42 protein-coding genes and 2 pseudogenes (1 of these 44 cut by a window edge) are annotated in these 46224 nt (G+C 41.2%); 43 read left to right on the top strand and 1 reads right to left on the bottom strand.

The window, feature by feature from the left end:
- Positions 1-203: 203 nt before the first annotated feature.
- From B5E64_RS10935 to B5E64_RS18765, 7 genes and pseudogenes are all read left to right on the top strand, one after another.
- A complete protein-coding gene (locus B5E64_RS10935) occupies positions 204-821 on the top strand; it encodes a hypothetical protein (protein WP_087168553.1) in 618 nt (205 codons plus the stop codon).
- 137 nt (positions 822-958) lie between these two features.
- Complete coding sequence (locus B5E64_RS10930) at positions 959-1477, top strand: peptidylprolyl isomerase (RefSeq protein ID WP_087168552.1); 519 nt, start codon at positions 959-961, stop codon at positions 1475-1477.
- A gap of 18 nt (positions 1478-1495) precedes the next feature.
- Positions 1496-2173, top strand: a complete 678-nt coding sequence (locus tag B5E64_RS10925) for a CatA-like O-acetyltransferase (protein WP_087168551.1) — start codon at positions 1496-1498, stop codon at positions 2171-2173.
- Between the two features lie 121 nt (positions 2174-2294).
- Positions 2295-3134: pseudogene (locus tag B5E64_RS18775) on the top strand (energy-coupling factor transporter ATPase); the annotation flags it as partial.
- 48 nt (positions 3135-3182) lie between these two features.
- The gene (locus B5E64_RS18770) at positions 3183-4070 is read left to right on the top strand and encodes an energy-coupling factor transporter ATPase (RefSeq protein ID WP_343284062.1); all 888 of its coding nucleotides are present in this window, start codon (positions 3183-3185) and stop codon (positions 4068-4070) included.
- Positions 4067-4891 (top strand): energy-coupling factor transporter transmembrane component T, encoded by an 825-nt coding sequence (locus tag B5E64_RS10915; RefSeq protein ID WP_087168549.1) that lies wholly within the window; start codon positions 4067-4069, stop codon positions 4889-4891. The genes B5E64_RS18770 and B5E64_RS10915 overlap by 4 nt, the downstream gene beginning before the upstream one ends.
- A 179-nt stretch (positions 4892-5070) precedes the next feature.
- Entirely contained in the window at positions 5071-5787 is a 717-nt protein-coding gene (locus tag B5E64_RS18765) for an MmcQ/YjbR family DNA-binding protein (RefSeq protein WP_087168558.1), read from the top strand.
- An 80-nt stretch (positions 5788-5867) separates the two neighbouring features.
- Here the strand turns inward: B5E64_RS18765 and B5E64_RS10905 are convergent, their stop codons facing one another.
- Positions 5868-7013, bottom strand: coding sequence for a DUF4317 domain-containing protein (locus tag B5E64_RS10905; RefSeq protein WP_087168548.1), 1146 nt, complete (start codon positions 7011-7013; stop codon positions 5868-5870).
- Between the two features lie 118 nt (positions 7014-7131).
- Between B5E64_RS10905 and truA the strand changes: the two genes are divergently transcribed.
- The 36 genes and pseudogenes from truA to B5E64_RS10725 all read left to right on the top strand — a co-directional run.
- Positions 7132-7911 (top strand): tRNA pseudouridine(38-40) synthase TruA, encoded by a 780-nt coding sequence (truA, locus tag B5E64_RS10900; RefSeq protein WP_087168547.1) that lies wholly within the window; start codon positions 7132-7134, stop codon positions 7909-7911.
- 108 nt (positions 7912-8019) lie between these two features.
- Entirely contained in the window at positions 8020-9186 is a 1167-nt protein-coding gene (locus B5E64_RS10895; protein WP_087168546.1) for an aminotransferase class V-fold PLP-dependent enzyme, read from the top strand.
- 159 nt (positions 9187-9345) lie between these two features.
- Positions 9346-10621: pseudogene (locus B5E64_RS10890) on the top strand (double-cubane-cluster-containing anaerobic reductase).
- Positions 10622-10638: 17 nt separating this feature from the next.
- The gene (locus B5E64_RS10885) at positions 10639-10893 is read left to right on the top strand and encodes a DUF3343 domain-containing protein (protein WP_087168545.1); all 255 of its coding nucleotides are present in this window, start codon (positions 10639-10641) and stop codon (positions 10891-10893) included.
- 55 nt (positions 10894-10948) lie between these two features.
- Entirely contained in the window at positions 10949-11716 is a 768-nt protein-coding gene (locus tag B5E64_RS10880) for an acyl-CoA dehydratase activase (protein WP_087168544.1), read from the top strand.
- 73 nt (positions 11717-11789) lie between these two features.
- Positions 11790-12224 (top strand): RrF2 family transcriptional regulator, encoded by a 435-nt coding sequence (locus tag B5E64_RS10875; protein ID WP_087168543.1) that lies wholly within the window; start codon positions 11790-11792, stop codon positions 12222-12224.
- Positions 12225-12527: 303 nt separating this feature from the next.
- On the top strand, positions 12528-13457 hold the full coding sequence (gene cysK / locus B5E64_RS10870) for a cysteine synthase A (protein ID WP_087168542.1): 930 nt from the start codon (positions 12528-12530) through the stop codon (positions 13455-13457).
- Positions 13458-13511: 54 nt separating this feature from the next.
- Complete coding sequence (locus B5E64_RS10865) at positions 13512-14822, top strand: O-acetylhomoserine aminocarboxypropyltransferase/cysteine synthase family protein (RefSeq protein WP_087168541.1); 1311 nt, start codon at positions 13512-13514, stop codon at positions 14820-14822.
- A gap of 204 nt (positions 14823-15026) precedes the next feature.
- Positions 15027-16151: a carbohydrate kinase family protein gene (locus tag B5E64_RS10860; protein ID WP_087168540.1), complete on the top strand. Its 1125-nt coding sequence runs from the start codon at positions 15027-15029 to the stop codon at positions 16149-16151.
- 13 nt (positions 16152-16164) lie between these two features.
- Positions 16165-16998: a class II fructose-bisphosphate aldolase gene (locus tag B5E64_RS10855; protein ID WP_087168539.1), complete on the top strand. Its 834-nt coding sequence runs from the start codon at positions 16165-16167 to the stop codon at positions 16996-16998.
- A 13-nt stretch (positions 16999-17011) separates the two neighbouring features.
- On the top strand, positions 17012-17692 hold the full coding sequence (locus B5E64_RS10850; RefSeq protein WP_087168538.1) for a D-lyxose/D-mannose family sugar isomerase: 681 nt from the start codon (positions 17012-17014) through the stop codon (positions 17690-17692).
- A 208-nt stretch (positions 17693-17900) separates the two neighbouring features.
- On the top strand, positions 17901-18884 hold the full coding sequence (locus B5E64_RS10845) for a sugar ABC transporter substrate-binding protein (RefSeq protein WP_087168537.1): 984 nt from the start codon (positions 17901-17903) through the stop codon (positions 18882-18884).
- A gap of 103 nt (positions 18885-18987) precedes the next feature.
- Complete coding sequence (locus B5E64_RS10840; protein WP_207738684.1) at positions 18988-20448, top strand: sugar ABC transporter ATP-binding protein; 1461 nt, start codon at positions 18988-18990, stop codon at positions 20446-20448.
- A gap of 21 nt (positions 20449-20469) precedes the next feature.
- Positions 20470-21459, top strand: coding sequence for an ABC transporter permease (locus B5E64_RS10835; protein WP_171027856.1), 990 nt, complete (start codon positions 20470-20472; stop codon positions 21457-21459).
- Between the two features lie 138 nt (positions 21460-21597).
- Positions 21598-22524 (top strand): sugar ABC transporter substrate-binding protein, encoded by a 927-nt coding sequence (locus B5E64_RS10830; RefSeq protein WP_087168535.1) that lies wholly within the window; start codon positions 21598-21600, stop codon positions 22522-22524.
- Between the two features lies 1 nt (position 22525).
- Complete coding sequence (locus tag B5E64_RS10825) at positions 22526-23827, top strand: sensor histidine kinase (RefSeq protein WP_087168534.1); 1302 nt, start codon at positions 22526-22528, stop codon at positions 23825-23827.
- Positions 23820-24491, top strand: coding sequence for a response regulator transcription factor (locus tag B5E64_RS10820; protein ID WP_087168533.1), 672 nt, complete (start codon positions 23820-23822; stop codon positions 24489-24491). Before B5E64_RS10825 ends, B5E64_RS10820 begins: the two co-directional genes overlap by 8 nt.
- 4 nt (positions 24492-24495) lie before the next feature.
- Positions 24496-25830 carry an extracellular solute-binding protein gene (locus B5E64_RS10815; RefSeq protein ID WP_087168532.1) on the top strand — a complete coding sequence of 445 codons (1335 nt, stop codon included), beginning with the start codon at positions 24496-24498 and terminating at the stop codon, positions 25828-25830.
- A 339-nt stretch (positions 25831-26169) separates the two neighbouring features.
- Complete coding sequence (locus B5E64_RS10810; protein ID WP_087168531.1) at positions 26170-27321, top strand: site-specific integrase; 1152 nt, start codon at positions 26170-26172, stop codon at positions 27319-27321.
- Positions 27322-27808: 487 nt separating this feature from the next.
- Positions 27809-28288: a transcription termination/antitermination NusG family protein gene (locus B5E64_RS10805; RefSeq protein ID WP_162610178.1), complete on the top strand. Its 480-nt coding sequence runs from the start codon at positions 27809-27811 to the stop codon at positions 28286-28288.
- Positions 28289-28487: 199 nt separating this feature from the next.
- Positions 28488-29021 (top strand): transcription termination/antitermination NusG family protein, encoded by a 534-nt coding sequence (locus tag B5E64_RS10800; protein ID WP_087168529.1) that lies wholly within the window; start codon positions 28488-28490, stop codon positions 29019-29021.
- A 132-nt stretch (positions 29022-29153) separates the two neighbouring features.
- Entirely contained in the window at positions 29154-30413 is a 1260-nt protein-coding gene (locus B5E64_RS10795; protein ID WP_242960148.1) for an aminotransferase class I/II-fold pyridoxal phosphate-dependent enzyme, read from the top strand.
- A gap of 9 nt (positions 30414-30422) precedes the next feature.
- The gene (locus tag B5E64_RS10790) at positions 30423-31049 is read left to right on the top strand and encodes a sugar transferase (protein ID WP_087168528.1); all 627 of its coding nucleotides are present in this window, start codon (positions 30423-30425) and stop codon (positions 31047-31049) included.
- Between the two features lie 9 nt (positions 31050-31058).
- Complete coding sequence (locus B5E64_RS10785) at positions 31059-32237, top strand: diaminopimelate decarboxylase (RefSeq protein WP_087168527.1); 1179 nt, start codon at positions 31059-31061, stop codon at positions 32235-32237.
- Between the two features lie 5 nt (positions 32238-32242).
- Positions 32243-33271 carry an NAD(P)-dependent oxidoreductase gene (locus tag B5E64_RS10780; protein ID WP_087168526.1) on the top strand — a complete coding sequence of 343 codons (1029 nt, stop codon included), beginning with the start codon at positions 32243-32245 and terminating at the stop codon, positions 33269-33271.
- 19 nt (positions 33272-33290) lie between these two features.
- Entirely contained in the window at positions 33291-34262 is a 972-nt protein-coding gene (locus B5E64_RS10775; RefSeq protein WP_087168525.1) for an ATP-grasp domain-containing protein, read from the top strand.
- Between the two features lie 34 nt (positions 34263-34296).
- Positions 34297-35514 carry a glycosyltransferase family 4 protein gene (locus B5E64_RS10770; RefSeq protein WP_087168524.1) on the top strand — a complete coding sequence of 406 codons (1218 nt, stop codon included), beginning with the start codon at positions 34297-34299 and terminating at the stop codon, positions 35512-35514.
- A gap of 7 nt (positions 35515-35521) precedes the next feature.
- Entirely contained in the window at positions 35522-36631 is a 1110-nt protein-coding gene (locus tag B5E64_RS10765; protein ID WP_087168523.1) for a glycosyltransferase, read from the top strand.
- The gene (locus B5E64_RS10760; protein WP_087168522.1) at positions 36624-38045 is read left to right on the top strand and encodes an O-antigen polysaccharide polymerase Wzy family protein; all 1422 of its coding nucleotides are present in this window, start codon (positions 36624-36626) and stop codon (positions 38043-38045) included. The genes B5E64_RS10765 and B5E64_RS10760 overlap by 8 nt, the downstream gene beginning before the upstream one ends.
- The gene (locus tag B5E64_RS10755) at positions 38042-39283 is read left to right on the top strand and encodes a glycosyltransferase (RefSeq protein WP_087168521.1); all 1242 of its coding nucleotides are present in this window, start codon (positions 38042-38044) and stop codon (positions 39281-39283) included. The genes B5E64_RS10760 and B5E64_RS10755 overlap by 4 nt, the downstream gene beginning before the upstream one ends.
- Entirely contained in the window at positions 39261-40802 is a 1542-nt protein-coding gene (locus tag B5E64_RS10750; protein WP_087168520.1) for an oligosaccharide flippase family protein, read from the top strand. Before B5E64_RS10755 ends, B5E64_RS10750 begins: the two co-directional genes overlap by 23 nt.
- Positions 40803-40811: 9 nt before the next feature.
- The gene (locus tag B5E64_RS10745) at positions 40812-42050 is read left to right on the top strand and encodes a hypothetical protein (RefSeq protein WP_087168519.1); all 1239 of its coding nucleotides are present in this window, start codon (positions 40812-40814) and stop codon (positions 42048-42050) included.
- A 70-nt stretch (positions 42051-42120) separates the two neighbouring features.
- Complete coding sequence (locus tag B5E64_RS10740) at positions 42121-43434, top strand: nucleotide sugar dehydrogenase (protein WP_087168518.1); 1314 nt, start codon at positions 42121-42123, stop codon at positions 43432-43434.
- 28 nt (positions 43435-43462) lie between these two features.
- Complete coding sequence (locus B5E64_RS10735) at positions 43463-44536, top strand: Gfo/Idh/MocA family oxidoreductase (protein ID WP_087168517.1); 1074 nt, start codon at positions 43463-43465, stop codon at positions 44534-44536.
- Entirely contained in the window at positions 44537-45118 is a 582-nt protein-coding gene (locus B5E64_RS10730; RefSeq protein WP_087168516.1) for an acyltransferase, read from the top strand.
- Positions 45108-46224, top strand: the 5' portion of a protein-coding gene (locus B5E64_RS10725; protein WP_087168515.1) for a DegT/DnrJ/EryC1/StrS family aminotransferase. Its footprint extends 17 nt past the window's final position; 1117 of the gene's 1134 nt are visible here — the first part of the coding sequence; it begins with the start codon at positions 45108-45110; its stop codon lies off the right edge, out of view. Before B5E64_RS10730 ends, B5E64_RS10725 begins: the two co-directional genes overlap by 11 nt.

The following is a 46224-nucleotide window of genomic DNA, read 5'->3' as shown; positions in this document are numbered from 1 at the left end:
AAGACTACCGAAATATCTGCGTAACGCACTCCATCCAGAGTCTATAGGGGCATAAATCACTATTTTGTCAGCTGAAATATTGAATTTTCAAGGAGCGAAGCCCATTTCAGGTATGGGAAGTCTTAGTAATTAAAAAACAACTGTATTTTGGGGACGTGTTCCGGTGCATCGGAACACGTCCCCGTAAAAGGGTGATGGTAACTATGTTGGAGCTGGATTATTTTGGGATTGATGGTGCTGTTGGAGGGAATCAGGACTGGTTTTCGAATGTAGTGATGCATATTGGTGGCTGTGCAGCAGCGGCGGCTTGTGATACGTGTATTTATTTTGGAAAGAGATTTGGAAATACAGGATGGTATCCGTTTGACATTGAAAATCTAAATAAGGATGACTATGTTGTGTTCAGCCAGATGATGAAGCCGTATATCAAGCCGCGGGTTGGAGGCGTGAAGAATCCGGAGTGGTTTGTGGATGGTTTTTCACGGTATCTTGAGGATCATCCGGATCCGGAAAGGCCGAAACTTCGGATGGAGATTTTGTGGGGCGGAGAGCCGGAAGGAAAAGCGAAGGAGGCTTTGAAGGAGCGGATGGATAGAGGGTATCCGGTGCCGTTTCTGCTTTTACGTCATCAAAACCGGGAGGTGTTTGAGGATTATATCTGGCACTGGTTTATGGTGATAGGCTATGAGGAGATGGAGAAGGATTTTCTGATTCAGACGGCGACTTACGGAGAGAAGAAGGCTTTTTCCTTTCACGAGATCTGGAATACGGGCTGTGAGGAGAAGGGCGGTATGATTTTGTATGAGCTGTCCGAAAAGTAATGGCCGGAATTATGCAGGCCGAGCCTTCCGGATTGTATTACAGAAAAGAGGTTGACGTCAGAGTGTGGCGGCTTGCCTGCCGCAGAGGAGTGTGTTACAATCGTTTTAGCCTAATAAAGATAAAGGAGAGAAATGATATGGCAAATCCAGTAGTTACGTTTGAGATGGAGAACGGGGATATCATCAAGGCGGAGTTATATCCGGAAATTGCCCCGAATACAGTTCGAAATTTTGTGTCTCTTGCAGGAAAGGGATTTTATGATGGATTGATTTTCCACAGAGTTATCCGTGGATTTATGATTCAGGGAGGATGCCCGAATGGTACAGGTATGGGCGGCCCTGGTTATTCCATTAAGGGTGAGTTTGCGCAGAATGGTGTGACAAATGATCTGAAGCATACGCCGGGTGTGCTTTCCATGGCACGTGCGATGCATCCGGATTCTGCGGGAAGCCAGTTTTTTATTATGCATGAAGCGGCTCCGCATCTGGACGGCGCTTACGCAGCATTTGGAAAGGTGACAGAGGGAATGGACGTGGTCAATAAGATTGCTGAGACAGCGACAGACTACAGTGACCGTCCGCTGGAAACCCAGAGAATGAAAAAAGTTACGGTGGAGACATTCGGCGAAGAATATCCGGAACCGGAAACGATCTAGGTTAAAAGGAACAGGAAGATGAAAAAGAAAATCGACTATGAAAACTGGGATCGAAAAGAGATTTATGAATTGTTTCACGGCTATCTTTTTTATCTGACAGTTGAGATTGATATTACGGAATTCCTGGAGACGATTCATAAACATCAATGGAAATTTTATCCTTCTATCTGTTATTGTATTACCAAGACAGTCAATTTGGATGAAAGATACCGGTATGCAAAAGTGGACGGTCAAGTCTGCGTATGGGATCATGTGAATACTCATTATACTTTGATGCGCAAGAACACGGATCATCTTTTTACACATCAACGGACAGGATACCAGGAGGATTTCCAGAAGTTCTATGAGGCGTTTTTAAAGGATAAGAAAGAAGCGGAAAAATGCAGCAGCCTGTATGCCTATCAGCAAAAGGCGATGGATGACGTGCATATTTCCACGATGCCGAATACTGTTTACACGAGTCTTTCGTACGCCAAGCCGAATTCTTTTACAAAGTATGGAACGGACAATGTCAGTTACATTCCTTTTGTGATGATTGGAAAGTATCATGAGGAAAACGGACGGATGAAAATGCCTGTAACAGTAGAGTTTCACCATGCGGTAAATGACGGGTGGCATGCAGAGAATTTTTTCCGGCTGCTAGAAGAGTGTTGCAGAGGTTTTCAGCAAGAAAAGGAAGACGAAATGCACGATTAGAGAGAGATGTGAGCTGTTGCTGGTTCTGGCGGCAGCTCTTTTTCCATTTTACTAATGACCGGGAATGTGGTACACTATACGAAATATGGTGAAAAATGAAGAAGTAAGAGGTTGACTGCAGATGAGTATGGTAAAAACCGACAAGCTTGTATTTGAATATGAGAAACGAGACGAGGAAGGAAATGTCATCGGGAAGCAGCGGGCCATTGATGAGGTAGATCTGGAGATTGAAAAGGGGCAGTTTATTGCCATTTTGGGACACAATGGTTCCGGAAAATCCACGTTTGCAAAGCATATCAATGCGCTTTTAATTCCGGGAGGCGGCACGATGTGGGTCGGCGGCCGGGATACCAAAGATGAGGATGAGCTGTGGAACATCCGCCAGAGTGCGGGGATGGTGTTCCAGAATCCAGACAATCAGATCATTGCCACGGTGGTGGAAGAGGATGTTGGATTCGGCCCGGAGAATCTGGGGGTGCCGTCAAAGGAGATCTGGAAAAGAGTAGAGGATGCGCTGGAAAAAGTAGGTATGCTGGAATATCGTTACAGTTCGCCGAACAAGCTTTCCGGCGGGCAGAAGCAGCGGGTGGCAATTGCAGGTGTGGTTGCCATGCGGCCGGAGTGTATTGTGCTGGATGAGCCGACGGCGATGCTGGATCCGAATGGCCGGAAGGAAGTGATCCGGACGGTCCGGGATCTGCAGCGGCAGGAGAAGGTGACGGTCATTTTGATCACCCATTATATGGAAGAGGTGACGGATGCCGACTATATTTATGTAATGGATAAAGGGAAAGTCGTCATGCAGGGAAATCCAACGCAGATCTTCTCGCAGGTGGATCTGTTAAAGCATTACCGCCTGGATGTGCCGCAGGCGACAGCAGTGGCGGATGCGCTGATTAAAAAAGGATTTCCGGTTTCCGCGGGAACGCTGACGAGACAGAAGCTTTGTCAGGAGGTTTGTGTCCTTGCAAAGGAGAGAGGAGTTCTTCAGAATTCCCTGCCGCCGGAAGTGGTCAAAGATCACGCGCGTACCCGACCGGACGGGGAGCCGATTTTAAGTCTTCGCGGGCTGAATTATGTCTACAGTCCGGGAACTGCCTACGAAAAGCAGGCCATGAAGGATGTCAATCTGGATATCTGGCAGGGCGAATTTATCGGCATCATCGGACATACCGGATCCGGGAAATCTACGCTGATCCAGCATCTGGACGGTCTGATCCGTGCTACCGGCGGAGAATTGTATTTTGACGGTGAAAATATTTATAAAGAGGGTTACTCAATGAAAGCTCTCCGGCAGCAGGTGGGACTGGTGTTCCAGTATCCGGAGCATCAGCTCTTTGAAGCGGATGTATTGAGCGATGTCTGCTTCGGCCCGAAAAATCAGGGGCTTTCCGAGGAGGAATGTAAGAAGAGAGCAAAAGAGGCACTGGAGATGGTTGGTTTTCCAGAGTCTTTATACAATGCATCTCCGTTCGATCTTTCCGGAGGACAAAAGAGAAGGGCGGCCATTGCAGGTGTCCTTGCCATGCGCCCGAAGGTGCTGGTACTGGACGAGCCGACAGCGGGACTGGACCCGAAAGGACGGGATGACATTCTGGATCAGATTGCACTGCTCCAGAAGACCACCCATATGACCGTGATTCTGGTTTCCCACAGTATGGAGGACGTTGCCAAGTATGTGGACCGGATTATTGTCATGAATCACGGAGAAAAGATTTTTGATGACACACCGAAACAGGTTTTCCGACATTATAAACGGCTGGAAGAAGTGGGACTTGCCGCACCGGAAGTGACATATCTTATGCACGAACTGCGTGAAGCAGGCGTCCCGGTTTCCACAGATATCACCCTTGTGGAGGAAGCAGCCGATGAAATAGAAAGGGTATTAAAACAATGATACGAGATATTACAATAGGCCAGTATTATCCGGCGAAGAGCCCTGTTCATAAACTGGACCCGCGTGTAAAGATTGTCAGTACACTGTTGTATCTGATTTCGCTATTTTTATTCCGGAGCATTCCGGGCTATCTGATTGCCACGATCTTTCTCTTTGGATGCATCAAATTGTCCAAAGTTCCGGTAAAATATATTCTCAAAGGATTGAAGCCGATCTTCATTCTGCTGCTGATTACGATTCTCTTCAATCTGTTTTTGACAACCGGTGGCAGAACTCTGGTTCACATCTGGATGTTCCGGGTGACAGAAGAAGGACTTCGGACAGCAGTTTACATGGCAATCCGTCTGATTTATCTGATCATGGGCGCATCTTTGATGACGTTCACGACAACGCCGACGGCACTGACCGATGCCATCGAAAGTCTCTTGCGTCCGCTGAATCATCTGCATGTGCCGGTACATGAAATCGCAATGATGATGTCCATTGCACTTCGGTTCATTCCGATTCTTCTGGAGGAGACGGATAAAATCATGAAAGCCCAGATCGCAAGAGGAGCAGATCTGGACAGCGGAAATATTATCCAGAAGGCCAAGGCCATGATTCCGATTCTCGTGCCGCTGTTTGTTTCAGCGTTCCGGAGAGCCAATGACCTTGCCATGGCAATGGAGTCCCGTTGTTACCGTGGCGGCGAAGGCAGAACAAAGATGAAGCCGCTTGTCTACAGCAGCCAGGATATCCGCGCGTATGTGATCGTAATCGTATACATGGTCGTTGCGGTGGGAGCAGGAAGATTTCTGCCGTTTCATATCTGGATTTTTTAATGGAAAGGAAAGCATTCTCAGTGGGAGGGTGCAAAACAAGAATAAAACTGATGTATCAGAAAAAGGATCTTTTTACCGGCAAAACGGTAAAACAGATTCTTTTTTTGATACAATGGAAACATGATAGACAGATGTCATGTTTTGTGTGCTATAGTCAAGGAAAAAGAGGAGGAAACAAGATGAGATATGAGTGGATGGATGCGTACCTGTTAAAAAAGCGGGGCGTGACAAAAGATTATCAGCCGGTCTGGAACTGGATCCGATATCATGTGGGCGGGAAAATGTTTGCAGCCATCTGCCTGGACCAGGAAAAGCGCCCTTACTATATCAATCTGAAGCTGGAACCGGTAAAAGGTGAGGTGTTCCGCAGCCGGTACGAAGATGTTCTGCCGGGATACTATTCTGACAAAATCAACTGGAACTCGATCCGCCCGGACGGGGAGGTGCCGGATGACCTGATGAAAGACATGCTGGATGAATCGTACCGCCTGGTACTGGAAGGATTCAGCCGGAAACGGCAGCGGGAAATTTTGGGCATTACCTGCTGCGGTGCAGACTGTCAAGCGTGCAGCTGTTATGGCTCCATCTGCCGGGGATGTAATGAGCTTTCCGGGAAAGTATTCCACGCTCCGGAAGGAAAGGCCTGCCCGATTTACCGGTGCGCCGTTTACAAAAAGCACCGTACCAGCTGTGCCGGATGTGAAGAACTGCCGTGCGAAATCTGGAGGACAACAAAAGACCCGGAATTGGATGAGGCGGAATTTGAAACAGACATCCGCCAGAGGATGGAGAACCTGAAAGGAGCATACGAAGATGGCATTCGATTATTAAGAAAGAATGCAAAAAATTTACCCTTCCGTCAGCCGGTCAGAAAAGCAGAAGAAAACAGAAACTAGTAAAAAAAGCGCCGGTTCCGACAAGGCAGAAAGGAATTTCTGACCTCAGCAGAACTGGCGCCATTGTTATGTATGTGTCTTTATTCTGAAATAGATCCGGACGGCCGGTTGGAAACGGGAATGCCGTTGACTTCCACGCTGTCACTGAGCTGAATGACAAGATATGGAATGCCGTCAATCAGTTTTGTTTCTACCAGATCAGTCCGGTCCGGATTTACTTTGATGACTACATCCGGCGTCTTGACCTCGAAGGTCCGGGTGTTGGCCACGTTGGACGCCAGAAGAGACGGCGTGTCCCCGGCAGCAGCATCAAATTCCCGGTCAAACTGTTCCAGATTTTCCTCCCTGGCGCCGCTTCGCTCCAGAAGCTTCTTCACATCCGTCTTGTCCAGACGCAGCGGCTCCGGCTCATCTTTATGCTCTTCAATCATTTCTGTCAGATTCTCATGAAGTGTCTTGACCGTGTCAAAATTGCAGGAATCCCCAAGGGTATCACTGACCAGATACTGGAAGGTGGATTTCTGATCCCCTGCAGGCATCGGCACATGACAGCCAAGGACATTGTCAATCAGATCATCCTGAAATTCTTTTGCGTTTTTCGAATAATACAGAAGACTGTGGATGTCCGTGGAGCGGTCGTTAAAGGCCGGGAACAAAAATCCGATATCCGGCATTTCCACGATCCAGTCACGGATCCGGTCCTCAATATGATTGGTCTCCGAATTATAGCAGAGCCCTGCCTTGGAAAGCTTCACCGGGCAGATGCTGCAAAGGAGAAATTCATATACTTCGTCTGAAGCATCAAACATTTCTTCCCCGTCGGAAGATTTTCCAGGCACATCGTAGTTTGCATGAATCAGAATAATATAATAATTTTCCCCATAATTATAAAAATCGATAATCTTTTGATAAAACTCGTCCAGAAGAGAATCATCCTGAAGTTTACTGTCCCGAAGTCTCAGAAGAAACTCCTGGGTGCCGCCGGAAGTTTCCTGCTCCAGCGGGAACTCCATATCCATCAGATTTTTCCCGATTCCTCCGGAAAGCGTCTTCTTAAACAGATCAAAATATTTAAACATTTCCTCCTCCGGGAGAGAAAGGAACGCATCTTTCGATTTCGTCTTTATCGTCTTTTCCCCGTCCACATAGCAGCCACAGATCCGCGTAATGGCACAGTTGGCAGGAGAAAACTGCTTTTTAATTTCTGCGATTTCTTTTTTATTCATGTTCGTTCACCTCGCAGATTATCTTATCATGGATGAAGAAAATGTACAAGAAAAAGGCAGATTCTTTGGCCGCGGTGTGTTAAAATGAAGAAAGCAAACAGACGAAGGAGAGCAGAACGTGAAACGAATCAAACTGACCGTCGCATATGACGGCACCAACTACTGCGGCTGGCAGGTACAGCCAAACGGAATCACAATTGAAGAAGTACTGAATAAAAAACTCAGCAAACTGACCGGAGAAGATATTCACATCATCGGAGCAAGCAGAACCGACTCCGGCGTCCATGCCCTTGGAAATGTGGCAGTTTTTGATACAACAAGTACAATTCCACCGGAACGGTTTGCCTACGCCATCAATCAGAGGCTGCCAGAAGACATCGTAGTCACACAGTCCGAGGAAGTTCCTCTGGACTGGCACCCGAGATATCAGGACTGCACCAAATACTACGAATACCACATTCTCAACAGGCCGCTTCCGGATCCGCTGAAGCGCCTGACCACAAGCCACGTCTCCTTCCCGCTGGATGAAGCTAAAATGCAGGAGGCGGCCAATTACCTCATCGGTACACACGATTTCAAAAGCTTCTGCAATATCCGCACAAACACGGACGACACCGTACGCACCATTTACAGTCTCGACGTTGTCCGGGACGGAGAAGAAATCACCATCTACATCAGCGGAAACGGCTTCCTCTACAACATGGTACGCATCATCGCCGGCACACTCATCCGCGTCGGCCGGGGATTCTATCAGCCAGAACAAGTCAAAGAAATCCTCGAAACAAAAGAACGAACTGAAGCCGGCGTCACCGCACCACCACAAGGCCTCAGACTTGCAAAAATAAAATATTCATCGGGGACGTGTTCCGATTCAAAGGTACACGACGTAAATGAGTAAAAAATGGCCTCCAGCCCAGTAAAATCAAGGGCTGGAGCTAATTGTCAGATAATTTTCACTGGGGACGTGTTCCGGTGCATCGGAACACGTCCCCGGAAAGGAGGAGCGATGGGGAAGATCTATTTTGATAATGGAAGTACGTCGTTTCCGAAGGCGCCGGGTGTGGCCCGTGCGATGGCGGAGTTTCTGGAGCGGGGTGCGTTTAATATTAATCGTGGCGGCTACGAGGGGGCTTATGAGATGGCAGGCCGGGTGCTGGATACGCGTGAGATGCTTGCGAAGCTGTTTCATGCGGAAAGTTCCAGACAGGTGATTTTTACCCCGGGAATCACATGGTCTTTGAACATGTTTTTAAATGGATTTTTGAGGGAGGGGGATCATGTGGTGGTCTCCGGCATGGAGCATAATGGTGTGATGCGTCCGCTGGAACAGCTGAGGAAGACGAAGGGAATTTCTTATGATGTGGCAAGGACGTCGTCAGAGGGCGAGGTGACAGCTGAGGCCGTGGAGGAGAAGATCGGTCCGAAGACAAGGCTGGTGCTTGTGCTGCATGCTTCCAATGTGTGCGGAACGGTGCTTCCGATTGAAGAGATCGGGGAGGTCTGCAAACGGCATGATGTCTTTTTTGCGGTGGATACGGCTCAGAGTGCGGGGACACTTTCCATTGACATGCAGAAGGCAAACATCGATTTTCTGGGATTTACCGGGCATAAGGGGCTCAAAGGCCCGCAGGGGATCGGCGGCTTTTTGATTTCGCCGGAGCTGGATGCATGTGTCCGACCGGTGATTCTCGGCGGAACGGGAAGTCATTCGGATCTGCTGTCCCAACCGGAAGAACTGCCGGATAAGTACGAGAGCGGAACGATGAATCTTCCGGGAATCATCGGGCTCCATGCGGCTCTTTCCTATCTGGAAGAAACGGGAATCGATGTGATCCGAAGGGAAAAGGAACAGCTGACCGCCCGGTTCCTGGATGGAGTCAGGGAGATACCGGGCGTTCGGGTGATCGGAAAGCAGACGATGGAGCACCGGACAGCAGTAGTTTCCCTTGATTTCCCGGAGATGGACAATGCGATTGCGGCATTTCTTCTGGAGCAGGAGTACGGGATCATGACGCGGGTCGGTCTGCATTGTGCTCCGCTGGCTCACCAGAGTCTTGGAACCTTTCCAAAAGGGACGGTGCGGTTTTCTTTCAGCGAGCAAAATACGGAAGAAGAAATTGTCAGAGGAATTGAAGCAGTGAAGCGGATCACAGAAAATAGAAATTATCTATAAATACCTGTAATGATGTGAAAAAACGATAGCGTAATCTGCCGGACGAAATTGAAGCAGTTCCGAAAACATGTTACCCTTAACGTAAGAGAAACATTGGCAGACAAAAGGCGCGGCTTACCAGCAGCCGTGCCTTTGTTTCGTGACAAAGGAGGAAAAGAAATGGCAGATTATCATCAGATGTGGAAAGATCTTGGAATGGACGTAGAGACCCACGATCAGCTCTGCGAAGTGCTTCCGCAGGCGTTTGGAGATGTGTATCTTTCCCAGGAAAACAGACCGGAAGGAATGGATTATTATAATTTTGTTGTTGCGGAAATTCACGGCGTTCGTCCGGCAGAACTGATTGAGCATCAGAAAAAAGGGCGGAAAAGTATTTGGAACGTTTTGTGTCTATGTGCCGGATGAAATTGTGTTTGCGGCAGACGCAATTGCAACGGGACTGTGCGGCGGTTCCCAGTTCTGGGTTCCGGGCGGTGAGAAGGTGCTGCCGACCAATACCTGTCCGCTGATCAAGGCATCCGTAGGGGCAAGACTGGACCGGACCTGTCCGTTCTTCCGGATTGCGGATATGTATGTCGGTGAGACAACCTGCGACGGCAAAAAGAAGGCATGGGAAATTCTGGCGGAAGATGTGCCGGTCCATGTCATGGATCTTCCGCAGATGAAACGGGAAAAGGACATCAAAGCATGGGCAGATGAGATCCGTATTTTCCGGGGCGTAGTTGAAGAGATGACAGGCAACCAGGTGACGGCAGAATCTCTGCACAATGCCATTGTCCTGATCAATAATAAGAGACGGGCGCTTTCCAGACTGTATGATTTAAGAAAAAATGAAAAACTTCCGATCAGCGGAAAGGATGCCCTTTTGATTTCCCAGATTGCATTCTATGATGATCCGACCCGGTTTACCGAGATGACAAACAAGCTTTGCGATGAGCTGGATCAGAGAGTCAAAGACGGCGTCAGTGTATTCCCGGAAGGAACAAAGAGAATCATGCTGACAGGTACTCCGCTTGCGATTCCGAACTGGAAGCTTCACAACCTGGTAGAAACAAGCGGCGGTGCAGTAGTCTGTGAAGAAATGTGTACAGGTACCCGGTACTTTGAACGTCTTGTGGACGAAGCAGAGGGAACGGTGGATGAGCAGATCGACCATCTGGCAGAGCGGTATATGGGCATCAACTGTGCATGCTTTACACCGAACTCCGCGCGAATCGACGATATTATCCGCCTTGCAAAGGAATATAAGGTAGACGGAATTATTGACGTAAACCTGAAATTCTGCAGCCTGTATGACTGTGAAGGCTACCATGTAGAAAAAGCGCTGAAAGAGGCAGGTATCCCGGTACTTGGCATTGAAACGGATTATACGGACAGTGACGCGCAGCAGCTTCGTACCAGAATCAGCGCATTTATTGAAATGTTAAACAGCTAAAGAAAGCTGGTGCAGGCATGATTTCATATTATGTGCTTTTTCCCAATCACGATAATGGGATGCGGCTTTACCGGGAAATGAAAGAAAACGGCCTGAAATGTACGATTGCTCCGACTCCGCGCGAGGCGAGCAAGTGCTGCGGCATTTCACTTCTTGTAAAAAAAGAAGATCTGGATCAGATCAGGCAGATTGTGAAAGAAAAACAGATTGAAATTCTTCAGATTGCAGAAATCAAAAAGGATATCGATCCCAACAGGGACCGGTATTGCTGAAAAACAGGCGGGGACGCAAATAAGCGTCCCCAAATCATGGTGGAGGGAATGAAACATGAATTACGTAGGAATCGACATCGGATCAACCGCTTCCAAGGTTGTGGTAAGAGGGGATGCAAATGCGCATTTCGTACTTCCGACCGGATGGAGCAGTAAGGAGACGACGAAGAAGATAAAAGAACATTTAAAAGAGCTGGGAGCAGACGTGGAAAACGACGACACCCGCGTTGTTGCTACCGGATACGGCCGTGTGGCTGTGGATTTTGCAGATCATGTGATCACAGAGATCACATGCCATGCAAGAGGAGGACGGGAACTGGCACACGGAGACTGTGCAGTCATTGACGTGGGCGGACAGGATACGAAAGTCATCATGGTGGAACATGGCATGGTTGTGGACTTCCTGATGAATGACAAATGTTCAGCAGGAACCGGAAAATTCCTGGAGATTATGGCTAACCGTCTGGGCGTGACCATCGACGAACTGTTTGAGATGGCTGCAGCAGGGGAGGTCCTCCCGATCAGTTCCCTGTGCACGGTATTCGCTGAATCCGAGGTCATTAACTACATTGGTGAAGGGCAGAAACGGGAAAATATCGCTGCCGGAGTCGTAGATTCGGTGGCTGCAAAAGTAGCCCAGCTGGCACAGAGAAAGGACCTTCCTGATCACATCATCCTGACCGGAGGACTGAGCCACAGCATCTATTTCACAGATATTCTCAGTAAAAAAATCGGCAAAAAAGTAGAACCGACGGAAAATGGACGCTACGCAGGCGCACTCGGCGCATCTTATCTGGCGGAAGAAAAAAAGAAAAGAGTATAAAGATCACGGGTCTGTACTTGACGAATTCCCTCGACAACAGGTATGATAACAGAGAAGATTGGGAGGGAATTGCATGAAAATTTCAACAAAAGGAAGATATGCACTCAGGCTGATGCTGGATCTGGCTCTCCATGATCAGGAAAAACCAATCCGGCTCAAAGACGTAGCCGCACGGCAGGGAATTTCTGTCAAATATCTGGAAAGCATTGCAGGGGTACTCGCAAAAGCAGGGTACATCCGAAGCCTTCGGGGAGCACAGGGCGGCTATTTTCTCAAATACAGTGCAGAACAATATAAAGTCGGCGACATTCTGAGACTGACAGAAGGAAGCATGGCACCGGTAGACTGCCTCGAAACAGAAGAAAACCACTGCCCGCGCGCAGAAACGTGCACCACACTCCGTCTCTGGAAAGAACTCGACACCGCAGTCAAAAGCGTAATCGATCACTACACACTCGCCGATCTCGTAATATGGGAAAAACAAAAAGGAAACGAATACATTATTTAACAGAAAAAAAGACCACGATGGCGGAAAAAAGCAAATAAATAATAAATTAAATAAAGATCAATAAGAATTAAAACGAACTAATAAGTGCTAATCAGAAGTAGTAAGTACTAATAAGAACGGGTAAAAGAAAGAGGACATTTGTCCTCTTTTTCTTTTACCCGTTCCAATAGAAAACAACAAAAACCCCTTGACAAAGAGAAACAGATACCATATAATTCCTATAAAATTTATAGGAAATCAACTCATTGGGGACAGGTTCCGATGCATCGGAACACGTCCCCGAAATAGAAAGAAGGGATTTACATGACTGTTTTTAGTAGTGTTTTGGATATGGTTGGTGGTACTCCGCTTCTTGAGGCGGGAAATCTTGAGAGGGAGCTTGGTCTGAAGGCGAAGATCCTGATGAAGCTTGAGTATTTGAATCCGGCGGGAAGTGTGAAGGATCGGATTGCGAGGGCGATGATTCTGGATGCCAGAGAGAAAGGGCTTTTGAAGGAGGGGGCTACGTTAATTGAGCCGACTTCTGGAAATACGGGCATTGGTCTTGCTTCGATGGCGGCGTCTCTTGGATATCGGCTGATTTTGACAATGCCGGAGACAATGAGTGTTGAGCGGAGAAATATCCTGAAGGCGTACGGGGCTGAGATTGTTTTGACAGATGGTGCCCGTGGAATGACAGGGGCAATTGAGAAGGCAAAGGAGCTTGCGCAGGAGATTCCGGACAGTTTTATTCCGGGGCAGTTTGAGAATCCGGTGAATCCAAAGGCACACATTGAGACTACAGGGCCTGAGATCTGGGAGGATACGAAAGGACAGGTTGATATTTTTGTAGCAGGTGTTGGAACAGGCGGAACCATCACAGGCGTGGGTACCTATCTGAAAGAGAAAAATCCGAATGTGAAGATTGTGGCGATGGAGCCTTCGGATTCGCCGGTGCTTTCCGGAGGAAAGCCGGGCCCGCACAAACTGCAGGGAATCGGTGCGGGATTCATCCCGGATACGCTGGATACGGAAATTTATGATGAGATTCTTACCATCAGTTCAGAGGAAGCATTTTCCGGTGCGCGCCAGATTGCGCAGAAGGAAGGTGTTCTGGTGGGAATTTCTTCCGGTGCGGCTTTCGCGGCGGCAGTGAAGCTTGCGAAACGGCCGGAAAATGAAGGAAAGACGATTGTTGTCCTGCTTCCGGATTCAGGAGACCGGTACTACTCCACTCCGTTGTTTACCGCATAGAGAATCCGAATAACAGGCCAGAAAATAAAAAAGCAGCGAAAGGAAAGACAGAGTATGGAAAAAAATTTGACAAGAGACAAAAGAAACCTGAAATTTGAAACATTGCAGCTTCATGTTGGACAGGAGCAGGCGGATCCGGCTACAGACGCAAGAGCAGTGCCGATTTACCAGACAACCTCCTACGTGTTTCATGACTGCCGGGATGCCGAGGATCGTTTCAGCCTGAAGGCGGAAGGAAATATTTACGGCCGTCTGACCAATCCGACCCAGGCAGTGTTTGAGCAGAGAATGGCTGCTCTGGAAGGCGGTTCGGCAGCGCTTGCGGTTGCATCCGGTGCGGCAGCGATCTGCTATACGTTTCAGGGCCTTGCCGGACAGGGGGATCACATCGTGGCGGCAAAAAATATTTACGGCGGAACATACAATCTGCTGGCCCATACTCTGCCGGAATATGGAATCACAACGACATTTGTAGATCCATTTCAAAAAGGAGCGTTTGAAGATGCGATTCAGGAAAATACAAAGGCCGTTTTTATTGAAACTCTGGGAAATCCAAACTCGGACATCACGGATATTAAGGCGGCGGCAGAGGCGGCTCATGCCCATGGAATTCCGCTTGTCATCGACAATACGTTCGGAACGCCGTATCTGATCCGGCCGATTGAACACGGAGCAGATATTGTAGTTCATTCGGCGACAAAATTTATCGGAGGCCACGGGACAAGCCTTGGCGGTATCATCGTGGAGAGCGGAACCTTTGACTGGGAAGCATCCGGGAAATTCCCGTCCCTGACGGAACCAAACGCAAGTTATCATGGCGTGGTATTTTCCAAAGCTGCGCCGCAGGCGGCGTTTATCACGAAACTTCGTGCTATTGTTCTGCGTGATATGGGAGCAGCAATTTCTCCATTTAACGCCTTTTTACTGCTTCAGGGACTGGAAACCTTGTCTCTCCGTGTGGAACGTCATGTGGAGAATGCCCTGCAGGTTGTCCGGTATCTGAATCAGCATCCGATGGTGGAATGTGTCCATCATCCTGCTGTAACGGAAGAGGAAGATCAGAAACGGCTGTACAAAGCCTACTTCCCGAAAGGCGGCGCTTCGATCTTCACTTTTGAAATCAAAGGCGGCGCAGAAGAAGCAAGGAAATTTATCGACAGCCTGGAAATTTTCTCCCTCCTTGCAAATGTGGCGGATGTGAAATCACTGGCAATCCATCCGGCTTCCACAACACATTCACAGCTGAATGAGGAAGAATTAAAAGAACAGGGTATCCGTCCGAATACCATCCGTCTTTCCATTGGAACGGAGCATATTGATGATATTATCGAAGATCTGGAGACGGCATTTGAGAGAATAAAATAGGAAAATAAGTATAGGAAGAGTTTTGGACAAGGAAGTTCAGAACTCTTCTTTTTGTATTTAAATCGTATGATAAAAATTGTGAAAAATGTATATTACAAATGTCACAACTTGAATGATGATTGTAATAAGTTTACAAAAGCGAATTGACTTTTACTATTCCAATGATATGATAAAGATAGTATTCAGACGGAAAAGGAGGGCTTTATGAAAAAGAAAAAAATCATGGTAGCAGGACATATTTCCCTCGATATTACTCCAGAATTCCACAATTCCGGAACGCAAAAATTTTCGGAAATTCTAAGACAGGGGAAGCTTGTCAATGTGGGGCCTGCCCAGATGACATTGGGAGGTGCGGTTTCCAATACCGGACTTGCTTTGCAGAAGCTGGGGGCGGATGTGGTTCTGACAGCAAAAATCGGGACAGATCTTTTCGGGGATATCATGATGAAAAAGCTGGAGGAGTACGGATGCCCGATGCATTTGATCCGGGATGAAGAGGGAGCCACTTCTTATACGATTGTGCTTGCTCCAAAAGGAAGCGACAGGGCATTTCTGCATGATCCAGGCAGTAATCACACGTTCTGTGCAGACGACCTGGACTGGGAGGAAGTAAAAAAGGTGGATTATTTTCACTTTGGGTATCCGACTTTGATGCGCCGGTTTTATGAAAATGATGGAGCAGGACTGGTAAAGCTGTATAAAGCGGTAAAGTCCGCAGGTCTTACTTCTTCTTTGGACCTCGCAGCTGTTGACCCGGAATCCGAATCGGGACAGTGTGACTGGGAAAGTATCTTAAAACAAGTGCTTCCGTATGTGGACTTTTTCGTCCCGAGTATCGAAGAGCTTGCTTATATGGTGGATCGTGAAAAATATCAGGAATGGCAGGAAAGAGCAGAAGGCGAGGATATTGTATCGATTCTTTCTCTTAGCAAAGATGTCCGGCCTCTGGCTGAGAAAGTACTGTCCTATGGATGTGGTGCTGTCTTGTTAAAATGCGGTGCGGCAGGTATGTACTTAAAGACTTCGGGAAAAGAGAGAATGAGGAACGTGGATGCTGACTTGGAAGGCTGGGAAAATACAGAACTTTTTGAAGACAGCTTCGTCCCTGAACGGATTTTGTCCGGAACCGGAGCGGGCGACACCAGTATTGCGGCATTTCTGTATGCTGCCATGCAAGGATGTACACCAAAAGAAAGTATTGAATATGCCGCGGCGACCGGTGCGTGCTGCGTATCAACATACGATACGATCAGCGGCTTAAAGTCTTTCGCGGAATTAAGGGAAAAGATACAAAATGGCTGGAAAAAGCAGAAGATTATGAAAGAATAGGAGGAAAATAACAATGATTGTATCCATGAAAACCGTCTTAGACATAGCGGATGCAGAAAATATGGCGATTGGGGCCTTCAATGTTACAGAACTGGAAGGAATCCAGGCAGTATTGGGGGCGGCAGAAGAGCTGGGACAACCGGTAATTCTTCAATTTGCTCCGGTACATGAAGAGTATATCTCTTTGAAAACGCTCGGACCGATTATGGTATTGATGGCTGACAAGGCAAAAGTACCGGTATGCGTTCATCTGGATCACTGCGACAATTTTGATATGATCCGGGAGGCGCTGGATATGGGATTTTCCTCTGTCATGTATGACGGATCCATGCTGCCGTATGAGAAAAACTGTGCATATACGAAAGCTGCAGTGGAAATCGCCCAAATGTACGGTGCGTCTGTGGAGGCTGAAATCGGCGCAATGAACAGTGAAGATGGAAAGGCACAGAATGACTGCTATACAGATCCGAAAGAGGCGGGAAATTTTGTCAAAGCGACTGGCATCGATGCGCTTGCATGTTCCTTCGGAACCGTCCACGGCTTATATACAGCGGAACCGAAGCTGGATTTTGACCGGATTGAGAAAATCCGGGAGACGATTGGAATTCCGATTGTCATGCACGGCGGAAGCGGAGTCAGCGATGAGGATTTCAGAAAATGCATTGACCGGGGTGTAAGAAAAATAAATTATTATACTTATCGCGCAAAAGCAGGCGGTGAATATGTAAAACAGAAATGCATGGAAACAGATGGACCGGTATTTTTCCATGATATCACATGCTGGGCAAGAGACTGCATGAAAGAGGATGTTCTTCATGCCATGCGTGTTTTTTCCGGATGCAAATAGGAGGGATAAAGAAATGAAACGTTCCGAAATTAATCAGGCATTAAAAAATATGGAAGAGATGATCAGAAAATGCGGTTTCCATCTTCCGCCATTCTGTGACTTTACACCGGATGAATGGAAAGAAAAAGGACATGAATATGATGAAATCCGTGATAATATGCTGGGATGGGATATCACAGACTATGGCCTTGGAAATTTCAAGAAGATCGGATTTTCTCTGATCACTCTCAGAAATGGAAATACGCATATGGATAAATATAAAAAAACATATGCGGAAAAGCTTCTTTATCTGGAAGAAGATCAGTCCGCAACGATGCATTTCCACTGGACAAAAATGGAAGACATCATAAACCGTGGAGGTGGAAATGTTCTGATCCGTGTTTATAATTCCAAAGAGGATGGATCTTTTGATGATACCGATGTTACCATCCATAGTGACGGAAGGGAATATACCGTTCCGGCGGGAACACAGATCAGGCTGACCCCGGGCGAAAGCATTACGGTATATCCGTATATGTACCATGACTTTGAAGTGGAGAAAGGAAGCGGGGCAGTTCTGTTAGGAGAAGTTTCCATGTGCAATGACGATAACACGGATAATCGTTTCTACGAGCCGATGGGAAGATTCCCGGAAATCGAAGAGGATGAAGCTCCTTACCGGCTGCTGTGCAATGAATATCCGCCGGCACCGTAAAAATACAGACAAATCAGCGCTGTGCAAAGCAGACAACCTGGAAAGATGTCTGACGCACAGCGCTATTTTTGTCGAGAATATATTACATTTGTCATTTAAAACATTGCAAATGTCATGTGGAAATCGTTACATTGTACACCTGCACAAAAAATCACGCTTTGCTATGATGAATCTATCAAAAATACACAAAGCAAAAGGAGGAAAGATTATGAAAAGAAAAGTGTTAAGTGTATTGCTTGTGGCAGCGATGGCAGGAACCATGTTAATGGGGTGTAATAGCGGAGACAGTGGTTCCGGCGGATCGGACAATGGCGGATCTTCCGACGACGGCGGCAAACACTACAAATTCGCCTATACCTGTATGGACGGAACAAACCCGTTCTTTGTGACAATCGAAGACAAGATCAAAGAACTGGTAGAGGCAAACGGCGATGAACTGATTTCTACAGACCCGGCTAATGATGTTTCTCTTCAGATTACCCAGGTAGAAGATATGGTATCCCAGAACATCGATGGTATCTTCTTAAATCCGGTTGAAGCAGAAGGAATTTTGCCGGCACTTGACGCACTGAAAAGCGCAGAAGTACCGATCGTAAACTTCGACACAGAAGTAGCGGATATGTCTTATGTAGCGTCTTATACAGGATCGGATAACTACAACGCAGGAAAAGTTTGTGGAGACGACCTCGTAAAGAAATGTCCGGACGGCGGAAAAATCATCGTACTGGATTCCCCGACAATGAACTCCGTTACAGACAGAACAAATGGCTTCCTGGATGCGATCGAAGGACACGGATTTGAAATCGTAGCACAGCAGGATGCAAAAGGAAACCTGGAAGTATCCATGGGCATCGCAGAAGACCTTCTGCAGGGCAACAGCGACGTTGTAGCAATCTTCGGTGGAAATGACCCTACAGCACTTGGCGCATTAGCAGCAGCAAACGCAGCAGGCCTTGAAGATGTATTAATTTACGGCGTAGACGGTTCACCGGATGTGAAATCCGAACTGGCATCAGGAGATTCTCTGATGGAAGGTACCGGAGCACAGTCCCCGATCGCGATCGCAGAAAAAGCAGTAGAAATCATGTATGACATCATGGAAGGAAAAGAAGTAGAAGACCGTTATCCGGTTGATACTTTCCTGATCACTGCTGACAATGTAGAAGAATACGGCACAGACGGCTGGCAGTAAGAAGAATGTATTTCAGGGGAACGGACGATTGTCTGTTCCCCGGACTTGAGGAAAAGCAAAACAGGAAGTAGGTGAAAGCGTGAGCAAAAATGTGCTGTTGGAAATGAAACATATACATAAGCGCTTTGCAGGGGTGCATGCGCTTAATGATATCAGCCTGGAACTGCACGCAGGAGAAGTACATGCACTCCTTGGGGAAAACGGAGCCGGAAAGTCGACACTGATCAAAGTCCTCGGAGGGATTTATTCTGCGGATGAGGGAGAAATATGGATTGATGGGAAAAAAGTAGAAATCAAAGGCGTAAAAGATGCCCAGGACAATGGGATCGCGATCATCCATCAGGAGCTGGTATTGGTTCCGCACATGACAGTAGCGGAAAATATTTTTCTCGGAAGAGAATTTGGAAGCGGTTTTCTTATTAACCGGGCGAAGATGAACGAGGAAGCGCAGAAGCTTCTCGATGCCAATCAGGTGCATATTAAAGCCGATACTCTGGTAGGTAAGCTGACAATAGCACAGCAGCAGATGGTAGAAATTGTAAAAGCAATTTCGTACAATTCGAGAATTCTTGTCATGGATGAGCCGACCTCTTCGATTGCAGATAAAGAAGTGGAATTCCTGTTTGAGACGATGAGGAAACTGGCAAAACAAGGCGTTGGAATTATCTATATATCGCACAAAATGAGCGAGCTCGAAGAAATTTGTGACAGAGTAACCGTCATGAGAGATGGTGAGTATGTCGGAACCAAAGTGGTAAAAGAGACAAACAAAGATGAGCTGATTGCCATGATGGTAGGTCGTGAACTGACAAGCTATTACACAAGAGAGTATCAGGAACCGGGGGAAGAAATACTCCGGTGTGAACATATTTCTGACGGTAATATGGTACGTGATGTCAGCTTCAATCTGCACAAAGGAGAAATCATCGGCTTTGCCGGACTGGTGGGGGCTGGAAGAAGTGAAACAATGAAAGCCATTTTCGGTCTGACCAAAGGAGCCAAAGGAGATATCTACCTGAAAGGGAAAAAAACAAAGATCTCGTCACCTGTAGAAGCAATGAAAAACGGCATTGCCCTTGTCCCGGAAAACAGAAAAGAGGAAGGGCTCTATAAGGTACAAAGTGTGCGGTTTAATATGACCATTGAAATTATGGATCAATTCATAAAAGGAATCCGGGTTAATGAAAAGAAAGAAATCGAAATCACACAGAAATACATTGACATGATGTCTACAAAAACTCCGACACAATTACAGAAAATCGGAAACCTTTCCGGCGGAAATCAGCAGAAAGTCATCATCGGAAGATGGCTTGCCACCAATCCGGATGTATTAATTATGGATGAGCCGACCAGAGGAGTGGATGTAGGAGCGAAATCCGAAATTTATGTGATCATGAATGAACTGGTGAAAAAAGGCATGTCCATCATTATGATTTCCTCCGAACTTCCGGAAATCATCAACATGAGCGATCGGATTTATGTCATGTCAGAAGGCCGTGTTACAGGATGTCTTTCCCATGAGGAAGTCACTCAGGAAGCTGTGATGCAGCTGGCGGCGAAGTAGAAGGAAAAGGGGGAACGAAACATGGCTCAGACAAAAGGAAATAAAGCAAAACTGCCCGCTACAGAAAATAAAGCAGCAGTATTTTTGAGGGAGAACCTGGGAATTATTATAGCACTTCTGGTGCTATGTGTTCTTCTTGCGGTTTTGCCGGCAACAAGCAGTTCATTTTTATCGACCCAGAATATGTTTAATATTCTGCGGCAGATTTCGACCAATATGCTGATTGCGTGTGCAATGACCATGGTAATTATTCTGGGAGGAATCGATCTTTCTGTTGGATCGATCATTGCTCTTTCCGGAGTAATCGCGGCAGGATGCGTATCAAGATACGAGCTTCCGATTGCTGTAGCACTCATAGCGGGAGCCCTGGTTGGTGTTGTAATCGGTGTTTTCAACGGATTTGTAATCTGTAAGACAACCATTCCGCCATTCATTGTTACACTGGCTACCATGAATATCGCCAGAGGACTTGCAAAAGTATATACCGGCGGTTCTCCGGTGCGTGTTGTTACAAAAGAATGGCAGTTTATCGGTGCAGGCTATATCGGACCGGTTCCGGTTCCTGTTATCATTATGATTATTGCCATCATTATTACAGCATTGATGATGAATAAGACCAAACTTGGACGTCATATCTATGCGGTAGGTGGAAACACACAGGCAGCAGAGTTTTCTGGAATCAAGGTAGCAAGAGTCAAATTTATTGTACACGCTTATGCGGGACTTATGGCAGGACTTGCCGGAATTATTCTGGCATCCAGAATGTATTCCGGACAGCCGACGGCAGGAGAAGGCGCTGAGATGGATGCCATTGCAGCCGTTGTAGTAGGTGGAACATCCATGGCAGGAGGTTCCGGTAAAATTGGAGGTACGATTATCGGTGCTCTGATTATCGGTGTACTGAACAATGGTCTGAACCTGATGAATGTAAATTCATTCTGGCAGGACGTAGTAAAAGGTGTCGTTATTCTCCTGGCGGTATTTATTGACTATATCCGAAACAGAAAATAATAAGAAATATCATAAAAAAGAGACTGGTGCGTCATTTTTTCGCAGCGGTCTCTTTATGATAAAGACGCTTGATAAAATAGACTAAAAGTTATACCATGATAGATAAGTATTGTGACGAAGAAGTGAACGGAGCAGAGAATGAAAAGAACAAAATGGATTGCGGCAGCACTGTGCATTGCACTCTTCTTCAGCGGATGCGCAAAAGAACAAGATCAGGAAAAACACATCTTAGGGGCTACTTACATGACAAGAAACAACCCCTATTTCGATGTCCTGAACGATGAGATTGCCGAGGGAGTAGAAGCGAACGGGGACAAACTGATTGTCCGGGATCCGCTTCAGGACCAGGAAAAGCAGAATCAGCAGATCCTCGATATGATCGATGAAGGAATAGAAATTCTTTTTCTCAATCCCGTAGACAAAGTAAAAGTCAAACCGGCATTAAAGGCATGTCAGGAAGCCGGCGTAGAAATTATCAATATTGATACCCAGGTGGATGATACGGACTATGTTCTGTCCACGATCGAGACGGATAATTATCAGGCAGGACAGGAATGTGCAAAAGATATGATGAAACGGGTGGATTCGGCCAGAATTATCATTCTGGATAATCCGATGCAGGATTCTATCGTCCAGAGAGTCCAGGGATTTTTGGACACCATCGAAGGACATCCGGAATATCAGGTGGTACAGCAGATTTTCAGCGGCGGAGAAATTGAAATCTCAGCAGAAGTAGTATCCGGACTTCTGGACGAAGATTTTAATGTTGTATTTGGCGGTAACGATCCGTCTGCACTTGGCGCCCTTGCGGCTCTTCAGAAAGCAGGGAGAGAGGAAGGAATTCTGATTTACGGAGTAGACGGCTCCCCTGATTTTAAAGCCATGCTGGATCTGGGGTATGTAACCGGGACAAGCAGTCAGAGCCCGGAGACGATCGGGAAGACGGCGACGGAAATGGCATATCAGGCACTGGATGGAAAAGCAGTGGAGAAATATGTCAAGCTTCCAAGCAGGCTGATTACAAAAGAAAACCTGATGAATTACGATATAGATGGGTGGCAGTAGGATGAAAAGAAAAGCAATGAGCATTATCAAACTGCTCTTTTTTCTGATTAACATGGTACAGGCGGGCGGAATCAGCCTTTTTATCTATATGACGACAAAGAAAATCTGTGAGGATGATCAGGCCAGAGTATTTCTGGGGCAGGTAGATGCCATTCCCAAATATCCGGAAATGATTGTCTGGAGTACACTGCTTCTCATTGCTCTTCTTGGATGCGACATGCTGATCCGGGAGACGCGGAAAGAACAAAGCGGGAAAATCATTGCGATTACACTGGGAATAGATCTGGTGTGCAGCATCGTTCTTGTCTGGATTCTGGACTTTAATTATAATGGTGTGATTTTGCTTGTCTTCGCCAATATTCTTGTATTTGTCAATGATACAAAGATAAAATACCTTCTGATCGGTGTTGCGACACTTGGATATCTGGTGGCGGACTACGATTTGATTTCTGTGTCCAATCATCTGTTTTCCGTCAGGGATTACATACAGTATTACAACGAGACACAGCAGCAGCTGCTGTTTTCCGTCTACAATATACTGGGATCATTGAATATTATGATTTTCATTCTGTATTGTATTAACATCATTAATGAACAGCGAAATACCATTCAGGAAGTGAATGAATGGTCCAGGCAGCTTCAATATGCAAATGACCGGCTGAAGGAATACAATGAAATGACAGAAAAAATGGCTGAAACAAGGGAAAGAAACCGGGTGGCCAGAGAAATCCATGATACGCTGGGCCATACTTTGACCGGTGTGTCTGCCGGAGTTGATGCCTGCATTGCCCTGGTCGACATTGACCCGGGACAGACGAAAAAACAGCTGGAAGTGATTGCAAAGGCGGTACGAGGAGGGATTAAAGACGTTCGCAGTTCTGTTTCCGAACTGCGTGCAGATGCGCTGGAACATTTTCAGCTGGATGAAGCCATAAGCGATATGATCGCAGAAATGAACTCACTTGCGGGGGTGGAAGTAGTGTTTCATTCAGAAGTGAAACCATTCCGGTTTAGTGAAGATGAAGAAAATGTTGTTTACCGAATCATACAGGAAGGCATTACAAACGCCCTGCGTCACGGGAAAGCAACAAGAATACAGATTGACGCCAGAAAAATTGATGGAGTACTGCATCTGACAATTCAGGACAATGGATGTGGATGCAAAGAGATAAAGAAGGGATTCGGAACAAAACATATGAAAGAACGGGTTGCCATGCTGGGCGGCTCGATCCACTTCTCAGGAGAAAATGGATTCTTGATTGATGCCCGGATTCCGATAAGATGGGGTGAAGAGTATGATTAAAGTACTGATTGCAGATGACCAGGAGCTGATTCGGCAGAGTCTGCAGATTGTTTTAAACAGCAAACAGGACATTGAGGTATCAGATGTGGCTGCAAATGGCCAGGAAGTGATTCAGTGTATTCGGAAAAATAAGCCGGATATTATACTGATGGATATCCGGATGCCTAAAATGGACGGGGTACAGTGTACAAAAATTATTAAGGAAAATTATCCGCAGATTAAGATCATCATTCTGACAACCTTTGATGATGACGAGTATGTATTTAACGCTCTGAAATATGGGGCAAGCGGATATCTTCTGAAAGGTGTCTCCATGGATGAACTGAGTGATGCAATACGCACTGTTTACAGCGGACGAGCAATGATCAATCCTGACATTGCGGCAAAAGTGCTGAGACTGTTTTCGCAGATGGCTCAAACCAACTATACCATTCCTGTTGAGGAAAAAGATATCCGCCAGCTGACAAAAACAGAATGGAGAATCATTGCACAGGTAGAAAAAGGAGCAAGCAACAAGGAAATTGCAGATACACTAAGCCTTTCCGAGGGAACGATCCGTAATTACTTAAGTACGATTCTGAACAAGCTGAATCTAAGAGACCGGACGCAGCTTGCAATCTGGGCAGTACAGACGAACGCACACAAGAATATGACTGAAGAATAGGAAGATGAGATTGTACAGGAAATGGATAACAAGAATGATACAGGCAGCGGCAGCACTGCTCTTTCTGGCAGGAATGTATTTCTGGAGCAGACCGCAGGCACAGACACAGGAGCTGGAGTTTGGCATGTTTACCGGAAGCAACTGGGGCGTGGAAAACGCAGACGCTTTCGTTATTATCGACAGGGCGATTGAGCGTTTTGAAGAAAGCCATCCAGGAGTAACGGTCCGCTATACTTCGGGAATTGAAAAAAAGGATTACTCCGAGTGGTGTGCAAAGCGCCTTCTGGAAGGAGAAATGCCGGATGTCTTTATGGTTCTGGATACGGACTTTAACCAGTACTGTTCCCTTGGAATTTTGCAGGAACTGAATACGTTTATGGAATCAGATCCGGAGTTTCAAAGCGAAGAGATTTTCCAGACAGCGATGGATATCGGAAAGGGCATGGAAGAAATCCAGTATGCACTTCCATATGAAGTAGTTCCAACGATGCTGTTTGTCAATAAGACACTGCTTCGGCAGGAAGGAATCGAAATGCCCCAGCAGGACTGGACATGGGATGATTTTTTGGAAATCTGCAGAAAAGTGACAAAAGATACAGATGGCGACGGCCGGATTGACCAGTTCGGAACTTACAATTATTCCTGGCAGGATGCGATGTATACAAGCGGCGGAAGCGCGTTTGATAATGAAAAACAAAATGTAGACTTTTCCAATCAGTATGTGATTGAGTCGGTGAAATTTATGAAAGAACTACTGGCTCTGAATCAGGGCGAAAATGTGACACAGGAAGACTTTGATGCAGGAAAAGTTGCGTTTATGCCCCTGACGTTTGCTGAATACCGGACATACAAAACTTATCCATACAAAATCAAGAAGTATTCCAATTTTCAATGGGACTGCACGACATTTCCAGGCCGTACCCACGGAGAGAACATTTCCAAGGTGGACGCACTTCTGATTGGAATCAATCATGATAGCACAGAGAAAGAACTGGCGTGGGAATTTTTGAAAGAACTTGTCTGTGGATACGAAAGCCAGCTCGATATTTTCCGGTACTCACAAGGCGTATCCGTCCTGGAATCTGTAGCAAGATCTGAGAAAGCGGCCTCGATTATTCAGGAAGATATGGATAAGGAAGAACAGGTTATTAGTGGAGAACTGTTGTGTGATGTCATTGAACATGGAACGATCACACCGAAATATTATCAATATGAGACGTACGAACAGATGATCAGTCTGGCAAACACCGAAATTACAGAGATCTTCGAAAAGAATAAGAATATAGAAAGCAGTATGAAGATTTTTCAGAGGGAAATCCGAAAATATCTGAATCAGTAAAAATAAGAAGCCCGGATACGATTGCGAGAAGAACAGAGTCTTCCCAAGTATCCGGGCTTTTTCCAGTAGAAACCACTTCAAGCGGCCCCGGCTTTATGTAATAATGAAAAAGATATGATAAAACGTGCTGTATTTCGCTGACATGCATATCCATCAGCCGGATTCCTACAAAAGCTCAGTGACAGAAATCAGACACCGGGATCTGGAATACAGGGCGGATACAGTACACGAAAAAGGGAGAGGAGGAAAGGAAACAAGGTCGGTCCTGAGCGATAACAATCCGATTGAAACAGGAGAAGAATCCGATCGGAAGCATCGCAAAAGAGAAAGGAAAGGGACATGGCAAGAAAAGGAGAAAATATTTACAGAAGGAAAGACGGACGCTGGGAAGGCAGATACATTGCAGACAGATCAAAAGACGGCAAAGCAGTATACCGTTCTGTCTACGCAAAAACCTATACCCAGGCCAAACAGAAACTGCAGGAAGCAAAAGAAACAAGTCAAAAAGAAATAGAGAAGAAATATCTTCCTGATTCGGAAAAAGAATTTTCGGAATTTCTCTATCGGTGGCTCGAATATATCCGGCCCCGCATCAAAGAATCTTCCTATGTAAAGTATGCAAATCTGATTGAACTTCATATTGACAAAGAAATCGGAGCAATCAAACTTGGCAGTCTGAATACTGCCATCATTGACGAGTTTATCAATACCCTTCTGGAGGGAACAGAAGAAATAGCTCCCCTTTCAGCAAAAACCGTAACAGACATTCTGGGAGTCGTCCGAAACGTGATCCGCTACATCAATGGACGATTCCAGAGAGTCGACTGTGATCTATCCCAGATCACCATAAAAAAGGAAGAAACCCGGATGCGGATTTTAAGCAGAGAAGAGCAGGAACAGCTGATCCGGTATCTGCGGGAGTATCCGTCACCAATGAACTGCGGCATCTTCCTGACCTTATTTACCGGACTTCGGATCGGGGAACTCTGCGCGCTGACCTGGGAGGACATTCATCTGCGAGAAAAAGAAGTGTTTATTCGGAAAACAATGCAGCGCATTCAGAATAAAAGACCGGAAAAACCACGGCTGGAGTGGGGAAGCAGGACCAGAATTATCATCACTCCGCCGAAAAGCAGCAAGTCGATCCGGCATATTCCAATCCCGGAGGGAGTAGCGGAAGTGCTTGGTGAGTACCAGAGACACGGCAATGAATATCTTTTGACAGGAAAAGAAAACAGATATGTTGAACCCCGTACCCTCCAGTATCATTTTAAAAAGGTTCTGAAGAAATCAAGCATCGAAGAGGCAAATTATCATGCGCTGCGTCACACTTTCGCAACCAGATGCATTGAACTGGGCTTTGACATCAAAAGCCTCAGCGAGATTCTGGGCCATGCAAGCGTTAATATCACACTGAACCGGTATGTGCATCCGTCCATGGAGCTAAAGCGGGATAATATGGAAAAACTCTCCGGGCTGATTGCGGAATAACCAGTCCATATTACATTCAACAGTAAAAACAGCAGGAAATAACGGTAGAATAATAAAAAAATCGCAGAGTGTGATACTCTTGGAAATGACAAATTCAACATGGAAATGATCAGAAAACAGGGCGTTTCTTCCGAATAAAAAATTTTTGACATGAATATTGACGTTAATAAAATCAGGAATAAAATCTTAAATAGAAGCAAAAAAAAGAAAAAGAATTGTCTCTAAAGATGGTATTCGACCAAAGATTTGACGCATAATTTTGAAAATTCTACAAGTCGAAAGATGAATCTTAAAGAAAAAAGGCTGTCCACTTTTTTGTCCTCACGAGGAAATCCCGTCTTTTGCGACATGTTCCAGTATTATAGAATTGCATTTTCAGTTTGTTGTGTTATAATTAGGGAGGTGAAAACAGCCTTAAAGTTTTCACTATTTCGTATACAAAAATAACGGGTTCGCAGAGTATCACACTCTGCGAAATGAGTAGGTGGTGAGCGTCATCTGGTACGCAGTGCGCTGTGAAGCGGGAAATGAAGACAAAACAGCAGAAAAGTGGAAGCAAAAGCTTACAGGACAGGACGGAGAGGCCTTTGTCTTTACCTATGAGAAGATGAAACGCTACGAAGGTAGCTGGCATCTGATCCGTGAGCCTCTCTTTGCAGGGTACATTTTTCTGGTGATCAAAGATCAGACGATACCGGAAATAGAAGATGCTCAGAGCCTGATTCCTGTCGGTACAGAAGAAACCAGATTTCTGGAGGAGATCGGCGGGAAGGAGCACCACATCCCGATGTCACGGGGCTATATAAAAGAAGGACAGACCTGTGTGACAGAAGGACCGCTTTGCGGGCGGGAAAGCCAGATCCGCAAAATTGACCGACATAAGCGTCTGGCACGTCTGGAATGCCCGGTGGATCAGTATCAGAGAAAAGGACTCTGGGCTGGCCTTGAAATTGTATCAAAAAGCTAAAAACCGCACGTCCGGATAAGAAGTGCGAAAACGGAAAAGAAGTTTGGAAAACAACTGTGATAAGAAGTCATGGTTGCGGAAAAAACGGATAAAAAGGGAAAAAAGGAAGTCTGGGGTGAAAGACTTAAAAAAATTTTTTCACCGCAGATATGGCGAAGCTATGTCAAAAAACAGATAAGCTTCCCAGAGAGGAGAAGTTATGTGGTATGTCATACAGACAATGACAGGGAAAGAAGAAGAACTGACAGAAGTGCTGGATAAGATGCTGCCACAGACGATATGTGAAAAAAGCTTTTTGATCAAACGGGAGACATGCTGGAGATTGAAAGGCGAACACAAGATACAGAAAGAAATCCTATTTCCGGGGTATGTGTTTGTCAAGACGCAGACTCCGGAAACATTATATTATCAATTAAAAAAAGTACCGAAGCTTTCCAAATTGTTAAGTGATGGGGAAGAAGAATTCCTGCCGGTCCGGGAGGATGAGCAGGAGTTTCTGGAAAGCCTGATCACGATCGAACAGGCTGAGGAAAAAGAAGAGTACATCGTAAAACGGTCAGAAATAGAAACCGATGAAGAAGGAAATATCGTCTGGGCCGGAGACCCTCTTTCACAGTATCTCGGAAATGTGGTCAGAAAGAGGATCCGGAAACGGTACGTTGTCATAGAAAAAGAACTGTTCGGGAAGAAACGGACGGTTCTTCTTAGTATCCGGCTAAAAGGGGAAGAATAAGGGGAAACGTAGAAAGCTACGGAGTTATTATATACAGAAGAAAAAAGATCGAATAAAAGATAGAAAACAAGGCAGGGATTTCCAAATGAGGAGGTCCTTATTTTTGTGCAAAAAAGTAAGGAGTGAGGGAAGATGAGTAAAGAAATGGAAGCATTTTCATCAAAAGTATGGCTTTCCAGCCCGACCATGCATGGCCCGGAGCTGGAGTATGTAAAAGAAGCATATGAAACCAACTGGATGTCAACGGTTGGCGAAAATATTAATGAGACAGAACGGCTTGCCTGTGAAAAAATCGGATGTAAGTATGCGGTGGCATTATCAGCCGGAACTGCAGCACTTCATATGGCAGTGAAGCTGGCAGGGGTAAAGCCGGGAGACAAGGTGTTCTGCTCAGATATGACATTTGATGCCACGGTGAATCCGGTCGTTTATGAAGGCGGTGTTCCGGTATTTATTGATACGGAGTACGATACCTGGAACATGGATCCGGTAGCCTTGGAAAAAGCATTTGAACTCTATCCGGAAGTAAAAGTTGTTGTAGTAGCACATCTTTATGGAACACCGGGCAAAATTGATGAAATCCGGGAAATTTGTGACAGACATGGCGCAGTTATTATCGAAGATGCAGCAGAATCTCTCGGAGCAACCTATAAAGGTGTTCAGACTGGAACATTTGGAACTTATAACTGCATTTCCTTTAATGGAAACAAGATTATCACAGGATCATCCGGAGGAATGCTTCTGACAGATGATGAAGAAGCAGCAAAGAAAGTGCGGAAATGGTCTACTCAGTCCAGAGAAAACGCACCGTGGTACCAGCATGAGGAACTGGGATACAACTACCGGATGAGTAACGTGATTGCAGGAGTGGTTAGAGGACAGTTCCCATACCTGGAGGAACATATCGCACAGAAGAAAGCAATTTATGAGAGATATAAAGAAGGCTTCAAAGACCTTCCAGTGAAAATGAATCCATATGATGAAGAAAACAGTGAGCCGAACTTCTGGCTGAGCTGTATAGTAATCTATCCGGAAGCCATGTGCAGGCAGGTACGGGGAGAACAGGAAGCACTGTATATCAGTGAGTCGGGAAAGAGCTGTCCGACAGAGATTCTGGAAACACTGGCATCCTATAATGCAGAAGGACGTCCAATCTGGAAACCGATGCACATGCAGCCGATTTATCGGATGAATGGATTTATCACAAGAGAAGGAAATGGACGGGCAAAGACCAATGCCTATATTGCAGGAGGCGCTGTAGGACAGGACGGGAAACCGCTGGATGTGGGAATGGATATCTTTCAGAGGGGACTGTGTCTGCCGAGTGATAATAAAATGACGGTGGAAGAGCAGGAGAAAGTGATTGAGATCGTGAAGGGATGTTTTGAGTAGGTGTCTGGTATGAGAAGAAGAAAAGGATTTTATGAAAAGTATATAAAAAGGATTTTAGATTTTTTGATATCTCTTGTCACCATAATTATTCTATCTCCACTCTTAATTGTTTTGACAGTAATTGGAACTATTAAAATGGGAGGGAATCCATTTTTTGTTCAAAAAAGACCTGGAAAAGATGAAAAATTATTTAATTTAATTAAATTTCGGACTATGAACAATAAAAAAGGGAAAGATGGAAAGCTTTTGCCAGATGTTCAAAGATTAACTTCATATGGGAAATTTTTAAGGAATTCTAGTTTAGATGAATTGCCGGAATTATTTAATATTTTAAAAGGGGATATGAGTATTGTTGGCCCGCGTCCTCTTCTTGAAAAATACTTGCCATTGTATAACGAAGAGCAAAGGCATCGACATGATGTAAGACCTGGCCTAACTGGATATGCTCAGGTTCGTGGAAGAAATGGCGTATCATGGCAAAAACGATTTAAAATGGATGTTCACTACGTTCGGAATATTTCATTTAGAGGTGATGTAAAGATACTCATTGAAACAGTACTAGCAGTATTAAAAAGAGATGGGATTGATTCCGAAGTATCGGCAAAATATACAATGGATGAATTTAAAGGGAATTAGAGGTGGCTGATGAAAACTCCATTTTTTTTGATAGATGAAGATAAATTAAAAAAGAATATTGATGATTTTGAGAATGCTTTGAAAGAAATTTGGCCTAATTCACAACTGGCATATTCGGTAAAAACAAATTCTCTTCCTTGGCTTTTGGAATATTTGAAAGATAAAAATGTATTTGCAGAAGTGGTTTCAGATGAGGAATTGGACTTAGCAAAATTATGTGGTTATTCAATGAACTCTATTATATTCAATGGTCCAATTAAGGGAGAAGAGCATTTTAAAAAGGCAATAGAAGGAGAAGCTATTTTAAATCTCGATTCGAAAAATGATTTAGAATTTTTGAAGAAATATGGAAGCAAAGAGCGGAGTATAGGAATTCGCGTTAATGTTTCGCCAGAAATGTTCAGTAAAGAAGATATCGGATACGAAGAAGATGGATTCAGATTTGGATTTACAGATGAAAACGGATCCTTACAAAAAGCGTTGGAAACAGTATATGAGTATTGTCCAAAAGTAAAGTTAGGCCTTCATCTGCATTGTAATAGTATAACAAGAAGTGTTGCCGTATATAAAACTATTGCTGAATATGCAGCTTATCTTATAGAAAAATACGAGCTTAACCTTGATTTTATTGATATAGGAGGCGGATTCTTTGGCGGAGTTGAAGGAAAGCCGACACCAGTAGACTATATCAAAGCTATAAAAAAAGAATTAGAAAAAGTAGTTAATATCAATAAGACCAAGTTAATTGTAGAGCCTGGTTCTGCAGTTATTGGTTCAGTAGTAGAGTTACATACATCTGTTATTGATGTTAAGGATACGAAGCATGCGAGAGTTGTTACAACTGATGGAAGCCGCATTCATATTGACCCGCTTTGGAAAAAGGAGCGGTACTTGTATTCCACTACTGCCCCAAAAGAGCAAAGAAATATTCCGAAACAGATAATTTGTGGATATACCTGTATGGATCATGATCGGATTATGATTTTGGAAGATGAGCAAGAATTAAGGCAGGGGGATGAAATTGTCTACTATCGAGTAGGAGCATATTCGATGACATTTGGAGGTATGTTTATTCGGTATCTGCCAGAAGTTTACATCAAGCGAAATGAAAAATTGGAAAAAGTCAGAGAAAGAATTTCTACAAATCAATATTTTAAAATTCAATCGTTTACTGAAAAAGGAGAATAATGTTTATGAAAAAAGAGACAGTACTGGTTTTGGGAGCAACAGGTAATTTAGGAGCATACTCGGCACTGGCATTAAATGAAGCGGGATATTCTGTGATTGCTGCAGGAAAACGAGCCTCTGATAATGGATTTTTTACAGACAGAGGGATGGAATATGTATCAATTGATATAACAGATAAAGATTCTTTCAAATGTCTTGAAAAATACGATATTGACGCAGTTGTTGATTTGGCCGGAGAATTACCTTCAAGATGTGCATTTAATCCACAGGCGTTGATCCGAACAATTATTGAAGCAACAATGAATGTTTTAGAGTATATGAGGGTTGCTGATATTAAGAAAATAGTATTTCCTACCACTCCATATGATTTATTTTATCTGCATGAGAGCGGAAAGCCAATGGATCCGGATGCACCACGATCATATCCGGCGACAGGTGATCATAGTGTATATGCGATTGCAAAAAATGCAGCGGTTGATTTGATTGAAAATTACCATAATGAGTATGGAATTTCTCGTTTTATTTTAAGATTTTTTACAATTTATCAATATCATCCAAATGCATACCATTATGCTGATGGGAAGATGAGAAAAATGCCATATCGTGGGTTGATGGATAAAGCACAAAATGGCGAGCCAATTACAATATATGGAAATCCTTCCAGAGTGAAAGAAATGGTCTATATTAAGGATTTTACTAAAGTAATTGTTGCTGCGATTCGATCAGAATTAGAAGGCGGGTTCTATAACATAGGTTCGCCAGAAAGAGTTTCGTTAGATGAAATGATTCACGGAATCGTAGACGTATTTTCGGAAGGAAATAAGAAATCAGAAATTTCTTATGATTCGTCTATGCCAGACACATTACAATCAATGCTTGATTGGTCGAAAACCAAGCGTGATTTAGGATATGAGCCGGAATATACATATATAAAAATGTTGGAAGACTTTAAAAAAGAAATGAAAGAAGAACCGTTAGCTCAGTTATGGGGGACTGGAAAATATTACGAAGAGCTGTACGGTGATAGAAAATAAAAGAATGGGAGAAAAGGATATGAATATATTATTTTGTAGTGCTGGAAGAAGATGCCAGCTTTTGCAGGATTTTAGACAGAGTATGGGGAATAACGGGAAAATTATTGCAACAGATATGAGTGTGACTGCACCAGCAATTTATATGGCTGATAAATTTTACATTGTGCCTGCTGTAAATGATGAAAATTATATATCAACTATTTTTGATATTTGTAGAAAAGAAGAAATTGATGTCATTACAACTTTAATTGATCCTGAAATTAAAATTTTGGCTGAGCATAGAGAAGAATTTCGTGAATTAGGAGTGGAAGTTTTAGCTCCATATACTGAAACGGCTGAAGTTTGTTTTGATAAGTACGAGATGTTTAAGTATTTAAAAAAGAATGGAATAGATACGGTAATGACGTATGGTGACATTGAGTCTTTTGAAAAGGAGTTAAACGAGAATAAGATTGGATTTCCTGTTTTCGTAAAACCAAGGGAAGGCAGCGGATCTGTAGGAGCTAGAAAAATCACAAATCTGTCTGATTTGAAGGAAGCAATGGCGGAAGACTCAAGCCTGATTATTCAAGAATATATGGGGGATAGCATAGACCTGGATGCTGACATTTATATTGACACAATCTCGCATGAGCCTGTAGCGCTATTTAGCAAGAAAAAGCTGGAAACAAAAATAGGAGGAGCTAATAAGACAATTTCTTTTAAAGATGACAAGTTAGTTGAGTTTGTAAAAAAGGCTCTTAAAGTGTTTAAATTTAATGGACCTATTGATATGGATTTATGGTACCGCAATGGTAGATATTATTTATCCGAAATTAATCCGAGGTTTGGTGGGGCATATCTGCATGCATATGGAGCAGGAGTTGATTTTGTACGCTTAATTGAAAATAACGTTAAAGGCATAAAAAATGAGCCATGTTTCAATAATTATGACGATAATATTGCTATGTTGATGTATGACGGAGCAGTAATACAGAAACTAGGAGAGTAATACTTATTATAATCATTTTTGAGAGGATAATACGATGAACATTCTTTTTCTGACATTACTTGATTTTGATACATTGAATCAAAGTGGAATATACACGGATCTCTTACGTAAGTTTGCTAGAGAAAAGCATCATATATATGTGATTTCACCTGCGGAGAGGCGAACAGGAAAAAAAACACAGGTTTTGAAAGAAAAAAATGCAATGATTTTAAAAATAAAAATCGGAAATATTCAAAAAACAAATCTCATTGAAAAAGGAATTTCTACTATTACATTAGAGTACATATTCATTCATGCTATAAAAAAGTATTTCGCGAATGTTAAATTCAACTTAGTTTTATATTCGACCCCGCCAATTACTTTACAAAAGGCTGTTGAATATGTGAAAAAGCGCGATCAAGCTCAGACATATTTGCTTTTAAAGGATATATTTCCACAGAATGCAGTTGATTTGGGAATGTTAAAAAAGAGTGGATATAAGAAACTTATATATCGATATTTCCGTATCAAAGAGAAAAAGCTATATGCTATTTCTGATTATATAGGCTGTATGTCAGAAGCCAATAAAAATTACATATTAAAGCACAATCATGAAATTTCTCCACAAAGGGTAGAGGTTTGTCCTAATTGTATTGAAATGCTGGATATGAGTATTGACGAAAACGAAAAAAAAAGGATGAGAAAAAAATATGAAATTCCACAAAATACAATAGTGTTTGTTTATGGTGGAAATCTTGGAAAACCACAGGGGATTCCTTTTTTAATTAAATGTCTAAAACAGTTAATTAATAATAAAGAGATTTTTATATTAATTGTAGGAGATGGAACAGAATATAATCTGCTTGAAAAATTTTTTAATAAATATCAACCCTCAAATATGAAATTAATGAAAAGGCTACCTAAAGATGACTATGATCAAATGATTGCTTCGTGTGATGTTGGAATGATTTTTTTGGATCATAGGTTTACAATTCCTAATTTTCCAAGTCGTTTGCTTAATTATATGCAGGCGAAACTTCCGGTACTAGCAGTTACAGATCCTAATACAGATGTAGGAAAAGTTATTGTTGATGGAGATTTTGGATGGTGGTGCGAAAGCAATGATATTTATAACGTCAATAGATTAATAGAAAAAGTAGTAAGTAATAAAACTGGATTAGGCTCTTTTAAAGAAGCAAGTTATAACTTTTTAATGAAGTATTATACCGTGGAAACGGCGTATAAGATTATAATCAATAAAATTAAAATGTGAGGGAATTATGAAAATTTTAGTCATAATGCACGCCAACAATTTGCTGTATGGAGCAGGAAAAAGTTTAGTCAATTGGGTGACAAATACAAATATAGAAATAGATATCTTACGTCCTAAAGCTTTTCCGCGCAGTATTAAAGAGGAAGTGATTCGGCAAGGCTTCGGGAAGAATGTAAAAGAAATTTATAGTATGTGGCTTCCTTTTAGCAGGTGTTATTCTGGGAGAAAGCACGTTTCTAAGTTGGGCTTTTTGTATCAAAAAATGAATAATATTTTGTGGACGATGAATAGAAAAAAAGTGAAAAGCCTCATGAAAAAATACGATAGGGTATATTTGAACTCCTTAGTTTTGTGGCCTTTGATTTCTCCAAAAGGCAACTACTATATACATATAAGAGAGGTATTTGAAGGAAGTAACAGGCTTTTTAAAGAAGTGCTTAAATCTTTAAATGATACGAAAGGGGTAATATATATAGACCATGCAACATATGAGGCATTTAAAGATTATAATTTAAAAAATGAAATAGTATTAAATAATCCGTTTGATATGAGAAATGTTGAATTTATTCAAAAAGATAAAATAAAAAAGAACTTAGGGCTAAAAGAAAATAAAAAGATATATTCTGTAATTGGCATGATTTATGAGCAGAAAGGAGTAGAGTTTGTTATAGATGGTTTTATAAAGGCCAATATAGATGCCTACTTATTAATTGCTGGGAAGATAAAAGGCCAATATGCTCAAAAATGTATAAAAAAGGCGGAAAAATATAATGATATTATCTTTTTAGGAGAAATAGAAGATATTAATAAAATATATGCGATTTCAAATGCGATTATTCGTGGAGAAAAGTTCTTTTGCGTTGGGCGGACGATTTATGAAGGATTATATTCAGGAAATGATGTGATTATTCCAGGGAATGAGCAAGATATAGAGCGTTTACCCAATATAGAACAATGTAAAGAGAATATTTATTTCTATGATCCAAGAAATGTAGAATCTTTCGTTGAAGCTTTAAAAAAAGTCGAAAAGAAAAAAGAGGGACGTCGAATTTACATATCAAATGTGGAAGAATATACAAATAAAATTTTAAAATTTATGGAGCTAAATAATGAATAGAAAAATTGTGTCTATCTATAACATAGTAATTTGCATATCAGTTATAATCTGTATTTTTTCGCTGATTAATAACTCTACTTCCATATTAATAGTCGATTTGGGAATAGTTACAATTACTATATTATGTAAAACTTTTCAAAGTTTAGAGAAGCATATAGGACTTTTCTTTTTTGAGGTATTTACAATACTTTTTTTGAGTGGTTCAGTATTTTTGAATTTTTTCGTGGATAAAAATACTGGATTGGAAACTTTATTTAGTAGTGAAATAATTTTTCATACCATTTTTTGCTTATACTTAAGTCAGATTGCGTTATATGTGGGATATCAAATTCAAGATTTTTCGATGAAAAAGAAAAATATAACTTCTAGTTCCATTAGTTCAGAAAAAATAAAACTAATTCAAACAACAAGTATGTTGTGTTTGGGGATTACAGTTATACCTAAGATACTAGTGGAAATAGAAAGAAGTAGAATTATAAATGAAATAGGATATGTTGAAAGCTATTTAGGGTATTCCAGTAGTCTTCCTGGTTTTATACAAAGAATTGCACAAGGATATAATTTGTTCTTTTGGTTATTTCTTTGTACGAAGCCGTCTAAAAAAAGGACATTTTTTGTTTTAGGTATAAATATTCTAATTGCATTAATATCACTTAGAAGCGGGAAACGAAGTTCTTTCATTTTACCGATAGTCATGACAATAATTTATTTGTTTTATCGTAATAAAGAGGAAAAAGAGGGGAAAATTTGGATAAAAAAAAGATGGATACTTTATGGTGTAATCCTAAGTCCTTTTATTATTGCAATTGCACAACAATTTACTTATACAAGAATAAATTTATCGACAGATTATTCGATTGTGGAAAATATCAGAAAAGCGTTTGAAGAGTCAAGTGTAAATTTAATAGCTTATGGGAAAATGTTAGATGATGTTATACCTGATAATGGATATACATTCGGACTGTTATGGATGGTTTTAATCAGAAATCAATCAATATTTGGAAATTTATTAGGAATTGAGCCTCTTTCTAATCAAACAGTTGCTATGGCATTGCAAGGTAATTCATTTGGACAGACTATAACGTATTTAGTGAATCCTAATATATATTTTAGAGGTGGTGGACTTGGTTCATCTTATATAGCGGAAGCTTATAAAGATTTTGGTTATATAGGAATTATATTATTTAGCATTTTAATAGGAGTACTACTATATAGATTCACCAATAGTAAGACACAGAATGTTTATATACAATGTTTTATGTTTATTATGTTGAGTAACTTACTATTAGCTCCTCGTGATTCTGCTTTTGGCTTCATTTGTAATACATTTACGATAACAAATTTATTGTACGTATTCATTTTTTTCATTTTTGTAGAATTATATTACAGAAGATATAGAGGAAACAATCGATGAAAATATATTTATTTACTAATCAATTTCCTTTTGGAAAAGGCGAAATTTTTATTAAAGATGAGTTAGAAACAAGCACATCTAGTCAAGAGGAGATAAATATATGTCCGCTTGAATATAAAAAAAATGAAACGGATAATGAATATAAAAATCTAATTTTATCCCCTAGATTTAAGCCGTATGATTGGGCAATAGTTTTATGTAATTGTGTTCTGTGTTTGCCGTTGTTAAGAGAAATAAAGTTTTTAGTGTGTTCAAAAAAAATCCATTTGAATACATTAAAAAGAGCTCTCGTTTTCTGGATATTAGCTAATGTAAAAAGAAGAAAAATAGAGCTTATCATAAAACAGGATAATAATAAAGATGATCAAATTGTCTGTTATTCATATTGGGCTACGACAACGGCGCTAGCAATAACCCTTATAAAGAGAAATAGAAAAATTTTGGGAATATCAAGAGCTCACGGAATAGATTTATATGAAACAAGGCATAGGTATGAATACTTACCATTTAGATATGAAATTTACACGAAATTAGATAAACTTTTTTTAATTTCCAAATCAGGGGAAAAGTATATTAAAACGCACTATTTCTTCTCGAGTAAAATAAAAAGCGAAGTTAGTAAATTAGGAACTCAAGATTATGGGATTAATAAAGAAAATGAATATTCGAAACTGGTTTTGGTATCTTGTTCTAGTGTTATAGAAATTAAAAGAGTACACCTAATATTAGATTGCTTGTCAACAATAAATAATATAAAAATTGAATGGCATCATTTTGGTACCGGAGAATTATTTAGAGATCTAGAAAATAGGGTGAAAAAAAGTAAAAATAGGAATTTGACTTGTAATCTGTGGGGATTTCAAAAAAAAGACACAATAATGAATTTTTATCGCCATAATAAAATAGATCTTTTTATCAATGTAAGTACAACTGAAGGTTTACCTGTATCTATGATGGAAGCCATATCATTTGGTATTCCTATCATAGCTACAGACGTAGGTGGTACAAATGAAATAGTTATCAACAATATTACAGGATGGCTAATAGATAAAGATAAGGTAGAGAGTGAGTTGAAAGATGCTCTTGTGACTTACTATTGGCTATCAAAAAGTGAGAAAACTAAGATACGAAATAGCACTAGAAAATTTTGGGAAGAAAACTTTAATTCAAAATGTAATTATTATAATTTTTATGAGGACATAAAGGAATTAGTACATGAAAAAATCGAGGATATTTAGCTCTATAAAGAATGTATCAGTATCAATGATGGAACAAATAGTTACAAATTTGTTGCTTTTTGTAAATAGAACATTTTTTATTTATTTTTTAGGTAACGAATTTCTAGGTCTAAATGGATTATTTAGTAATATTCTAACATTACTATCGTTATCTGATTTGGGATTTGGAATGGCTATTTTATTTTCCATGTATAAACCCGCAGCAGAAAAGAATTATTACAAAGTAGCTGCGTTGTTGAATTTATATAAAAAGATCTATCATATAGTTGGAATACTAATGACCGTTATAGGTTTAGCGTGTACACCATTTTTACATCTTCTTATATCTGATTTGCCACAAATCAGAGAATTAAATGTTATTTACATTTTGTATTTATTAAATACAACAGTCACATATTTTTTTTCATACAAAAAAAGCATTTTAATTGTTGAACAAGAAGTATATATTGCATCTATTATACAAATTGTGGTTAGTGTGTTACAGAATGTATTGCAAATAATAGGGCTTATGCTTTATAGAAATTTTATTTTATACTTAATCATACAGGTGGTGTGCACTTTAGGAAATAATTTAGCCATTTCATTATATGTAGATAAAAAGTATAAATTTATAAAGGATTATAGCAATGCTAAAGTAGATGATAATACTAGCGCAGAGTTGAAAAAAAATGTTTTTGCAATGTTTCTAAGCAAAATAAGCTCAGTCGTGGTAACTTCCACATCAAACATTTTAATTTCGAAATTTGTTAGTACAGTAATATTAGGATACTACTCAAATTATTTACTTTTTGTAAATTTAGTACGAACTGTTATAACAAAGATATTTGAAGCAATTACGGGAAGTTTGGGAAATTTTGTTGCGGTGAAAACCAAAGAAGAATCAAAAGAAACATTTGAGAGATTATGGTTTGCTAATTATTGGTTAATTGCATTTTGTTCAGTAAGTTTTTTTATCTTGATCAATCCATTTATAGTGATATGGATAGGGGAAAAATTTTTATTAAATAAAGGAAGTGTTTTTTTAATTGCGTTTAACTTGTATATGCGGTACATAAGAAATACTCAATTAGCTTATATTGATACATATGGGTTATATTGGAATATAAAAATAAAGTGTATTGCAGAGGCAGGTATAAATTTGGGAGTGTCTCTTTTATTTGTTCTCCCTTTAAAACTAGGAATAATCGGGATCCTCTTAGGAACTACAATAAGTAATTTTTTAACCAATTTTTGGTACGAGCCATATATCATATATAAGGAAAAGTTTGAATCAAAAGTTAAAGAGTATTTTAAACAATTTGTAATATATTTTGTTTTAATGATTATTGTTGGAATGATTTTATGGTTTGTATGCAGACAGATTCCTGGCAATGGAATTGTTAGCTTTTTAGAAAAACTATTAATATGTGTTTTTGGATTTAATGGGATTTACATCGGTATTTATAAAAAAAATAAAAACTTTATTTACTATGAAAATTTATGCAAATCCTTCTATAAGAAAATAAAGAAGAGAGGATGATATCTTTACATGGATTGTAAAAAAATCTTGGTCATTAGTCAAAATCCATTCGATGAATGCAGTAATAATGGAAAAACATTATTGTCATTTTTTTCGGGTTATCCGAAAGATAAAATTGCTCAGTTATATTTACATGAGGGAGAACCGCTATGTAAAGAATTTGATAATTTTTTCCGTATTACCGAAAAAGATATTTTATATAATATTTTTGGAATGACTAAGAAATGTGGAAAAAAAATTTCAAATCGTGTTTCAGAGTTAATATATCAAGAAAGTAAAGAAACTAAATGGAAAACATGGCCATTAATACGTTTAATGCGAGAAGTAGTATGGAAATTGCCGTGGAATAAAAAGGAACTTTTCTGTTGGTTGGATAAGTATAAGCCCGAGGTTATTTTTTCGACTTGTGGTGATACTTTATTTACATATTATTTAACAAGATTGATAAAAAAAAGATATCATTCATCCTTGGCAGTATTTATAACGGATGATTATATCATGCCACGTAAAAATATTGATATTTTTTGGCAATTTAAAAGGAGCCTTATAAAAAAGAATATTAAAAGAATATTAAAAGAGGCCAACTATTTTTTTACAATTTCAGAGGGAATGTGTGCTGAATATAAAAAAATTTTTCAAAAAAAGAGTTATGTGATTATGAACATGGAAAAAATCACAAAGGTAAATGTTCCATCAAAACATAGCGATCTAGTATTAGTTTATGCGGGAAACTTAGAATATAATCGGGATAAGGTATTAGCAGAACTTAGTAAGATTATATATCAATTCAATTTAGACAATAAGAGAAAAGTTAGATTGGAAACTTATACTAACTCGAGCATTACAGAAAATTTAAGAGAAAAACTTTGTCTGGGAGAAAATAAATATGGTGGGAAATTAGCAAAAAAAGATTTGGAAGTTAAGTTAAATGAAGCGGATATATTTGTTCATGTAGAAGCTTTTGACAAGAAAAATATTTATGACACGAGATTTTCAATTTCTACAAAAATATATGAATATTTATCTTTAGGAAAGCCAATTTTAGCTATTGGACCAGAAAATATTGCTTCTATGCAATTTTTAAAAGATACGGCTTGTTGTATAAATGATCCAAAGTATATGGAGAAAATGTTAAATATTATATTATCTGATGAAAAAAAGCGTAAGGTGCTGGCAAAAAAATCTGAAGAATTATTTAATGCTAAAAAACAGGCAAAAGAGGAATTTTGGAAGATTTTGAATGAATAAATAATATTTATTATAATTTTATTAAATTGGAAAGGGGGAGACATTGTAAAAGTGCAATGTCGAGAAAAAAATGAAGGAAGAATTACTGAAAAGAATTAATTCCAAAGAAATCAAAGTAGGAGTTGTTGGCTTGGGGTATGTAGGCTTACCGCTTGCGGTAGAGAAAGCCAAGGCAGGATTTAAAACAATAGGTTTTGATGTGCAGGAAGAAAAGGTAAGATTAGTAAATGAAGGTCATAATTATATTGGAGATGTAGTAGATAGTGATTTAGCAGATTTGGTCCGTAGTGGAATGTTAACAGCCACTACGGATTTTAGTTTTGTTAAAGATGTAGATTTTATCGCTATTTGTGTGCCAACACCATTGGATGCACATCAGCAGCCAGATATTAGTTATGTTCGTTCATCTACAGAAGCAATTTCAAAATATTTGACTAAAGGTACTATGGTTGTATTGGAATCGACGACATATCCTGGGACGACGGAAGAATTGATCAAACCGATTTTGGAAGAAGGATCAGGGCTGAAATGTGGAGAAGATTTTTATTTAGGCTTCTCACCTGAGCGGGTAGATCCAGGTAATTTAATTTACAAGACAAAGAATACTCCGAAAGTAGTGGGTGCAATTGGAAAAGATGCAACTGAAGTGATTGCAGCAATGTATAGAGCTGTATTAGAGGGAGAAGTGTATGAAGTATCCTCACCGGCAGTTGCGGAAATGGAGAAAATTCTCGAAAATACATATAGAAATGTAAATATTGGTTTGGTTAATGAACTTACAATGCTTTGTCAAAAATTGGGGATCAGTATGTGGGAAGTTGTAGATGCTGCAAAAACAAAACCATATGGATTTCAGGCATTTTATCCAGGACCAGGTCTTGGTGGACATTGCATTCCACTAGATCCATATTACTTATCTTGGAAGGCCAGAGAATATGGGTTCCATACATCCATGATTGAAAGTTCCATGATAATTAATGATCAAATGCCGGAATATTGTGTAGAACGTGCAAGTAAAATTTTGAATAGACAGATGAAGTCGATGAAGGGTTCTAAGATACTTGTTTTAGGAGTGGCTTACAAACAGGATATTGATGACTATAGAGAGAGCCCAGCTCTTCGCGTTATTGAAATTTTAAAAAGAGAAGAAGCAGATGTTGATTTTTATGATCCATGGATTGCTGAATATAAGTATAAAGGAGAAAAAAATCAGGGAATAAAGGAAATTAATCCAGAAATTATTGCATCCTATGATCTTATAATGATTACAGCAGCTCATAGTAATATTGATTATGACATGATACAAAAAAATGCATTAGCAATATTTGATACAAAAAATGTAATGAAAGCAATAGAAAATAGAGAAAATATTGAAGTCCTTTAGGGCTTTTTTTATTTGGAGGAAATGAGATATGAAATATGCATTAATTGGATGTGGAAGAATTGCAACAAATCATATTAAAGCGGTTATTAATAATCATTTAGAATTGGTTGCGGTGTGCGATGTGATTCCAGAGCACATGGAGCTATTATTAGAAAAGCATGACTTAAACAAAACCACCTCGATTAAAAGGTATACTGACTATAAAAAAATGATAGAAGAAAATGAATTAGAACTTGTAGGAATTGCTACAGAGAGTGGTTTACATGCTGAAATTGCTTTGTATTGCATTGAGCATAATATTAATGTAATTATCGAAAAACCAATGGCTATGAGTATAGAAGATGCAGATAAAATTATTCAGCTGTCAGAAGAAAAAGGAGTAAAAGTATCAGCATGTCATCAAAATCGCTTTAATATTGCAGTACAAGAAATGCGAAAAGCGTTAGAAGCAGGAAGATTTGGAAAACTTTCTCATGGATCTATTCACGTAAGATGGAATAGAAATAAGGATTACTATACTCAGGCACCATGGAGAGGAACTTGGGCCCAGGATGGTGGAGCACTGATGAATCAGTGTATTCATGGTATTGATTTGCTGCGCTGGATGATGGGGGATGAAATTGAAGAGGTTTATGGAGTGACAAGACAACAATTTCATAGCTATCTGGAAGCAGAAGATGTGGGAATGGCAGTTGTAAAATTTAGAAATGGTGCAGTTGCAACAATCGAGGGTACAACAAATGTTTATCCGAAGAATCTTGAAGAAACATTATATTTATTTGGCGAAAAAGGCACAGTAAAGTTAGGTGGAAAATCTACTAATAACATCGATGTGTGGAATTTTTCTGATGAAACAGATGCAGATCAGAATAATAAAGGCTTGGAAGAAGTAACCAGTAATGTGTATGGTAATGGTCATACCAGCCTTTATGCAGATGTAATCGATGCGATTAAAACCGATGGAAAACCATACGTAGATGCCAATGCTGGCAAGAATGCTTTAGAGTTAGTGCTTGCCATTTATCAAAGCCAAAAAGAAGGAAAGGCAGTCAAACTTCCATTAAAAAAATTTGCAAGTGTTGATATGATGGGAGAATTTTAAATGGGAAATTTTTTTGTTCATGAAAGTAGCTATATTGATGAAAATGTCAAAATTGGAGATGGAACAAAAATTTGGCATTTTTCGCATATTCAAGACGGGGCGATAATAGGAAAAAATTGTTCGTTGGGACAGAATGTTAATGTATCAAATAATGTAAAAATTGGTAATGGGGTAAAAATACAAAATAATGTATCGATTTATGAAGGTGTAGAATTGGAAGATTATGTTTTTTGCGGACCATCAATGGTTTTTACTAATGATTTGACTCCAAGAGCGAAATACCCAAAAGGATCTGTAGGATATAAAAAAACTATATTGAAACACGGTGCAACTATAGGAGCGAATGCAACTATTGTTTGTGGACATAGTATAGGTAGATGGGCAATGATTGCCGCAGGAGCAGTAGTTACTAAAGATGTTCCTGATTATGCTTTGATGGCAGGAGTGCCAGCAAAACAGATTGGTTGGGCATGTGAATGTGGAATGAAACTACACGATAACTATGTATGCCCGTCTTGCGGAAGAGAATATAAAATAGAAGATGGAATCATGAAAGAAAAGAGGCAGATAAATGCAATTTAGAGATTTAAAAACCCAGTATCAGCAACTGAAGCCCGAGATAGATGCAGCTATTGCAGAAGTTTTAGAAAATGCTAATTTTATTAGTGGACGGCAGGTCGGCGAATTAGAAGAAGAATTGGCACAGTATGTAGGGGTTAAACATTGTATTACATGTGGAAACGGAACAGATGCGTTGTCGATGATGATGATGGCTTGGAATATAGGGAAAGGGGATGCAGTATTTGTACCGGACTTCACTTTTTTCGCTTCAGGAGAAATAGTTTCTTTTGAAGGGGCTACTCCAGTTTTTTATGATGTGTGTATGGACACTTTTAATGCCGATGTAACATCACTAGAAAATTCTATAATTAATGTTTTGAATGAAGGAAAGCTTACACCACGAGCTATAATCGCAGTAGATTTATTTGGATTGCCGGCAAACTACATAAAATTAGAAGAAATAGCAAAAAAATATAAATTGCTATTATTGGAAGATGGAGCCCAAGGATTTGGAGGAAAAATAGGAGAAAGAAGAGTGGGGAGTTTTGGAGATGCAGCAACTACGTCCTTTTTCCCAGCAAAGCCTTTGGGATGCTATGGCGATGGAGGAGCTATATTTACAAATGATGATAACATAGCAGAATTATTAAAGTCCATCCGGGTACATGGAAAAGGCAGTTTTAAATATGATAACGTGCGAATAGGATGGAATTCACGACTGGACACTTTACAGGCTGCGATTCTAAAAGTGAAGTTTAAGGCATTTAGAGAGTATGAATTAGAAGAAGTAAATAGAGTTGCGGATACTTATAGAAAAGAGTTGATGGGAGTTGTAAAGATTCCTGTTGTTAGAGAAGGATTCTACTCAAGCTGGGCTCAATATACATTACAACTTTCATCAAAAGATGAGCGGGATCAAGTGCAGGAAGCATTGAAAGAAAAAGGTATTCCAACAATAGTTTATTATCCAAAACCGATGCATCAGCAGGTAGCCTTTTCGGGTAATAAAATGTACGTTGAATGTCCAAATACAGAAAAGCTGTGTGATACTGTTTTATCGTTACCAATGCATCCATATTTGTCAAATTCGGATATACAGGAAATAGCAATGGCAGTTAAGTTAGCAA

The organism is Drancourtella sp. An12, assembly GCF_002160935.1.
In the GTDB taxonomy this organism is placed as follows: Bacteria; Bacillota; Clostridia; order Lachnospirales; family Lachnospiraceae; genus Sellimonas; species Sellimonas catena.
This window is presented reverse-complemented; position numbering and strand designations above follow the sequence as displayed.

Bases quoted from the DNA above. Each gene is read 5' to 3' on its own strand.
- B5E64_RS10935 (WP_087168553.1), top strand. From the start codon at position 204: ATGTTGGAGCTGGATTATTTTGGGATTGATGGTGCTGTTGGAGGGAAT.
- B5E64_RS10930 (WP_087168552.1), top strand. From the start codon at position 959: ATGGCAAATCCAGTAGTTACGTTTGAGATGGAGAACGGGGATATCATC.
- B5E64_RS10925 (WP_087168551.1), top strand. From the start codon at position 1,496: ATGAAAAAGAAAATCGACTATGAAAACTGGGATCGAAAAGAGATTTAT.
- B5E64_RS10915 (WP_087168549.1), top strand. From the start codon at position 4,067: ATGATACGAGATATTACAATAGGCCAGTATTATCCGGCGAAGAGCCCT.
- B5E64_RS18765 (WP_087168558.1), top strand. From the start codon at position 5,071: ATGAGATATGAGTGGATGGATGCGTACCTGTTAAAAAAGCGGGGCGTG.
- B5E64_RS10905 (WP_087168548.1), bottom strand. From the start codon at position 7,013: ATGAATAAAAAAGAAATCGCAGAAATTAAAAAGCAGTTTTCTCCTGCC.
- B5E64_RS10895 (WP_087168546.1), top strand. From the start codon at position 8,020: ATGGGGAAGATCTATTTTGATAATGGAAGTACGTCGTTTCCGAAGGCG.
- B5E64_RS10885 (WP_087168545.1), top strand. From the start codon at position 10,639: ATGATTTCATATTATGTGCTTTTTCCCAATCACGATAATGGGATGCGG.
- B5E64_RS10880 (WP_087168544.1), top strand. From the start codon at position 10,949: ATGAATTACGTAGGAATCGACATCGGATCAACCGCTTCCAAGGTTGTG.
- B5E64_RS10875 (WP_087168543.1), top strand. From the start codon at position 11,790: ATGAAAATTTCAACAAAAGGAAGATATGCACTCAGGCTGATGCTGGAT.
- cysK (WP_087168542.1), top strand. From the start codon at position 12,528: ATGACTGTTTTTAGTAGTGTTTTGGATATGGTTGGTGGTACTCCGCTT.
- B5E64_RS10865 (WP_087168541.1), top strand. From the start codon at position 13,512: ATGGAAAAAAATTTGACAAGAGACAAAAGAAACCTGAAATTTGAAACA.
- B5E64_RS10860 (WP_087168540.1), top strand. From the start codon at position 15,027: ATGAAAAAGAAAAAAATCATGGTAGCAGGACATATTTCCCTCGATATT.
- B5E64_RS10855 (WP_087168539.1), top strand. From the start codon at position 16,165: ATGATTGTATCCATGAAAACCGTCTTAGACATAGCGGATGCAGAAAAT.
- B5E64_RS10850 (WP_087168538.1), top strand. From the start codon at position 17,012: ATGAAACGTTCCGAAATTAATCAGGCATTAAAAAATATGGAAGAGATG.
- B5E64_RS10845 (WP_087168537.1), top strand. From the start codon at position 17,901: ATGAAAAGAAAAGTGTTAAGTGTATTGCTTGTGGCAGCGATGGCAGGA.
- B5E64_RS10840 (WP_207738684.1), top strand. From the start codon at position 18,988: ATGAAACATATACATAAGCGCTTTGCAGGGGTGCATGCGCTTAATGAT.
- B5E64_RS10835 (WP_171027856.1), top strand. From the start codon at position 20,470: ATGGCTCAGACAAAAGGAAATAAAGCAAAACTGCCCGCTACAGAAAAT.
- B5E64_RS10830 (WP_087168535.1), top strand. From the start codon at position 21,598: ATGAAAAGAACAAAATGGATTGCGGCAGCACTGTGCATTGCACTCTTC.
- B5E64_RS10825 (WP_087168534.1), top strand. From the start codon at position 22,526: ATGAAAAGAAAAGCAATGAGCATTATCAAACTGCTCTTTTTTCTGATT.
- B5E64_RS10820 (WP_087168533.1), top strand. From the start codon at position 23,820: ATGATTAAAGTACTGATTGCAGATGACCAGGAGCTGATTCGGCAGAGT.
- B5E64_RS10815 (WP_087168532.1), top strand. From the start codon at position 24,496: ATGAGATTGTACAGGAAATGGATAACAAGAATGATACAGGCAGCGGCA.
- B5E64_RS10810 (WP_087168531.1), top strand. From the start codon at position 26,170: ATGGCAAGAAAAGGAGAAAATATTTACAGAAGGAAAGACGGACGCTGG.
- B5E64_RS10800 (WP_087168529.1), top strand. From the start codon at position 28,488: ATGTGGTATGTCATACAGACAATGACAGGGAAAGAAGAAGAACTGACA.
- B5E64_RS10795 (WP_242960148.1), top strand. From the start codon at position 29,154: ATGAGTAAAGAAATGGAAGCATTTTCATCAAAAGTATGGCTTTCCAGC.
- B5E64_RS10790 (WP_087168528.1), top strand. From the start codon at position 30,423: ATGAGAAGAAGAAAAGGATTTTATGAAAAGTATATAAAAAGGATTTTA.
- B5E64_RS10785 (WP_087168527.1), top strand. From the start codon at position 31,059: ATGAAAACTCCATTTTTTTTGATAGATGAAGATAAATTAAAAAAGAAT.
- B5E64_RS10780 (WP_087168526.1), top strand. From the start codon at position 32,243: ATGAAAAAAGAGACAGTACTGGTTTTGGGAGCAACAGGTAATTTAGGA.
- B5E64_RS10775 (WP_087168525.1), top strand. From the start codon at position 33,291: ATGAATATATTATTTTGTAGTGCTGGAAGAAGATGCCAGCTTTTGCAG.
- B5E64_RS10770 (WP_087168524.1), top strand. From the start codon at position 34,297: ATGAACATTCTTTTTCTGACATTACTTGATTTTGATACATTGAATCAA.
- B5E64_RS10765 (WP_087168523.1), top strand. From the start codon at position 35,522: ATGAAAATTTTAGTCATAATGCACGCCAACAATTTGCTGTATGGAGCA.
- B5E64_RS10760 (WP_087168522.1), top strand. From the start codon at position 36,624: ATGAATAGAAAAATTGTGTCTATCTATAACATAGTAATTTGCATATCA.
- B5E64_RS10755 (WP_087168521.1), top strand. From the start codon at position 38,042: ATGAAAATATATTTATTTACTAATCAATTTCCTTTTGGAAAAGGCGAA.
- B5E64_RS10750 (WP_087168520.1), top strand. From the start codon at position 39,261: ATGAAAAAATCGAGGATATTTAGCTCTATAAAGAATGTATCAGTATCA.
- B5E64_RS10745 (WP_087168519.1), top strand. From the start codon at position 40,812: ATGGATTGTAAAAAAATCTTGGTCATTAGTCAAAATCCATTCGATGAA.
- B5E64_RS10740 (WP_087168518.1), top strand. From the start codon at position 42,121: ATGAAGGAAGAATTACTGAAAAGAATTAATTCCAAAGAAATCAAAGTA.
- B5E64_RS10735 (WP_087168517.1), top strand. From the start codon at position 43,463: ATGAAATATGCATTAATTGGATGTGGAAGAATTGCAACAAATCATATT.
- B5E64_RS10730 (WP_087168516.1), top strand. From the start codon at position 44,537: ATGGGAAATTTTTTTGTTCATGAAAGTAGCTATATTGATGAAAATGTC.